51 protein-coding genes (2 of these 51 cut by a window edge) are annotated in these 57671 nt (G+C 67.2%); 20 read left to right on the top strand and 31 right to left on the bottom strand.

The annotated features are described in order from the left end of the window. From MKAN_RS16285 to MKAN_RS16275, 3 genes are all read right to left on the bottom strand, one after another. Window positions 1-924 carry the 5' portion of a DUF7159 family protein gene (locus MKAN_RS16285; protein WP_036396157.1) on the bottom strand. The gene continues 486 nt to the left of window position 1, outside the view, so 924 of the gene's 1410 nt are visible here — the first part of the coding sequence; the start codon lies at window positions 922-924; the stop codon falls past the left edge of the window. 226 nt (window positions 925-1150) lie between these two features. Continuing rightward, entirely contained in the window at window positions 1151-3046 is a 1896-nt protein-coding gene (locus MKAN_RS16280; protein WP_023369914.1) for an Hsp70 family protein, read from the bottom strand. A gap of 153 nt (window positions 3047-3199) precedes the next feature. After that, entirely contained in the window at window positions 3200-4429 is a 1230-nt protein-coding gene (locus MKAN_RS16275; protein WP_023369912.1) for a hypothetical protein, read from the bottom strand. Between the two features lie 43 nt (window positions 4430-4472). Here MKAN_RS16275 and MKAN_RS16270 point away from each other — a divergent pair, with 43 nt between their 5' ends. Beyond that, window positions 4473-4985 (top strand): nuclear transport factor 2 family protein, encoded by a 513-nt coding sequence (locus MKAN_RS16270; RefSeq protein ID WP_023369910.1) that lies wholly within the window; start codon window positions 4473-4475, stop codon window positions 4983-4985. 9 nt (window positions 4986-4994) lie between these two features. Here the strand turns inward: MKAN_RS16270 and MKAN_RS16265 are convergent, their stop codons facing one another. Continuing rightward, window positions 4995-5651 (bottom strand): L,D-transpeptidase family protein, encoded by a 657-nt coding sequence (locus tag MKAN_RS16265; RefSeq protein WP_023369908.1) that lies wholly within the window; start codon window positions 5649-5651, stop codon window positions 4995-4997. A gap of 102 nt (window positions 5652-5753) precedes the next feature. Beyond that, window positions 5754-6422: a phosphatase PAP2 family protein gene (locus MKAN_RS16260; protein ID WP_036396154.1), complete on the bottom strand. Its 669-nt coding sequence runs from the start codon at window positions 6420-6422 to the stop codon at window positions 5754-5756. Window positions 6423-6479: 57 nt separating this feature from the next. On the opposite strand from MKAN_RS16260, the gene MKAN_RS16255 reads away from it, so the two are divergent. The 3 genes from MKAN_RS16255 to MKAN_RS16245 all read left to right on the top strand — a co-directional run bounded on the left by MKAN_RS16255 (window position 6480) and on the right by MKAN_RS16245 (window position 9138). Further along, entirely contained in the window at window positions 6480-6962 is a 483-nt protein-coding gene (locus tag MKAN_RS16255) for a hypothetical protein (RefSeq protein ID WP_023369904.1), read from the top strand. 124 nt (window positions 6963-7086) lie between these two features. Beyond that, window positions 7087-7668 (top strand): 5,6-dimethylbenzimidazole synthase, encoded by a 582-nt coding sequence (gene bluB / locus MKAN_RS16250; protein WP_230589181.1) that lies wholly within the window; start codon window positions 7087-7089, stop codon window positions 7666-7668. A gap of 45 nt (window positions 7669-7713) precedes the next feature. Beyond that, a complete protein-coding gene (locus tag MKAN_RS16245) occupies window positions 7714-9138 on the top strand; it encodes a sulfatase family protein (RefSeq protein WP_023369900.1) in 1425 nt (474 codons plus the stop codon). Between the two features lie 425 nt (window positions 9139-9563). On the opposite strand, the gene MKAN_RS16240 is transcribed toward MKAN_RS16245, so the two are convergent. Further along, a complete protein-coding gene (locus tag MKAN_RS16240; RefSeq protein ID WP_023369898.1) occupies window positions 9564-10346 on the bottom strand; it encodes a trans-aconitate 2-methyltransferase in 783 nt (260 codons plus the stop codon). Window positions 10347-10499: 153 nt separating this feature from the next. On the opposite strand from MKAN_RS16240, the gene MKAN_RS16235 reads away from it, so the two are divergent. Then, window positions 10500-11711: an alpha/beta hydrolase family protein gene (locus MKAN_RS16235; RefSeq protein WP_036396152.1), complete on the top strand. Its 1212-nt coding sequence runs from the start codon at window positions 10500-10502 to the stop codon at window positions 11709-11711. Here MKAN_RS16235 and eccE read toward each other — a convergent pair. From eccE to MKAN_RS16145, 18 genes are all read right to left on the bottom strand, one after another. Next, complete coding sequence (gene eccE / locus MKAN_RS16230; protein WP_023369894.1) at window positions 11698-12696, bottom strand: type VII secretion protein EccE; 999 nt, start codon at window positions 12694-12696, stop codon at window positions 11698-11700. The genes MKAN_RS16235 and eccE overlap by 14 nt on opposite strands. After that, a complete protein-coding gene (gene mycP / locus MKAN_RS16225) occupies window positions 12693-14081 on the bottom strand; it encodes a type VII secretion-associated serine protease mycosin (protein ID WP_036396138.1) in 1389 nt (462 codons plus the stop codon). The genes eccE and mycP overlap by 4 nt, the downstream gene beginning before the upstream one ends. Further along, on the bottom strand, window positions 14078-15496 hold the full coding sequence (gene eccD / locus MKAN_RS16220) for a type VII secretion integral membrane protein EccD (protein WP_023369890.1): 1419 nt from the start codon (window positions 15494-15496) through the stop codon (window positions 14078-14080). Before eccD ends, mycP begins: the two co-directional genes overlap by 4 nt. A gap of 64 nt (window positions 15497-15560) precedes the next feature. After that, window positions 15561-16466, bottom strand: coding sequence for an ESX secretion-associated protein EspG (locus MKAN_RS16215; protein ID WP_023369888.1), 906 nt, complete (start codon window positions 16464-16466; stop codon window positions 15561-15563). Between the two features lie 8 nt (window positions 16467-16474). After that, window positions 16475-16765: a WXG100 family type VII secretion target gene (locus MKAN_RS16210; protein WP_023369886.1), complete on the bottom strand. Its 291-nt coding sequence runs from the start codon at window positions 16763-16765 to the stop codon at window positions 16475-16477. A 27-nt stretch (window positions 16766-16792) separates the two neighbouring features. Next, window positions 16793-17086: a type VII secretion system protein EsxG gene (gene esxG, locus MKAN_RS16205; protein ID WP_023369884.1), complete on the bottom strand. Its 294-nt coding sequence runs from the start codon at window positions 17084-17086 to the stop codon at window positions 16793-16795. Between the two features lie 33 nt (window positions 17087-17119). Continuing rightward, the gene (locus MKAN_RS16200; RefSeq protein WP_023369882.1) at window positions 17120-18685 is read right to left on the bottom strand and encodes a PPE family protein; all 1566 of its coding nucleotides are present in this window, start codon (window positions 18683-18685) and stop codon (window positions 17120-17122) included. 2 nt (window positions 18686-18687) lie between these two features. Next, window positions 18688-18996, bottom strand: a complete 309-nt coding sequence (locus MKAN_RS16195) for a PE family protein (RefSeq protein ID WP_023369880.1) — start codon at window positions 18994-18996, stop codon at window positions 18688-18690. Next, window positions 18993-22997 carry a type VII secretion protein EccC gene (locus MKAN_RS16190; RefSeq protein WP_023369878.1) on the bottom strand — a complete coding sequence of 1335 codons (4005 nt, stop codon included), beginning with the start codon at window positions 22995-22997 and terminating at the stop codon, window positions 18993-18995. The genes MKAN_RS16195 and MKAN_RS16190 overlap by 4 nt, the downstream gene beginning before the upstream one ends. Continuing rightward, window positions 22994-24574 carry a type VII secretion protein EccB gene (gene eccB / locus MKAN_RS16185; RefSeq protein WP_023369876.1) on the bottom strand — a complete coding sequence of 527 codons (1581 nt, stop codon included), beginning with the start codon at window positions 24572-24574 and terminating at the stop codon, window positions 22994-22996. Before eccB ends, MKAN_RS16190 begins: the two co-directional genes overlap by 4 nt. After that, the gene (gene eccA, locus MKAN_RS16180; protein WP_036396136.1) at window positions 24571-26424 is read right to left on the bottom strand and encodes a type VII secretion AAA-ATPase EccA; all 1854 of its coding nucleotides are present in this window, start codon (window positions 26422-26424) and stop codon (window positions 24571-24573) included. Before eccA ends, eccB begins: the two co-directional genes overlap by 4 nt. Before the next feature lie 677 nt (window positions 26425-27101). Continuing rightward, window positions 27102-27392 (bottom strand): WXG100 family type VII secretion target, encoded by a 291-nt coding sequence (locus MKAN_RS16175; protein WP_023369872.1) that lies wholly within the window; start codon window positions 27390-27392, stop codon window positions 27102-27104. A 39-nt stretch (window positions 27393-27431) separates the two neighbouring features. After that, window positions 27432-27725: a type VII secretion system protein EsxG gene (esxG, locus tag MKAN_RS16170; RefSeq protein WP_023369870.1), complete on the bottom strand. Its 294-nt coding sequence runs from the start codon at window positions 27723-27725 to the stop codon at window positions 27432-27434. Window positions 27726-27771: 46 nt separating this feature from the next. Then, the gene (locus MKAN_RS16165; RefSeq protein WP_023369868.1) at window positions 27772-29118 is read right to left on the bottom strand and encodes a PPE family protein; all 1347 of its coding nucleotides are present in this window, start codon (window positions 29116-29118) and stop codon (window positions 27772-27774) included. Further along, complete coding sequence (locus MKAN_RS16160; protein WP_023369865.1) at window positions 29115-29429, bottom strand: PE family protein; 315 nt, start codon at window positions 29427-29429, stop codon at window positions 29115-29117. The genes MKAN_RS16165 and MKAN_RS16160 overlap by 4 nt, the downstream gene beginning before the upstream one ends. 510 nt (window positions 29430-29939) lie before the next feature. Beyond that, entirely contained in the window at window positions 29940-31412 is a 1473-nt protein-coding gene (locus tag MKAN_RS16155; RefSeq protein WP_023369862.1) for a PPE domain-containing protein, read from the bottom strand. Between the two features lie 138 nt (window positions 31413-31550). Beyond that, a complete protein-coding gene (locus MKAN_RS16150) occupies window positions 31551-32456 on the bottom strand; it encodes a class I SAM-dependent methyltransferase (protein ID WP_023369860.1) in 906 nt (301 codons plus the stop codon). 10 nt (window positions 32457-32466) lie between these two features. Beyond that, on the bottom strand, window positions 32467-34038 hold the full coding sequence (locus tag MKAN_RS16145) for a PPE family protein (RefSeq protein WP_023369858.1): 1572 nt from the start codon (window positions 34036-34038) through the stop codon (window positions 32467-32469). 288 nt (window positions 34039-34326) lie between these two features. Between MKAN_RS16145 and MKAN_RS33050 the strand changes: the two genes are divergently transcribed. Further along, on the top strand, window positions 34327-37089 hold the full coding sequence (locus MKAN_RS33050; protein WP_023369856.1) for a PE family protein: 2763 nt from the start codon (window positions 34327-34329) through the stop codon (window positions 37087-37089). 116 nt (window positions 37090-37205) lie between these two features. Here MKAN_RS33050 and MKAN_RS16135 read toward each other — a convergent pair whose 3' ends face one another. After that, a complete protein-coding gene (locus tag MKAN_RS16135; protein ID WP_023369854.1) occupies window positions 37206-38117 on the bottom strand; it encodes an oxygenase MpaB family protein in 912 nt (303 codons plus the stop codon). Window positions 38118-38198: 81 nt separating this feature from the next. Here MKAN_RS16135 and MKAN_RS16130 point away from each other — a divergent pair, with 81 nt between their 5' ends. Then, complete coding sequence (locus MKAN_RS16130) at window positions 38199-38918, top strand: TetR/AcrR family transcriptional regulator (RefSeq protein WP_023369852.1); 720 nt, start codon at window positions 38199-38201, stop codon at window positions 38916-38918. On the opposite strand, the gene MKAN_RS16125 is transcribed toward MKAN_RS16130, so the two are convergent. Beyond that, entirely contained in the window at window positions 38851-39399 is a 549-nt protein-coding gene (locus tag MKAN_RS16125; RefSeq protein ID WP_023369850.1) for a hypothetical protein, read from the bottom strand. The genes MKAN_RS16130 and MKAN_RS16125 overlap by 68 nt on opposite strands. Further along, the gene (locus MKAN_RS16120; RefSeq protein WP_023369848.1) at window positions 39396-39980 is read right to left on the bottom strand and encodes a VOC family protein; all 585 of its coding nucleotides are present in this window, start codon (window positions 39978-39980) and stop codon (window positions 39396-39398) included. The genes MKAN_RS16125 and MKAN_RS16120 overlap by 4 nt, the downstream gene beginning before the upstream one ends. Before the next feature lie 92 nt (window positions 39981-40072). Here MKAN_RS16120 and MKAN_RS16115 point away from each other — a divergent pair, with 92 nt between their 5' ends. The 4 genes from MKAN_RS16115 to MKAN_RS16100 are packed head-to-tail and all read left to right on the top strand — an operon-like array spanning window position 40073 to window position 44953. Then, window positions 40073-40681, top strand: coding sequence for a TetR/AcrR family transcriptional regulator (locus tag MKAN_RS16115; protein WP_103797876.1), 609 nt, complete (start codon window positions 40073-40075; stop codon window positions 40679-40681). Window position 40682: 1 nt separating this feature from the next. Next, window positions 40683-41798 (top strand): alpha/beta hydrolase, encoded by a 1116-nt coding sequence (locus tag MKAN_RS16110; protein ID WP_036396086.1) that lies wholly within the window; start codon window positions 40683-40685, stop codon window positions 41796-41798. After that, the gene (locus MKAN_RS16105) at window positions 41789-42745 is read left to right on the top strand and encodes a 2-hydroxyacid dehydrogenase (RefSeq protein ID WP_023369842.1); all 957 of its coding nucleotides are present in this window, start codon (window positions 41789-41791) and stop codon (window positions 42743-42745) included. The genes MKAN_RS16110 and MKAN_RS16105 overlap by 10 nt, the downstream gene beginning before the upstream one ends. Before the next feature lie 33 nt (window positions 42746-42778). Next, window positions 42779-44953 (top strand): acyl-CoA dehydrogenase family protein, encoded by a 2175-nt coding sequence (locus tag MKAN_RS16100; RefSeq protein WP_023369840.1) that lies wholly within the window; start codon window positions 42779-42781, stop codon window positions 44951-44953. A gap of 74 nt (window positions 44954-45027) precedes the next feature. Here MKAN_RS16100 and fadD2 read toward each other — a convergent pair whose 3' ends face one another. Beyond that, window positions 45028-46698 carry a long-chain-fatty-acid--CoA ligase FadD2 gene (gene fadD2 / locus MKAN_RS16095; protein WP_023369838.1) on the bottom strand — a complete coding sequence of 557 codons (1671 nt, stop codon included), beginning with the start codon at window positions 46696-46698 and terminating at the stop codon, window positions 45028-45030. Between the two features lie 67 nt (window positions 46699-46765). Here fadD2 and MKAN_RS16090 point away from each other — a divergent pair, with 67 nt between their 5' ends. After that, on the top strand, window positions 46766-48016 hold the full coding sequence (locus MKAN_RS16090) for a DNA polymerase domain-containing protein (protein WP_023369836.1): 1251 nt from the start codon (window positions 46766-46768) through the stop codon (window positions 48014-48016). Here the strand turns inward: MKAN_RS16090 and MKAN_RS16085 are convergent, their stop codons facing one another. Then, on the bottom strand, window positions 48017-49393 hold the full coding sequence (locus tag MKAN_RS16085; protein ID WP_023369834.1) for a NarK family nitrate/nitrite MFS transporter: 1377 nt from the start codon (window positions 49391-49393) through the stop codon (window positions 48017-48019). A gap of 170 nt (window positions 49394-49563) precedes the next feature. Between MKAN_RS16085 and MKAN_RS16080 the strand changes: the two genes are divergently transcribed. The 8 genes from MKAN_RS16080 to MKAN_RS16045 all read left to right on the top strand — a co-directional run bounded on the left by MKAN_RS16080 (window position 49564) and on the right by MKAN_RS16045 (window position 57050). Continuing rightward, the gene (locus tag MKAN_RS16080; RefSeq protein ID WP_036396084.1) at window positions 49564-50556 is read left to right on the top strand and encodes an ABC transporter substrate-binding protein; all 993 of its coding nucleotides are present in this window, start codon (window positions 49564-49566) and stop codon (window positions 50554-50556) included. Window positions 50557-50669: 113 nt separating this feature from the next. Then, entirely contained in the window at window positions 50670-51332 is a 663-nt protein-coding gene (locus MKAN_RS16075; protein ID WP_023369830.1) for a 5-oxoprolinase subunit B family protein, read from the top strand. A gap of 15 nt (window positions 51333-51347) precedes the next feature. Continuing rightward, a complete protein-coding gene (locus MKAN_RS16070) occupies window positions 51348-52226 on the top strand; it encodes a 5-oxoprolinase/urea amidolyase family protein (protein WP_023369828.1) in 879 nt (292 codons plus the stop codon). A 7-nt stretch (window positions 52227-52233) separates the two neighbouring features. Then, window positions 52234-52779: a GNAT family N-acetyltransferase gene (locus MKAN_RS16065; protein WP_023369826.1), complete on the top strand. Its 546-nt coding sequence runs from the start codon at window positions 52234-52236 to the stop codon at window positions 52777-52779. A 359-nt stretch (window positions 52780-53138) separates the two neighbouring features. Further along, entirely contained in the window at window positions 53139-54554 is a 1416-nt protein-coding gene (locus MKAN_RS16060; RefSeq protein ID WP_023369824.1) for a nitrate/nitrite transporter, read from the top strand. Window positions 54555-54632: 78 nt separating this feature from the next. Continuing rightward, entirely contained in the window at window positions 54633-55775 is a 1143-nt protein-coding gene (locus tag MKAN_RS16055; RefSeq protein WP_023369822.1) for a uroporphyrinogen-III synthase, read from the top strand. Continuing rightward, window positions 55772-56497, top strand: coding sequence for a sirohydrochlorin chelatase (locus MKAN_RS16050; protein WP_023369820.1), 726 nt, complete (start codon window positions 55772-55774; stop codon window positions 56495-56497). The genes MKAN_RS16055 and MKAN_RS16050 overlap by 4 nt, the downstream gene beginning before the upstream one ends. Window positions 56498-56594: 97 nt before the next feature. Next, window positions 56595-57050: a TetR/AcrR family transcriptional regulator gene (locus MKAN_RS16045; RefSeq protein ID WP_023369818.1), complete on the top strand. Its 456-nt coding sequence runs from the start codon at window positions 56595-56597 to the stop codon at window positions 57048-57050. A gap of 37 nt (window positions 57051-57087) precedes the next feature. Here the strand turns inward: MKAN_RS16045 and nirD are convergent, their stop codons facing one another. Together nirD and nirB are read right to left on the bottom strand one after the other, a co-directional pair. Continuing rightward, a complete protein-coding gene (gene nirD, locus MKAN_RS16040; protein ID WP_023369816.1) occupies window positions 57088-57444 on the bottom strand; it encodes a nitrite reductase small subunit NirD in 357 nt (118 codons plus the stop codon). A 14-nt stretch (window positions 57445-57458) separates the two neighbouring features. Continuing rightward, window positions 57459-57671: the 3' portion of a nitrite reductase large subunit NirB gene (gene nirB, locus MKAN_RS16035; RefSeq protein ID WP_023369814.1), read on the bottom strand. 2361 nt of this gene lie beyond the right edge of the window; 213 of the gene's 2574 nt are visible here — the last part of the coding sequence; its start codon lies off the right edge, out of view; the stop codon is at window positions 57459-57461.

The following is a 57671-nucleotide window of genomic DNA, read 5'->3' as shown; positions in this document are numbered from 1 at the left end:
CGAGATCACCAGCAGCCCGGTCGCGAGGGCCGCCGCTGCGGCCAGGGCACTGCCTACCAGCTTCACCGGCCGGCGCCGCGGAGCGATCTCGTCGTCGTCCTCGTCGAGGGCGCTGTAGGCCAGGGCGCCTTGCCCGGGGTCGGCATGAGCACTGACATCCAGGTAGGTCGGGGTCAGGGCGCGGGGGTTCACTTCGCCGGTGCCCGGGTCCAGCGCGTAGGCCAGCGCGGCCGTCGACGAGACGAAAAGTGGCGCATTCGCCGAAGCCAGCGCCGCGCCACGGGCCAGCGCCATGTCGGGCTCCTCGGGGACGCTCACCACCAGCGATGTCGCGGCCTCGAGCGCGGGTTTGACCGGGACGATGTCGACCCCGCAACCGATCAGGAACACCCCGTCGGCCCGCGAACCCGCCGCGTCGAGACCGGAGACCATCGGCGCCAGTTCGGTCGACACGGCGTTGTGGGCGCCAAGGGACTGCCGATGCAGGTCGACGATCGAGCCGTCGGTGACGTCGACGACTGCCAGCGTCGCACTGCCGGCCTCGACGAACAGCATCGCGATGTGCTGGTAGTCGAGCGCGGCGCCGACGGTCTGTGCGAGGGCGGCCGCAGCGAGCAGCGGCGAGACCAACATGACGCTTCCGATGTCGCGGGCGGCAAGCTCGTCACGCAGTGCACCAGCGCCGCCGGGGTCGATCCACGTCACCCCGGTCGATGTCAACCAGTAGCCGCCTTCGGCCGCGCCCTGCCGGGTGCCGACAATGGCCGCAATCGCCTCGGCGGCCGCCGCCGAATTCACCGAGTCCTGCGACACGGCGACCTCGAAGCTCTCTTCCTCGACGGTGGCACCGTCAGCGTTTTCGCCTTCGATCAGCACCAAGCGGACCGCCGAGGGCTCCATTGATACCCCAAGTACGATGTCCATCTGGCCCTCCCAGGCCATGTGGTAACTAGCCATGGGGGTCTAAGGCGGACAAGCGTGCCGCGCCGGCCGCCGTCGACAATCCTCACGCCGCATTGCTGGTGCGACTAGTTACATCCAAATAGCTGGCGCATATAAAGTTGTGCCCAATTCGGACACTACTCGCGTCCAGCGGGTCGCGGACCCGTTCTGGTCAAGCTCAAAGCTGACTGCCAGGCGCGGAGTCAGCTCAGGGGGTGCCGGAACTCGCGAACGGATTTTGCGGCCCTTGAGGCTGCTGGGTCTGCGGCGCCGGATTTTGCGGAGCCTGATTCGCCGGCAACTGAATCGGTATCGGCACGGGCAGCAGCGGGACATGCAACCACTCCGTGGTCATCTTCACGGTTGAGGGGGCGGTCGGTGCCTCCTCGGTGGTGGTGTCCTCGGGCTCGGCCGTCGTGGTCGGCGTCGCCGAGGTGGTGCTGGTCGGCCGGGGACTAGTGGTGGTGAGCCGAGGCGCGGTTGTCGTGGTCACCACCGGTGACGGCGCCAGCGTGGACGTCGGCGGTGACGCCGTCAACGTCGGTGATGGCGGTGGTGGCGGCGCGACGGTGGTCGGTGCCGGTGCCGCGCTGGGCACCGGCACCGAGCTGGGCGGCGGCTTGACCGGGCTGGGCGCCGCGGCGCTCGGCCGCAGCGACACTGAGGGCGCGGGCACCGGCACCACACTGGGCACCGCGGGAGCCTGGCGCCGCTCGACCCCGGTCAAGGTAAATGCCACACCGCCGATCGCGGTCATCGCCACCACCGCGGAGAACCCGATCAGCAGCTGAGAGAACCGCAACCGGCGCCACGGTGGTTCTTTGGGCGGGTCGATCACGTTCAAGCGCATCGACCAGCACGGGCCGTCCTCGTTGTACGAGTCACCCTCGAACCGCACCGGCACGTCGCCCGGGAAGTCCGTTTGCGACCAGGCCAGCTCGCGATCGGTCACCGCATCCTGGTCGATCACCATCACGTCGCCGGCCGGCAGCTCGATCAGGGCGGTACCGGACGCGGCCGCAGCCCTGGCCATCAATCCGACGGACGTCCGAGTGCGGAAGTCCAGCTCTCGTCCACGGGCAGCCAGCAACAGCGCGCCGGCTGCGGCCGCGCAGGCCGGCTGCGAAACAGTCAGCACCGGGAGCCGGGTGTGAAAGGAAAGGCGTTGAGTGACAAGCGGAATGCTGGCGCCACCGCCGACGGCGACTACCGCCGCCAGGTCGGCCCAACTCGCCTTGTTGCGCGCCAGCATGTCGTCGAACGCGTAGATGAAACCGGTCAGCCGATCCTGGATCAGGTCATCGAGCGTGTCCCGGGTAAGCCGGAACGTAGTGCTGGTTCCGGCCAGCTCCACAGCCAATTCCGTGACAGCGTCGGTGGATAACCGCTCCTTGGCCTCTCGGCACCGTTCCTTTAGGAGTCCGAGTTGGGCGACGCCGGCGGCGCCGGCCTGATCGATGTCGTCGTGGCCGAGCCGGTCGATGACATGCAGCAGTATCGCCTGGTCGATCTGTTCGCCGGAGAAATCCTCGTAACGCAGTGTGGCGCTTACGGGTTCGAAATCTGACGTGGTCTCCACCAAAGTGGCGTACGAGGCGGAGCCGCCGAAATCGAGCAAACCTACCACGGCACCGGCCGGGATAGCCAGTTCGGTGTTCGCCGCCGTCATCGCGGCGATTACGTCGGGGACAAGCTGCGGCGCCATACCGCTACGCACGAAGCCGACATGCGTGCGCAGGGCGTTGCGCAGCGCCTGGACAGTTCCGGGTTTCCAGTAAGCGGGGACGGCGATCGCGATCTCCGACGAACTCGCGTCCGCGTCGGCGGCGACCACCATCGCGTCCAGCGCCTCGACCGTCAGCAGGTCCGGATCGTGAGCCGACCCGTCCGGGGATACCAGGGCAACCGAGTCGCCGACGCGTTCCACAAAGCCACTCATCAATGTGCCGGACTCGGTCACGTCCGGGTTGCGGCCGAGCACACCAATTTTCGGCGCGCAGTGCGGGTACAGCGTCAGCACAGCGCGACGGATGACCGGAGTGCTTCGGTTAGATGCCGCAACCAGGTTCGTGGTCCCGATCGACAACCCCAGCGGGTCGTACATAGAGCGGACACTTTCGTCGATAGGGTCGAAGGCCAGGGTCAACCATATCCGCGGGCATACCGTATTGGGTTCGCTCCCAATCTCATTGGTATGCGGTCGATGCCGTGTCGTCACCGAAAAGGTACAGCCATCGCCTTGACATATGGCGTGGGGTCAGACCGCGGTAAGCGGCAGCGAACGCCTGGGCTGGAATACAAAGCTCGACCCGCCACTTACCTTGGCCACCAACACCTCCGGCAATTCGGATGCCGGGGTCTCGGCTTTCGCCAGCTCGGCGGTCCACTCCGTGTTCGTCCCGCCGACCCGGACGGCGACGTGCGGGTCGACCGCGGTGGCGATCGCCTGCAGTGGTTGTCCGGATTCGGGTGTGCACAGCGAAATCCATGCGGCGTCGTCGTGCCCCGGCGAGCGGTGCAGAAGCAACCTGTCCCCCGTTATCTCGGCCTCGATATAGCCTGCGGGGTTGAACAGTGGGTGCAACTCGAATACCCGTAACACACCATCGATTCCAGCGGGCAGAGCCAGTGCGCGGTGAATGCGTTCCGCGGCCAGGCCGGCTATCCCGATCAACTGGCGGGTGCCGATCGACCGGGCCAGTTCGGTGTCCGCGCCGGCGCGTTTGCCGACAGCGATGGCGAACGACAGGTAGAGCAGGTGCATTTGCAGGCAGATTTCGTCGGCTACCCGCACCAGCGCCGAGTGGGAGAAGGCGCCGAAGTCAAGATCGGAAAGTAGCGGGCCCGCATAGTCGGCGAGTCCGTCGTCGGCAGGATCGATGGCCGCTAATTCCCAACTGGCAGCTTTACTTTGCGCAACGACGTCCAGCGCCGGGATACCCCGGGCCGCGGGGTGGGACTCGTCGATGACGACGGTCCACGCGCAGTGCGGATGCCGGTCGGGTGGCACCCGCGGCGGCCGGTGGATGGGCCGAACCTGCGCCCGCGGATTTGTCGCCACCGCGGTGGCGTCAAAGGTCGGGTCTTCGATGGTGTGGCACATGCCGAAGACATACTCGTCGCCCATCGGTTCGACATCGAGCAGCGCACCGCAGTGGTCGAGGCGGAATTCGCCGTGCCAGCGATCGTGGATCGTGAAGCGGAAATCCATGAATTGCGGCGGAGCGCCGATGTCGAGTTGCAGGCCCTTGAAGATGGTGGGTACGTCGTCGCCCGCGAAGTTCAGCGCCTGTTGCATGCGCTTGGTGTAGATCGGGCTGGCTGCGGCCCACTCCTCGATCGCGATCTGTAACATCTCCTCGCGACCGAACGCCTGGATGCACCACGCCATGCCGGAGCGGTCGATCAGCTGCCCGATCAACAGCAGTTCGGGCACCAGGATTGCCAGCTCCGCACGGGACAACCCGGCGTAGCGGGATTGGCTCATGCCCCGACGATAATGGCGGCGGCGAACGTGCTGCAATGACGTGATGAACCCTGCAGACTTGGCGGCCCTCGCGGGGGCTGTCGCGCATCTCGCCGATGTCAAGGATGTCGAAGCGATCAAACGGATCAAGTACCGCTATCTGCGCGCCCTGGACACCAAGCACTGGGACGACTTCGCCGACACCCTGACCGAGGACGTGCGCGGCGACTATGGGTCGTCGCTGGGCAAGGAGCTGCATTTTTCCAACCGCGTCGACGTGGTGGAATACATGCGCTCGGCGTTGGGGCCCAACATCATCACCGAACACCGGGTGACGCATCCGGAGATCACGGTGACCGGCGACACCGCGACGGGCAGCTGGTATCTGCAGGATCGGGTCATCGTTGCCGAAGCCAATTTCATGCTGATCGGCGCGGCGTTCTACCGCGACGAGTATCGGCGCACCGCCGACGGTTGGCGGATCAGCGCTACCGGGTACGACCGCACCTACGAGGCGACGATGTCGGTGGCCAACCTGGGGCTCACCGTGCGACCGGGCCGCGCTTTGGCCGACTGACGGCCCCGGTTACTTCGCGATCGCGATCACCGCGCCGGGCCGCAACCACCGGATGATCTGCACCAGCGTGGCATCGTCGATTGCCACGCATCCCGCCGTGGGTCCGCCGTCGGTGGTGTGGAAGAAGAACGCGGCACCGCCGCCGGGCACCTTGTTCTTGTTGACGCCCATCACCACCGAATGCTTGTACTGCGGGATCTGTAGGTTCTCACTCTCGGCGGTGTTGAATGGGCATTGGGCCTTCTGACACACCTGCATGGTGTTGAAGGTGGGGCTGTGGTCGTCTCCACTCCACCAGTGGTTGGGTCCGACTTGCGTATACGGAAGCCCGCCACCGGGATTGGGCGCGGTGCCGAAAGCCGAGTCGAGGCTGTAGACGCCCATCGGGGTAGCCGGGTAGCCGCTCTTGGCCTGCGGCGCCATTCCCGCCGAGCCGACATGGGTGGGGATCCCGGTCTTGAGCGGCTGCCAGCCGGCGGCGGTGCGCTGGTAGACATCCATCTTCGCGTTAGAGCCGCCGGTCGAGACCACCGAAACCACCTGCGTGGCATTGCCAACCGAATTGGCGAACCACGGGTTGCCCGCCGCGACCGTCACCGGCGCCAACCCCAGCGCCGCTCCGGCCAGGCAGACCGCAGCACACAGTACAGCTCCCAGTCGGTGCATCGTCTCATCGTCAAGCGGACGAAACCTCAGGGTCAAGTAAAGGTTTAGTCCCGGTTGGATCACTGCTCCGAGACACTGCGAAAAGCGCCGTGCCGCAGGGCGTCAGCGGACTTCGGCAAGCCGGGCCGGCTCCGCACCCGTTATGGGTAACGGCCTAAACACCCACAGGCACACCAGAAAATACACATATCCCAGCAGCCACCCCGCGATCACGTCCGACGGGTGGTGCACATTCAAAGCCACCCGGGCGGTGCCGACCGTCAATACACCCAGCGCGGCCAGCGTGACCGAGACCACGCGCATCCACCGGTGTCTCGTCATCGGCAGCAGGAAGGTCAGAAGCGCAAGCACACTGGCCGTCAACTCGAGCGCATGCCCGGACGGGAATGAGCTCGATGGCGCGGTGACGAACTCGGTCACCGGTCGTGGCCGGCCGGCCAGATCCTTGGCGGCCATCGTGACCAATCCGTTGAGCGGCAAACAGGCCAACAGCAGCAGCGCCATCCGCACCTTGTGCTGCAATACCGCAACCACCGCCATCCCCATGCCGATCAGCCGCATGGGGATGGGGCCCAGCACGAACGACACGCCGATCCAGAAGTCCACCCAAGCCGGGTGCTTGATCCCGATGTCGTGCGCGGCGTTCAACAACGACCAATCCAGGCCGTGCACCCAACCCCAGTCATGGCGGTGCCCCACCCACAAGAGGGCGTAGCCGACGGTCGCAGCCGCCGCGAGCATCGCGGCCACACTGATCGGGCGACGGATCATGTTCAACGGATACCAGGCGACGGTGCGGCCCGGCCCGAGCGGCCCCATACTGGCCTCATGGCGGTGATTTTTCGCAGAATGTTCGGCATCGGCAAGCTACCCGCCGACTTGCGGGATCAGCTGGAGGCCGAAGGACTCATCTACCTCGAAGAGTATGTCGCGGTCACCAGGCGGTTCACCGGCGCAATTCCCGGTTTGCGGGCATCGCACAGCATTGCCAGCTATCCGGGCGCGCTGGCGTTCACCGAGCAACGGGTGCTGGGAACGCTCTCGTCGCTGCCCAAGCTGGCCGGCCGCGCCGTCGACGTGCGCTGGGACGCGCCGCAGACCGGCGCAGCAACCGCCGAGATCTCGTCGACGGGGCTGCAATTGGATCTCGACGTCGCCAAGGTGGACCCGCGGTTCCACGGCCAGCTATCGCTGCACTTCAAAACGGACATCGGCGAGGACGTGCTGGCTCGCCTACCGCTGCGGTCACTTGCCTTTGACGTGCCGCCCGAATACGTGTTCCGCGCGGTCGGAGTTACCTATAGTCCCTGATCCGTGTAGTCCCTGATCCAGGCCGCACGGGCCGCACCTTTTCTACGATGACCGGGTGACCGAATTTGCGTTCACCGCCGCCGAGCGGCAGGCGGTGTATCGCGTGATCTCCGAACGTCGGGACATGCGCCGCTTCGTGCCCGACAGCGTGGTGCCCGAAGAGGTGCTGGCTCGGTTGCTGCACGCCGCACACGCCGCCCCCAGTGTCGGTCTGATGCAGCCCTGGCGGATCATCCGGATCACCGATAAGGCGCTGCGCAACGATATCCACACCCTCGTCGACGAGGAGCGCGCGCGGACGGCACACGCCCTGGGCGAACGGGCCGAGGAGTTCCTTGCGCTCAAGGTCGAGGGCATTCTCGAGTGCGCCGAGCTGCTGGTGGTAGCGCTTTGCGACAACCGGGACGTGCACATCTTCGGCCGGCGCACACTACCGCAGATGGATCTTGCGTCGGTGTCCTGCGCGATCCAGAATCTGTGGCTGGCGGCTCGCGCCGAAGGGCTCGGCATGGGTTGGGTGTCGCTGTTCGATCCGCGACGGTTGGCGGCGCTGCTGGAGATCCCCTCCGATGCGGAACCGGTGGCAGTGCTGTGTTTGGGCCCGGTGCCCGAGTTTCCGGAACGGCCGGCGCTGGAGTTGGACGGCTGGGCCGTAGCGCGGCCACTCCGGGAGTTCGTCTGGGAGAACCGCTGGGGACAGGCTTGAACTTCGCCGGTTCGATCGACACCGGGTATCGTCGCCGCCGCAAGCATGCTCGAGAGGCGGCAGACGGTGACGGGTGAAAGCAGCGACGGCAAAGACAACGTGCTGATCGTGCATTGGCACGACCTGGGGCGCTACCTCGGTGTCTACGGTCACCCGGATGTCGTCAGCCCGCGACTGGACCAGCTTGCCGCCGAGGGGATCTTGTTCACCCGGGCGCACGCCACCGCACCGCTGTGCTCGCCGTCGCGCGGATCGCTGTTCACCGGTCGCTACCCGCAAACCAATGGGCTGGTGGGGCTGGCCCATCACGGCTGGGAATACCGCAGCGGAGTCCGGACACTGCCGCAACTGTTGGGCGAGCAGGGTTGGTACTCGGCTCTTTTCGGGATGCAACACGAGACGTCCTACCCGGCACGGCTGGGATTCGACGAATTCGACGTGTCGAACTCCTACTGCGAATATGTGGTCGAGAAGGCGCGGGAGTGGCTGCAGGATTGCGTGCCGGATCTTTCCGGCCAGCCGTTCCTGCTTACCGCGGGGTTTTTCGAAACCCATCGGCCCTACCCCCACGAACGCTACGAACCGGCGGACAGCGCAGGTGTCGACGTCCCCGACTATCTCCCCGACACCCCCGAAGTGCGCCAGGACCTGGCCGATTTCTACGGAGCCATCACCACCGCGGACGCCGCAGTCGGGCGAATCTTGGACACACTCAACGAAACTGGACTGGACGCCAGCACCTGGGTGGTGTTCCTGACCGATCACGGCCCGGCGTTTCCGCGCGCCAAATCCACGCTCTACGACGCCGGAACCGGCATCGCGATGGTCATCCGTCCACCCTCCCGCCGGGAGTTTGCCCCACGTGTCTACGACGAATTGTTCAGCGGCGTAGACCTGTTACCGACACTGCTTGACCTGCTGGGGATCGACATGCCGGCCGATGTCGACGGCCTGTCGCACGCGGCCGCCTTGCTCGGGGCCGACACCGTCGCCGAGCCGGTCCGCGACCATGTGTACACCACCAAGACCTACCACGACTCGTTTGACCCGATACGTGCAATCCGTACAAAGGAATTCAGCTACATCGAGAACTATGTGCCCCGCCCGTTGCTGGATCTGCCGTGGGACATCGAGGAAAGCCCGTCCGGGATGGCCGTCGCACAATTCGTCAAGTCACCGCGACCGCAACGGGAACTGTACGATCTGCGCGCCGACCCCACCGAGACCACCAATCTGCTGACCGGTGACGCCGCCGCGAAGATCGATGCGGTCGCAGCGGACCTCGCTGTCCGGCTTCACGATTGGCGTCAGCGCACCGGCGACGTGATCCCGTCGGAATTCGCCGGTACCCGCATCGCAGAGCGCTACACCGAAACGTATCTGCGGATCCATCGAACTGCGCCGAGCAGCAGGTCGGCGATCGCCGCCGACCGCGGTATCGAGGAAGAAGCCGCGTCGGCCAATCAATAGCGCGATCCTCGAATATGCCTGCGTAACCGCCACATTGGCCACACCTGCCTCCTCGGTCCGGTGTGCCCGCGTACTCAAATTCAAGTTGACCACAAATGCTGCTGGTCATCGATGTCTGCGAGCCTTGCTGCGCACACTCGGCTGGGCGTCAGTTCTCGGCACGTAGGTTCGGCTGCCATTCCGCCGTATCGAGTGCGCGGTGACGGCTTTGAGGGTGCTTGTAGGGCGGGAAAATCCGCCGCGGGCCGCCATGGCGGCACACTCGACGCCCTCACCGCACACTCGCCGTCCTCACCACACACTCGACGCCTTTAGCGCCTACAGCGACAACGGATGTGGCGCATCCAGCGCAGGCAGCGGCATCGACGCGGCCTGTACGAAACACGAGCCCGACGGGCCGACCGCCGATACGAATTCGCCAAGACTCAAGAACCGCGGCGCGCTCCCCCGACCTCGGCGACGATGAACAGCCGGCGGAACGGGAAGATCGTGGTACCGTCGGCGCGGCGCGGGTAGGCGTCGTCGAGCAGCGGGATCAGCTCCTGGCGGAACTGCTCCCAACCCGCGTCGTCTAGCCTTTCCCGCACCGGAACCAGCGCGGTGCCGGTGATCCATTCCAGCACCGGGTGCTCACCGGTGAGCTGGTGCAGATAGGTGGTCTCCCACGCGTCGACCTTGCATCCGGCGTCCATCAGCAGATTCGCGTAGTACGCCGGCGGTTGCACCACCGCACCTACCCGAAACGGTATGTCGCGCAGGAGCTTTGCGTAGGGCTCCCGCCTGGCCAGCGTCCGCACCACGGCGTGCGACGGGGTGTCGAAGTTTCCCGGTACCTGCACCGCCATCCAGGATCCGGCTGCCAGCTCGCCGGCCCAGCGCACCAGCAGCTCCGCGTGTTCGGGCACCCAATGCAGTGCCGCGTTGCTGACCACCACGTCGGTGTCGGGCCGAGGCTTCCAGTTCCGCACGTCGCAGGTCGTGGCGTCGATCCCGCGTTCCCGGGCGGCGGCGACCATCTCCGGTGAACTGTCCAAAGCCTCGATCGTCGCCTCGGGCCAGCGTCGCGCCAGGTGCCGTGTCAGGTGGCCGGGGCCGCAACCCAGGTCGACCACCCGGCGCGCCCGCTTGGCGCCCACCCGGGACACCAAGTCGTAGAACGGACGGCTGCGATGATCCGCAAAGGCCAGGTAGACGTCGGGATCCCACATGTCGGTCCTCCTGATCAACACCGTCGCCAATCGGGTGTTATGGAACAACCTATTACCGATGGGGTCCGGACGTGCAGCGCGTTGCCCCCAGAAATTGACGACACTGTCGAATTCGCCGGCACCCCGCGATATCGGCGAGATACCATCGACGGGATGCCGGAGTTCTCGGAGACGTCTGAAGCGGATCCCATCGATCCGCCGGTCCCGATTCCCGACGTGCCCGGGGCCGACGCCGGCGCCGAAGGGCTACCGCCACGATCTGCGCTCTCGCTGCGTCAACGCATCGTCGTCGAATCGTCGGCGGTCGGCGATATCGCGCTGCGCACCGCGGCGTCGTCGGTGCTGTCCACCACGGTGGCACCGGCTGTCGTCGCCACCGCTTTGCTGCGCGTCAATTCCGGCAGCGAACGCAGCAACTTGAACTTCTACGCCGAACTGGCTGCCGAACATGACCCGGTGAAGTCGTTTCCGGCACCGACGGATCTGCCCAAGATTTCGTCGCGGCCCGCCAGCCCGCTCGCCGAGTGGATCGCGCGCGGCACCGTCGACGACATCTCGTTCGCGAGCGGATTCCGGGCGGTCAACCCGACCATGCGCAAGCAGTGGAGCGGGTTGACCGCAAACAACGTCGTGCGCGCACAGCATTGGCGCCATGACGACGGGCCGCGCCCCACGCTGTGTGTCATCCACGGTTTCATGGGCTCGTCATACTTGCTCAACGGGCTGTTCTTCTCACTGCCGTGGTATTACCGGTCCGGGTACGATGTTCTGTTGTACACCTTGCCTTTTCACGGCAAGCGAGCCGAGAGGCATTCGCCGTTCAGCGGTTTCGGTTTCTTCGCCGGCGGCTTGAGTGGCTTCGCCGAGGCGATGGCCCAGGCGGTGTACGACTTTCGCTCCATCGTGGACTACCTGCGCCACACCGGTGTCGAGCGCATCGCACTGACGGGAATATCGCTGGGCGGCTACACCTCCGCGCTGGTTGCGTCGGTGGAGAACCGGCTCGAGGCCGTCATTCCCAACTGCCCGGTGGTCAGCCCGGGCAAACTGTTCGACGAATGGTTTCCGGCCAGCAGGCTGGTCCGGCTGGGCCTGTGCCTGTCGCGCATCAGCCGTGACGAGTTGAGCGCCGGGCTGGCCTACCACGGCCCGCTGAATTATCGGCCGCTGCTGCCCAAGCACCGCCGGATGATCATCACCGGCCTCGGCGATCGGATGGCTCCACCCGAGCATGCCGTAACGCTGTGGGAGCACTGGGATCATTGCGCGCTGCACTGGTTCCCCGGCAGTCACATCATGCATGTGAGCCAGTTGGATTACCTGCGGCGGATGACGCTGTTCCTGCACAGCTTCATGTTCGACTAGCCGCGTCGGTGAGAGACGTATGCGCCGCCCAAGCCGACGGGATGGGCCACACCAGTCCCTCCAGCAGGCCGTCGGGCGCGTCGGTGGGTCCGTCGAGTCGCCGGGTGGACGACGGCTCCAATGCCGCCAGCGCCAGCCACTGGCTGCCGCGTTGCAGAGTCAGTCCGGCCAGCGGCGCCGCGCCGTCGGGACGCGCATCGCTACGGAACGCGCACGCGACGGCAACCGTGGGCGGGCCGCCCGGTCGACCGGCGGCGCCGATCTCCAATGCCGCCCAGGTCTCGCGCGCCGGATGCGACCACACGGCAGCCAATGTTTCGGGCAATGCGGCATCCACGCTGACCCGGTATGCGGCAAGGTAATCGGAGTCGCCGTGGCGCATGCACCGCCACGTTTCGCGATCGGCTCGAGCCAGCAACCGCGGCGCGTCGTCATACCCAACCGTGCCGACGTCCCAACCGATTTCGCGAAGGTGGTCGGCGAGCCGGCGCGCGGCGACCTCGGCGGTCTGCTGCAACGGGATTCGCCGTGACCGGGCTTGCAGTGCCGCCAGGTTGGCGGCGGCCGACACCGTCAGCCCGATCCACAGCTCCCGCTCACCCGCCGCGTCGACATGCCCGGTGATTCGGACGGCGTCGGCGCGGATGCCGTAGCGGTCCAGGTACCCGGCTATCAACGGCAGCGGGAGCACCTCCAGGCCCGGGGCCGGCGGACCGATGCGCAGCAGCGCCGTGGTGCGCACCTCGGTTGCGGGATCGGTGCCCGACCGTCGTCGCCGCATCATGGCCAGCCGGCGACGCACGATGGTGGTGAAGTGCAGTCCGCGCCACCAGCCGAACAGGACGATCACCACGACGGCTGCAATCCCGATCAGCCAATAGTCGCGGGTCGACTGCCACGGATAAGCCATCGCCGCGGGCACCATCGCCAACAGCGCCACGACGATCCGCCCGGCTCCCGGGCGCGGAATCGAGTTGAGGCTCACGGGATCGGCTCCTTTCGCCGGCGCACCGTCGTGACAGTTGCTGCGGTGATGCCGACCAGCAATGCCAACGCTGCGGCTCCGGCGAATGCGACGTTGCGGGGTGTGGTGTCCTTGGGCTTCGGTGCCGGCGGCACTGCAACCGGTTTCGCCGGTACCGCTGATTGCGGGGCGGGCAGTTGCCAGGTCAGCGCCGCCACCGGATCGATACCGCCGGCGCCGACGATGTTGGACGGGGCGCGGGCGCCGTTGTGGGCGGTGGCGGTGATGCGGCGTACCACCTCGCCCGCGTTCAGGCCGGGATACTTACTGCGGACCAACGCGGCGACACCGGAGACGTAGCCGGCCGCGTAGCTGGTGCCGCTGAGCGGCACAAGTTGCTGGTGGTCGTTGGGAAGGCCGTTGGCCAGGCCGCCGGCGTCGCTGTTGCTCACCGACAGAATGTTTTCCCCGGGTGCGGCGATGCCCACCCACGGCCCGGCCATGGTGAACTTCGACGGCTGCCCGTCCGGCGTCAGGGACGCCACCGACAACACGTACGGCTGCCACCACGACGGGATGGAGATCGAGGTGACGCCGGCCCAGTTGCGTGGATCGTCCGGACGGCTCAGGTCGGTCAGCGGGTTCGAGTCGCAGGAGCTACCACCGCCGCCCGAGCCGGCCGCGCCGCTGTTACCGGCGGCGGCCACTATCACCGCGTCCTTGTCCACGGCCGCATACCTGATCGCCGCCCCCAGTGCGGACTGGTCGACCGCCCGGTCGGCGGGCAGGCAGGTCACCGCGGAAATGTTGATCACCCGGGCGCCAAGATCGGCCGCATGCACGATCGCGCGGGACAGCGTGTCCACGTCGAGGGCGGCCCGCGCCAGCGTGGGGTCGCCACCTGAAGTCTTCGGCGAGAACTTGGCCGAGGTCACCCTGATGGACAGCAACCGCGCCGCCGGCGCGACCCCCGCGAAGCCGTCCGCGCCGGGCTGCCCGGCGACGATCCCGGCCACCAGGGTGCCGTGCCCGTCACAGTCGGTCAGGCCGTCGGTCGAATCCACGAAGTCGCCACCGCCGTCTACGTTCGGCAGCCGCGGCCCCGGTTGCACCCCGGTGTCGAGGATGGCCACCAACTGACCCTCACCACGCGAGAACTGCCATGCCGCAGGCAGATTCAGCACCGCTTGGCTAGGTGCCGGGACGCTGACGTCGGTACCCGCCAGAAGCCCCGAAACGGTGCAGGCACCGCGTTGCTCCATCGTCTGCACGGGCCCCGGGGTACCGCTGGGCGGATCCACGGTGGCGTCGACCACCGGCGGGGCGATCGCCGACGCCGGCGGAGCGGTGGCCACCACAACAGCCAAAATTGCTGCGCAGCAACCTAATCCGGCGACGCGAGTCATCGATTGAGGACCCAGGTGAACAGACCGACCAGGTATGCCATCACGGGGATGAGCGAAACGTCCAGGCCGGCGGCGACAAAGCCCAGCAGGCGCCGCAGCGGCAGAGAGTAGCTGTCCGGCGAGGCAATGGCAGGGTTCAGCGCAACGACGATCCAGGCAAACACCAGCACCGCGAGCACCAGTACCGCGCCCAAGGCGGCGACATAGCGCCCGGTCGCCGTGTAGACCACCAACAGGATCCCCGCCACCAGATGTGGCTGGGCCAGCAACCAGGCCTTGCAGGTGGCCGAATCCCATACCCGGGCCCGCAGCGCGGTCACCGCCGCCGTTGCGGCCACCACGTACCAGCCCACGCCACCGACCGATTCGGGGCGCACCGCGATTGCCACAGATCCCAGGACGCTCAGCAGCACGGCCGCGGCGATGAAACCGCTTTGATGAGCGTCACTGACGCGCACCCGCCGCGGCAGGTCTTCGAGCACCCGCAACGACGGAGCCGACGGGGTGGGGTCCCCGGGCGCCGGGATGACCGGCAACGGAAAGCGCGCCCACAGCGCCGACAGCTGAGCCGCCTGGATGGTGATCAGCAGCGCGGTCACGATCAGCCCGCAGCCGACACTGCGCATCGGCAGCTCCCACAGCAGTTCGGCGCCGGCGGCCAGCCATACCCCGGCGGCCGTCACCGCCACCGCGGTGAAGAACGCCACGATGCGCTCACGTTCGGCGCTGGGCACCATCAGGCAGATCAGCGACCACGCGGTGACACCCGCAGCCGCCAGCAGCAGCTGCGCCGGCCCGAATTTCCCGGGTACCGCCAGCGCCAGTGCCCCCGCGATCGGCACCAGTGCGGCAATCGACACCGCGGTCCCCGTTCGTGGCGAACGAGCCGTGACCAGTAACCCGGCCAACGCCAGGACGACCGCGATCCCGCTGACCGTGACCAGGCCGGCCAACGCGCCCGTCGCCACCCGGTAGCTGACCGCCAGCCCGGTCGCCACCAGAGTCACACCGATCACCGCCGCCAGCGCCCCGCGCTGGATATGCTTTGGCCCCCATGGGTTTAGCCGCGAACTCGAGAAGATCATGGCGGCGTCGGCGATGTCCTCGACGATTCCCGGGGCGGCCGGACCGGTGGGCACCGGCTGCAATGCAAGCAGATCACCGTCGACCACCCCGACGGTGTCCAGGCTGGCGTCCAGGCTGAACGGCGCACCGCCGATGGGCGCCAGACTCAGGTGCGCAGCCGCACCCGAACCGGCCTCGCCGCCGTCGCCGTTCTCCGCCGCGGGTATGACCAAACGCTGGACCGCGGGCAGGATTTCGCGCAGCGGCAGCTCCGCGGGCAGGGCCATCTCCGTCAACCGGCTGTCGGCGAGGATGGCGACGCGGACAATCGGCATCACGGTGCCCGACATCACCGGACCGTCCAAATCCGTTGGGGCCGTTGCGGAGACATCGTACTCACTTTCTGAATTGCGGTTAAGAGGGTTGTCCGGAGAAGTCGCGGGACAACCGCTGACCGGGGAACCATTGCCCCTCCGGCAGGTTGGCGATGAGTTGTTCGATCGCGACGGCAGTCGCGAACGCTGTCCCGGGGCTGAAGGTCGACACCCACTCACCGTCGAAGGCTCGGGACGGACTGACCAATACCCGGCCCGCGGTGGTGTCGACGATGCTCAAACCGACGTCGGTGGTGGTGTGCTGGCCGTCCCGGTTGCAGCCGGCGACGATCTCGACGTAGCTCCGTGGGCCGGAGAAGACCGCCTCCACCACGGGCCGGGCCGACGTCGGGATGCCCAGGTAGTCAAGGACTTCCTCGAGTGGGGCGCCGGAGCGCAGCCGCTCGTCGGCGCGAGCGCCGACCCGCATGGGCATGCTGAACTCTTCGAACCGGGCCGGCGGCCGCTGCGACAGCCCGACGCCGAGGACCGGAACCAGCGCCCGCGGGTCATCGATATCCATTGCCGTGAAGGTGACCAGCTGAGCGCTGCGCAGCGCGACGACGGTATTGAACTTCCGGGAGGTCTTGCCCCCGGCGCCGACCCGCCGGGCGACAATGCCACGCAGCAACTCGCCGGACCCCTCGGCCGATGCCGGCCCTATGTAACGTAAGTCCAGCCACCGGTCGGGGAAGCACACCACCTTGATCCAGTCGGCCACCGCGGAGTTGACGGTACCGTCCGGCGACATCAAGCCCAGCCCCGTCAGCTCGTCTTTCTGACGGTCGAAGAACGCACTTCGTTGCGCGCTATCGGTGTATGGCGGGGTGATGGCCAGCACCCAGGGGAAACTGCCGGCGCCGACGCTCTCGGCGATGAACCACGCGTTGTCGACCGTCAACTCGACGGCGTTAGGCTGCGAGGGTTCTGCGGATTCTGCAACCATCTAACTTGCTAGCCGCCCCATTTTGCGGCTTCAGCCTGGTCGCGGGCCATCATCGCCATGGTGTTGGCTTCGTGCGTGCCGGCCATCGATTGATAGGCCCGCACCAGGTCTGCCATGGCCTGGTTCCACTGCGCCTGCCATGCCTGATACGTCAACCCGGTGTCGCCTTGCCAGGCGTTCGACAGCGCGGACTGCTCGGCGGCGATATCCGAGCCCAGCCCCTGCATGGTGCCGGCATATCCCGACATGTCACCGGCGTGTCCCAGCATCGCCGGGTAGTTGTACATGATCTGTGACATCACAACTCCTTTCGGTTGTCTGTGGGCTCAGAACGCCGTGTAGCTGGACGCAGCCGCGGAATCGGCGGCCACATAAGTTCCGGCGGCGTCACCGAGGTTGGCCTGGGCGATGTCCAGTAGGGCGTTGACCCTGGCCGCTGCCTCCACGAACCGGGCATGGGCACCCTGAAACGCGGCGGCGGACTCGCCCTGGTGAAACGCCTGCGCCGACATCGCCGCCTGCTCGGCCTGACCGATCGTGTGACGCATCAACGCCGCCTTGGCGCCGAATGCCGACTGGGAAGCCACCAACTGCGGAATGTGGGCATCCAGAAGACTCATAACAACCCCTTTCTCTGGCAATTCGGATTTCGATTACTTGCTGTCGAGGTGCGAAGCGTCGGCTCCCCCTTTCGGTACGCCTTCCTGCAGGCCGTCCCAACTGCTCGGTACCATCGGCATCCGCGGACCGCCGCCGAACTCGTCACCGGCCAGCGCAGTCAAGCCGACCGCATGCAGCACTGGCTCTTTGGCTGCGGTCCCGGCGAATCCGAGCGGGCCTGCCCCCCAGTCGGACGCCTGGGTGGGATCCTCGGTCGCCACGGGTCCGGGGCCGGAGTCCATGTCGAGGAATTCGTCGCCATAGTCCCGTAATTCGCGTCGCGAGCGGCGTCGCGCGCGGGTTGCCGCGCGGCTCGCCGCTGCCGCGCCGGCGGCCGGGATGGTAGCCGCCGGCGCCTTGAGGCTGCCTCGGCCGCCCACCGTCGGACCCGCGGTGGGGCCCCAATCATCAAGGCCGCCAACCAGATAGGCAAAACTTGCGGGAGCCGGGGCAGCCGGGGCCGGCACGGCGCCTGCCGAAGCACCAGCTCCGGGTGGTGTCGACGGAGGCCCCGCGAGGCCGCTGGCCGTTGAGGCAAGACTGACAGCCGGCCACGGAGAGGCCGCCGCGACGGCGCCTGCCAGCGGTAGTCCCGCAGCAGGGGCGGCAGCCACCGCAATCTCGGCAGGTGCCAGCGCCGCGAACGCTATCGCGCTCAAACCCAGGCTGAGCCCGGCCGGCACCAGGAACGGCGAACTCAACACCATGCCCCAGGTGGGCCAGCCGACGAGGTTGAAGAAGACCTGGTATCCCAGCGCGAACAACAATGGGCCGTAGGTGATCAACGCCGCCACCGGGTTGGTGAGGAAGGCGATGATGATCTTTATCGAGTTGCCGATGGGGTCCTGCAGGAACGTCGCGATCTCTTTGAACATCCAGCCGTAGAAGCCCGTGTATGCGTTCCACATGTCCTGCAGCACCTGCCAGAGGAACTGCCAGGGGTTGAACGTGGCCGCGACGGCTTGTGCCTGGGCCGCGTTGGCCACCATCCCGGCGGCCGGTTCACCACCGGGATTCACAATTGCCGGCGCCGGCGCGGTGCGCGGAGCCGACGCCAGTGCCGCGCCCGCGGCCGCCTGGTAAAGGCCCATGGTCGCGGCGGCCTGAAGCCACATCCGCAGGTAATCGGCCTCGTTGAGCGCGATCGGAATGGTATTGATGCCAAAGAAATTCGTCGCCACCAGGATGCCATGGATGACGTGGTTGGCCGCCAGCTCCGCCAGAGTCGGCATGGTCGCCGAGGCGGCCGTGTAGGCCGCCGCAGCAGCCTCGTGCTGAGTTGCGACCGCGGCGCTGTCGGCGCTGGCCTGCATCAGCCACGCCACATACGGCAGATGCGCGGCGACATACTGCTGCGCACTCGGCCCCTGCCACGCTCCCGCTTGCACCGCATCCAGGATCCCGCTGAGTTCTGCTGCCGCCGAGGCATATTCGGCGCTGAGCAGATTCCAGGCCGCGGCCGCCGCCAGCAGCGAAGCCGGACCAGGACCACTGCTCAGCAACGCCGAATGCACCTCGGGCGGCGAAGCAATCCAGATGGGCCCCAAGGGCGCGACCATGGTCAGGCGCCCGCGATCCCATAGGTAGCCGCGGCCGCCGCATCACCGGCGAGATAGCTTGCGCCGGATTCGCCCACCCCGACGCCCGCACGCCCCAGTTCCTCGACGCCCTGGGTGGCGACGACGGCATGCTCCTGCCCCTGGACGCTGAACTCGGCGGCAGTCTGCAACGACACCGGATCCACGGCGGGCGGCACCACCGCGACGATCGACGGAGCCGCGGCAGCATGCGCGGCCGCCAGCCGCGCCGTCAGCGCTTCCACGGCCGCGCTGGCCGCGGCCAGTCCCTCCGGAACCACTCGCAACGTCATGACTGACTCCCCTTCTGTTGCGTTTCACCAAGTGTCGCGACCTCCCCGACGAGCGGGTTGATCAACTGCAGGTAGGTCGGAGATTCGCTGTCGCTCAACAACACCGCGCGTCCAGGAGGCAACCGGTCGAAACGCTGACCGCGGATCTTCCCGCTGTCGGCCGGATTGCCCGAAAGCATTACGGTGGTCGCCTGCAGGTCGTTGAATCGCCGCAGCAGCTGGCTGGTCATCAGCGCGTGGCCCGAGCCGGAGGCCCGCGCCGTCACGATCACCCGCAAGCCCAAATCGCCTGCTTGTCCGAGCAGACCGATAAGCGGGGTCCAGGGCCGCTGTCCGATGTACGGACCCGTCATGGCCGCCGAATCCGGGATCTGGTCGACGTCGTCGATGACGAGGTAGTGGGTGTGGCCGTGGAAAGTCCAGCGGGCCAGCTCGGCAGGCGACAGACCGGCCGGTGGCCGTCGCGACTCGATGAGGTTCGCCAACCCGAGCATCGCCGGGATGACCCGATCGATGTTGGCGGTGTATTCGTTGTCGGGGAACAGCGGTTCGTCGACGAGATGCAGCCGGCGGTCCAGCACGGTGAAGGCCACCTGGTCGGCGGTCGAATGCTCCCGGATGGTGCGGATCAGGTGGCGCAGCAGGGTGGTCTTTCCCGACTTGCTGTCACCGAACACCATCAGCAGCGGATTGGCGGCGAAGTCGAGCACCACCGGCGCCAGGTCTTCCTCGCGCTGGCCGATGACAATCTGATCCGGTCCGCGGTACAGCGCGCCGACCGCCTCGGGGGCGAGGTTGGTGGGCAGCAGCCGCACCGGCGGGGCGGCAACTCCCGGGTAGCGGGCATTGATCGCGGCGACTGGGTTTGGTTGCCCGTCCAACGCGGGGCTGGCGAATAGGAAGTGCTCGGCGGCCATGGTCAACCCGCGGCCCGGCTGGTCGGCCGGGACGGCGTCGGCCGGACGGCGCAGCGCACCGACCACCCGCACATTGCTGTCGCGCGCGTCGTGCAGCTTCAGCTCCAGGCGCAACCCCAGGCCGTCGCGCATCGCCAGCGGCACCTCCAGCCAGCTCGGGGTGGTGATGATCACGTGGATGCCGTACGCCAGGCCCACGTTAACCAACTCGGTCACCTTGGCCAGCAACGGGTTTCGCGTGTTGAACTGGTCGATGTTGTCGCGGCCGAACGCGTAGAGGTTGTCGATGACCAGGAACACCTCACCGTAACCGTCGTCGGGAGCCGAACCGTTGCCACCGCGGTTGCGGAACACCTCACGCTGCTGCCGGGACAGCAGCAGCTGTTCCAGCTCACCGAAGGTACGCCGGATGCGTTCGGGTTCCAGCGCCGACGCGACGCTGCCGACATGGGCCAGACCCTCCAGCGAACGCAGTTGTCCGCCACCGTAGTCCAGACAGTAGAACGTCACCTCGTGCGGTGAGTGCAGGCTGGCGGCCGAAAGCATAAACGTCTGCAGTGCAGTGGATTTGCCGGACTTGGGACCGCCGTGGATCACCATGTTTCCAGCCGACGACCGAGCGTCGAACACCAGCGGATCGCGGCGCATCTCGAACGGCTTGTCGATCTCTCCGAGCGGCCAGCGCCAGTGCCGGGGCGGCACCGCGGCCCGGGCCAGCAGTGCGGTGATCGGGATCGGTTCGTCCAGCGGCGGCAGCCACAGCTGGGGGGCTCGCGGTCCGTAGCGGGCCAGCTGTTCGCCGACGGTCGCGATCAGCTTGCGTGGCGGACCGGCCGGTTCCTCGGCGTCGGCGGTGGCGATCACCGTGCCCGGGTCCACCTCCACGGCTGCGGCCGTGAAGATCTTGGGTTCTGGGAGTGCTTGCACGACGCGGGCTTTGGTGGTGCGTGGCGGCTCGTAGATGCCGTCCACATAGGTGCTGCGGAACTTGATCGGGGTGGCCCCGGGCGCGGGCACCAGGAAGCCGATGCCTTTGTGCTCTTTACCGGACTCGATGTGGTAGGCATCCTCCACACCGATGATCTGGCGGGAAACGCTGGGGCTGGCCACCTTCAGCCCGATCCGGTAGGAGGTGTTCTTGTCGATGTCCTTGATCTTGCCGACATCCAGCGTCTGGGACGCGAACAGGATGTGGATGCGGAACGAACGCCCCTTGCGTGCCACGTAGTCGAAAAGCTCGGCGTATTCCGGATGATCGGCCAGCATCAGGGTGAACTCGTCGGCCACCACGAACAGCGTCGGGATCGGCGGTAAGTCGAATGTCCCGGCGGCCCCGGATTCTCGAGCATTTTCATACTCGAGCACGGAGTTGAACGCGCTGCCCTGCACGCGGCGGCCGGCCTCGCGCAGCAGCGTTTCGCGGCGGGCCACCTCACCGCGCAGCGTGTCGGCGAACCGGTCGGCCAGCGACTTCTTCTCGGCCATGTTCGAGATCACCGCGACAACCTGCGGGAAATTCCGGAAGCTGTCGGCACCCGCCTCGCCCTTGAAGTCGGCATAGATGACGATCAGCCGGTCCGCGGAATGAGTCGTCAACAGCGCCAACAGAATCGACATCAGCGTCTGCGACTTGCCGGAACCCGTCATCCCGATCATCAGCCCGTGCGGACCCATTCCGCCTTCGGCTTCGTCCTTGAGATCGAACATCAGCGGCTCGCCGGTGGCGGTGACGCCGATCGGCACCCGCAATTCGTCGTCGCGCCGGCGCGGCGCCCACAGCGCCGGCACGTCCAGCCGCGACGCGTCTGGGATGCCCAGCAGCGTCGTGAAACTCGCGCCCCGGGTGGCCGCGGAACGCAGCCCGGCGTGCGTCGGGTTGGAGTCCCACCGGGACAGCCGGCGGGCCAGGTGAGCGGCCTCGTCGACGCCGAACTCGTCGGCATTGTCGATATAGGGCTGCCAGCCGCCGGTCTGCCACCGCTGGATGGCACCGTCGGTCACCTCCAGGATCGGTTTTTCCGGGTCGGAATATTGTTCGCGATGCGGTGGTGTGGCCGAATAATGCACGACGGTCACCCCGGCACGACCCACGCCCAGCGTCGACGCGGTCACGTCGTATTCGGGATCGTCGACGACGATCAGCAAGTGCCGCAACGCATCTGCTGCCGCGCCGGTGAATGCCGGACGGTCGAGCAGGTTGGGGCCCAGCATTTCGACCAGCTCGTCGGCGTCGGCGGCCAAATAGCGGGCCGGGCCCACGCCGTCGGCCTGCCCGGGAATGTCGACGTGCGGCAACCACTTCAGCCAGGACCAGTCACTGCCCTCCAGATCGGGGCTGGCCAACGCCACCCCAAGAACCGTCGGGTCGTGCCAGGTGACCGCCTGAGCCAGCCACGCCCGCAGCGCAGCGCGCACCTGCGCGTGGTCGCCGAGGACGGTGATCCGCGAAACCTTGGTGACGTCGATTCCGGTGGGAACGTCACGGACGGTGCGCTGCGTGTCGAGCAGGCTGCGTAATGCGCTGTGCGACACCGGTTCCAGGTCGACTTCGTCAGCGGTGTCGTTGACCCGCAGCGTAGTAGCCAGCGGGGCGGAGTGCCGTCCGGCCCGCAGCACCAGGAAATCCGGGTCGTGCGGGTCGCGCTCCCACTGGCGGCGGGATCCGGGCACCGAAGCCAGGGCCTCCGGTTCCGGATGGGACCACTGCGCGGCCGCGCGCTGCTCGGCTGCCTGCGCACGGATGTTGTCCCGAACCACCGACAGGTAACGCAGATAGTCGGCCCGCTCGGCGTCGACTTCCTCGGTGCGCATCTTGTTGTCGTTGCCGCGAAACAGTGAGGTGGCCGCCAGCAGCATCACGAAGGGAAAGAACAAGGTCTGCGGAGAGATCAGCCGCATCCCGGTCGCGACCATCGCGACGATCATGCCGACGATGAGGATCCCCATCAGGTAGGGCATCGCGCGTCGCAACAGGGACGGCGGAATGACCCGGGGCAACTGGGGTGGCGCCTCGATGGTGATGGTGCCCTTACGAGTCGTCGGCGGAGTCAGCCGCCGGCGAGCCTCGAAGATCAGTCTGCTCATCGGGACCCTCCATCGGCCGACACCGGGCGCCCGGGCTTGGTGTCCGGCGGCAGGGCATCGTGAGCCAACAACGCGTCGGCCCGTGACAGCGTCGGGCCCGCCGCGAAGAGCGACAGGACCGACCACGGAATGGTCAGCGGCGGGGTCTGCAGGCCAAGCGCCTCAACGGTTTTGCGCCCGCCTTCGCCCTCGGTGTCGATGCCGTAGCGCACCCCGGTATCGGATACCCAGAACAGCGATCCGGTGGCCGGCGCCGTCGCGCCACCGCCCACGCTCTGGGTGAAGTATCCGGTGCCCGGCGCCAGCGCGACCTGGGTCGCCGTGGTACCACCGCCCCCCACCAGGTCGACGGTGTGCACCGCGTCGGCCACCGGCAGCCCCGCGCCGCTGAGTAAGCTCAACGAACTGGTGGTCGCCCCGGCCGGCTTGCTCCAGTACGCGCACGTGACGGGACTACGCGCCACGTCGACCAGACTCAGCGACTGCACTGGATAACGCGTGATGTCCAGCATGCGTGACACGGGCAGCTTGGCCACCTCGTCCGCGCCGAGGTGTGGCGGCTGCTGCAAACCATAGGAGTTGGTGTTGCGCAGGAGCGCGGCCAGCACCGGTGAGATCGGCTGCAGACCGTCCGGCAACACCGCGTAGTACTGCGAGGTCTCGGCATTACCGGTGCCATTGAGGGTCAAAGCCTCGACCACCGCACCGATCGGCGCGGGCACCGCGAAACCCGGCGGGCCACCGGCATTCGGAATGACCGGCGCCGTCAGTGGCGGCGCTTCGGGAATGGCGTTGAACAAGCCCAACGCGATGGGCCGCGGCGCGAGGGCGTCGGTGCCCAATCCGAGCGCGCTGGTGACCGCATGGTCGTTTAGGTCCAGCAGGCTGCGCTTGCCGTCCCATAGCAGCCAGCTGCCTGTGCCGTTATCGACCAGGACCGCCTGGGCGGAGCCGAGCGCGGCCGCGCGGGCGCCGCCGCTGTCCGGCCGCCCCGCGATGACCGTCACCGCCGTGCTGTGGGCGCTGCGTCCGCCCTGCCCGCCGACGGAGTCACACACCGTCCAGTTGGCGTCGCGGGTGGTGTTCTGCACCATCCGCTCCGGGGCGCCCGGAATGCCGATCAGATTCCCACGCGGAAAGCGGTCCAGCTCGGAGCTTTTCACCGTCGTGGGGTTGACCGGCTTGCCGGCGATCAGCCGCGCCGAGGTCAGGTTGAGCACCGGGTGCACCGCGTCGCCGACCCGCACATACAGCGCCGCGGTGGACCGGTCGGCCAGCACCGGACTGCTGCCCGCCTGGCCGTTGGGCCGGATCAGTGAGAACACGAAGCAGCCGACCAGTCCGGTGATCAGGACCAGCGCCCCCATCAGCACCGCGCGCGACTGGGTGCGCAGCGGGTCGACGAGCATTCGGGTGTCGTGCAAGGCGATACCCGAGGCGATGCGGCGCATCACGAACCGCCAACCGGTCACCTGGTGGCGCGTGACGAAACCCCGGCGGTAGACCACCTTGTCGGGGTTGTGATTGACCGGGGTGCGCGAAGCAAACGAACGGCGTTCTGGATCAGGGCTACTCATGCCGGCACCGAGAGTCCCAGGCCGCGCAGCAGCGGCTCCACGGACCTGTTCACGTCCTCGGCGGTGATGGTCATCAGCTCCTCATCACTGAACTCTCCGGTTCCCGCATGCTCGGAGTGGTCGAGCCGGAATTCCCGTTCTTCTTCCGCGCGTTCGACGATGTTGCGGACGAACCGCCCATTGCCCGCTATGTCCAGGCTGCGGCGCATGATGCCGTTGGAGTCCGGGGTCGCGGCCGCTGCCAATCCGGCGAACAATGCCTCCAGGTGGTCGAGCGCCGATCGCTCGAAGAGGCTGTCTCGCTGTTCGGCCATCTTGTGCGCGATCTCCACGAGCTCGTGTGAGGTGTACGACGGGAATTCGATGCTGCGGGTGAACCGCGACCGCAGGCCCTCGTTGGTGTCGAGGAATTTGTCGAGGTCGGCCCGGTATCCGGCGATGATCACCACCAGCCGGTCACGGTCGTTTTCCATGCGGGCCAGCAAGGTGTCGATGGCCACCAGCCCGAAGTCGTTCTTGGCTCCGGTGGCCACCAGCGCGTATGCCTCGTCGAGGAACAGCACCCCGTCCAGCGCGCTGTCGATGATCGCGTTGGTCTTGGCCTCGGTCTCGCCGATATGCTGGCCGATGAGGTCGGCGCGGTGCACCTCGCGGATATTCTCCCGCTTCAAAAGCCCTAGGCCGCAATAGATTTTGGCGACGACCCGGGCAATCGTCGTCTTACCCGTCCCGGGCGGCCCGGCGAAGATCAGGTGGTGCGTGCGCTGGGCCACGGTGAGCCCGCGCTGCTTGCGCACCAGCTCCATGGCCACCGAACTCTTCAGCCGCGACACCTGGTTCTTGACCTCGTCGAGCCCGATGAATTCGGCGAGCTGGCGTTCAGCCTCGTGCAGCAGTGCGGCTTTGCGCTCATGTGCCGCAGGATCGATGAAATCATCTGCGCTGGGCTCGGTTTCGGGATCCCACGGGTCGGTGCGGGCCTCGATCCGGGCCGCGGTGGTGGTCACGATCCCGAAGCTGGTATCGGACAGGGCCTGCTCCACCTGCTCGTTCTCCGGATGGGCCGCATACAGATCCTGCAGCACTTCGGCGGCCGACTCCTCGTCGACATGTGCGCGCAGCACCAGGGCTTTGGCCAGTGCCCCGTCGAGCGCTGCGACCGGGACCGGACCTTCGGGCTCCTCGAGGTACGACAATGCCGGGGCGAACATGCCCAACCGGGCCAAGGCGGTGCCCAGGCTGATCTTGGCGGCGTGGGCGAAAGTCTGGTCCAGATCGGGATCGTTGACGATCGGGGTCAGCAGCTTGACGACGTCCGACCAGCGTGCGGCGCGGTAGTTGACCACGACCATGAGCCAGCGGGCTTCGCGCCAGCCGGGCCGACGCCCGGTGACGCCGGCAACCACGTCGCACGCCTTCGCGTAGTCACCGGTCGTCGCGAGTGCCGCCGCGTACGCGAGATGGAAATCGTCCGGGCCGGTGGCCCGGAACCGCAAGTACAACCCCGTGTCGTAATGAAACCCCAAGGCATTGGTCGCCAGTTCCACGTGGCGCTGCAACACGCCGGCGGTCGCCGCGGTGCGGGACACGGCCTCGAGCACGCCAATGGACTGGTCACCGGCGGCAGCCAGCCCGGTCCATGCGTCGCACTGGTCACCGGCGATGCGGGTGAGTGCTGTGAATCCCGATCGGGCGGCAGTCAGGTCCGCCGGCCGGCGCCGGTCGTAGACGGCGATGCCCAGCGCCCGGCAGCACGTAGCGAACCGGCTGACGACGTCAGCGTCTACCTTGCCGCTTGTCCGGGGTACCGCGGGGTGAGTTGCGAGCATGCCGATATCACTGCGTTCCACGCTCCCGCCGTCTCCTGAACCTAAGGTCGCCACTGGTCACTACCGCCTGAAGCTGGCCTCCCGAAGTTAGCATTGCATAAGCTAACCTGTCGAGGGCGGTTAGGGGCGGGCTGGCCCGTCATGATGCCGATATTCGCATGGCACTGACCAGCGCCTTGGTCGCGGCGATCAGCACTGGAGACTTCATGCCAGCCGTTCCTCCTATATCGAACCCACCCAGCATTGTGCAGCTTAGTGAACATGATTTTCATTACCAAGGGCGGGGCGGCCCCGACTCGGGACGGTGGCCGAGGGGTCGTTGACCAGACGCCGCGCATGGCCCGGAGAAAAATCTCACATACCGTACATCTTGTCAACTATTGACTACTGCTATATTGGTTCGCTGGCCTGGTCGCCGTTACCCGGTCAGTGCGGCGCAACACCGAATCTGGCCGCCAGGGACGGCCAATCCCGAATCGATTCGGCTCCGCACTGGCACTTGCACGCTCACACGACGCCCATGCACCAGGTGTCGAGCGCAGGGCCGAGGCTGGACCCGCGTGGCGCAGGTCGCGGGTCGAGCCTCCGGTCCGGCACGCGTCCGGGAGTAGTTGTCGTGAGCTTCCGAAGAGCAGTGCAATGGGAATGCAGTTAGTTGGTGACCGTTCCGGCCGGTGCCGACCATCTACTCCATTCGGTTAGGCGCCCCATTTGGCGGCTTCGGCGCCGTCGCGAGCCAGCATGGCCATGGTGTTGGATTCATGCGTACTGGCCATCGACTGATAAGCCCGCATCAGGTCCTCCATGGCCTGGTTCCACTGGGTCTGCCAGCCCTGGTAGGTCATCCCGGTGTCGCCCTGCCAGGCATTCGACAGCGCGGCCTGCTCGTTGGCGACATCGGCGCCCAGGCTGTGCAGGGTGCCGGCATAGCCGGACATGTCCCCGGCATGGCCGAGCATGGCCGGGTAGTTGTACATGATCTGCGACATCACAAGTCCTTTCGAGGTTTGCGGGTGACAGGGTGTGGCTCAGAAGCCGGTGTAGGTGGATGCGGCGGCGGCATCGGCGGCCACATAGGTGCCCGCGGCGTCGCCCAGGTTGGCCTGCGCGATATCCAGCAAGGCGTTGACCTTGGCGGCGGCCTCCACAAAGCGGGCGTGCGCGCCCTGGAACGCCGCCGCCGACTCGCCCTGATGAAACGCCTGCGCCGACATCGCCGACTGCTCGGCCTGCCCGATCGTGTGCCGCATCAACGCCGCCTTGGCCGTAAACGCCGACTGCGACGCCACCAACTGCGGAATATGGGCATCCAACAAACTCATAACTCTTCCCTTCTATTTGGTGTTCCAGTTACTCGTTGTCAGCTCGTCACGCTGCAAACGACTGTGGGCTGCCCGCTCCGAGGGCACTCGGCTCCCAGGTGGCCGGCAGCATTGGCAGGTGCGCGGCACCGCCGTACTCGGCGCCCTGCAATGCCGTCAATCCGCCGGGCTGTCCGACGATCTCCTTGCCGGCCGTTCCGGCAAACCCAAACGTCGCGGCACCACGATCAGAAGCCGATGCCGACGCCGGCGCGATCCCGGAACCCGGCTGCACTGTCGACACCAGGCGCGCCGGCTCCGCTGCCCCAACAGCAGCCGCCGCAGCATCGGGCGCCGGCTCCACTGCCGCGACAGCCACGGCCGGCGCAGCAGCCAATCCCGCAGCTGGCGCTGCCACCGCAGCCGCCGCCGGCATAGCGGTCAATCCGGCCAATCCGGCCACACCGGCTACACCCGGAACAACAGCAGCCGCCAGCGCTCCCGCCGCAGTGCCCATCAAGAGCGAACCGACACCGAACAAATTGCCAATGATCCAGCTGCCAATAACGTCGACAACTTCCAGCACAAGAGCGGACAGCAGCAATGGAATCAACATCACTCCGATGGCAAACCAGGTCTCGGTGAGAACGAGCATTATCACAGCTTCGAGCGCCCCCCAGAAATTCAAATTCACCAGCGCCTGGATCAAATTGTACGACCACAGAACGAACGAGAAGGCGGCGTTCACCAATAACTGGCCGATCTGTGTCCAGGCCTTCATGAACAATTCCAGGAACTGATGTAATTGATTCCACGGGAAGGGGGTAAGGGTTTGGCCCGCCGTGGCCGCGGCGCTGCCGGCCTCACCCACACCGGGTTTGACGAGTACCGGCGCCGGCGTGATATGCGGTGTCGAGACCAATGCCGCGCCGCTGACGGTCTCATAGACGCCCATAGTGGTCGCCGCCTGGATCCACATCCGGACATAGTCGGCCTCGTTGAGCGCGATCGGGATGGTGTTGATACCAAAGAAATTCGTCGCGACCAATACCCCGTGGGTGACGTGGTTGGCGGCCAGCTCCGCCAAGGTCGGCATCGCGGCCAGTGCGCTGACGTAGGCTGCAGCCACCGTGTCATGCCCGGCGGCAGTTGCCGCGCTGTCGGCGCTGGTCTGCATCAACCACGCCACATACGGCACGTGCGCGGCCACGTATGCTTCGACGCTGGGGCCTTGCCACGCGCCAGCCTGCACCGCTGCCAGTATGAGCGTGAGTTCTTCTGCTGCGCCGGCATATTCGGCACTCAGCGATGTCCATGCCGCCGATGCCGCCAGCAGCGGAGCGGGGCCGGCGCCGGCGCTGAGCAATGCCGAATGCACCTCCGGAGGGCTGGCCATCCAGAGCGGCGCGGTCATACCCAGCCGCCTGAGGCCGAGTACGTCACTGCCGCTGCGGCGTCACCCGCGGCGTAACTGACGCCGGATTCAGCAACACCGATTCCCGAACGGCCAAGCTCTTCAATGCCTTCGGCCACCACCGCGGCGTGGGCGCTGCCGTGGGTGCTAAACCCGGCCGCGGTCTGTATCGACACCGGGTCAGCGGCCGGCGGCACCACAGCCGTAATTGCCGGTAGTGCAGCAGCATGCGCGGCCGCCAGGCGAGCGGTGAGCGCTTCCACTGCCCCGCTGGCCGCTGCCAAACCTTCCGGAACCACTTGCAACGTCACTATCGACTCCTTCCGATTGTGTCTCATCCGCCTGCATGGCCGAAGGCCTTGCCGACCGCGACTGTCAGGCACAGTGCGGAAAAAGATCTCACGGGTCGTACTCCTTGTCAAAAGATGTCCATGGCTACGGTTGCGTAGGAAAAGCGGTAGGAAAAACCTACGTGCGCGTAGGCATTTCGCACCGACAAGAGCCGCCGAGCGAGGGCGGAATGTCCTGTTGTCAGCCGCTGGCTTGCGGGGTCCGGCCGCCCTTCTCGAATTTTGTTGCCGCAGTCCGGCAATCCTCCTGCATCCCACGACAGCACATCGAAACACGTGGCCGCCAATGTGTTTGTAGCCGGCGGTCAGGTACCAACGAACGCAGAATGCGGAGTGATGCGTGGAATAACGCAGCGGTGGGCGCGAACCGGCTACGACGGGTTGTCGAAGTTGTTGCGGCCCTCGGAGTTCCGATTCATCAGGCCGGCATCGAATCTGGTTATCTCCGATATCTGTTTGCTGCAACGGATTTCATTGGCACGCATCGGCATCCCAACTACCGGGAACCAATGGCACAACCGGTCCGCCACCGAACCCGTCCCCGGTGAACGTCGCCAGCCCCGACGCGTCGTAGATGCCCTCCCGGCTTGCGGTTGCGGCGAATCCCACAATCCCCGCCCCCTGACCGGAGGCCGCAGACGGAGCAGGCGCTGCATCCGATGAGGGTTCCGGGTCCAGGAACTCGTAGCGAAAACCACAGTCCTGCAGCGCTGTCCGACGACGCCGACGCGCCAGCTTCTCCTCTCGCGCAGCCGTGGCGGCCATCGCCGGTACGGCGGCCTGGTCCGGTTCTGACGCCGTGCGCCGGGCCGAAGCGCTCATCGCCGAGTCGAACCCGACGCCGGGGCCGCCAACCACGTATGGGAAAGCCGCACCGGCGACTCCTGCAGCGGGCGGTGCCGGGGGTGTCGGCGTTGCCGCCGGGGTCGGAGCGGCCGGTGGTGCCGAGGCCGCCGTTGGAGCCGCACCCGGCGCGGCCGCTGCGGTCCCGAAAGAGGGGCCCGCGACGGCATGCAGGCCGGGCTCCGACGTGGCGGGCATCGGCGCAACCGCAAGCTCGGGCACTACGGCCGGCTGCACACCACCCAGCCCACTCAACCCGGCAAACCCCCCCAAGAGACCGGGGGCGGCGATCGGCAAAGCGAGCGGAAGCACCTGCAATTGCGGGAATGTGCTGATGACTTCGCCCACGTGGCTGATTTCGTCGGCCACAAGTAACGGAATATCGTTCTGAATCAGCGCAATCGAAGCGGACGGGTTCTCCGGAAATTGCTCCAGGTCCCGTGCCAGGGTCTGGGTGATTTCGGTGAAGCGGTTTATCCACCAACTCAATTGCGTCGGGTCGCCGCCGTCATTGTCGATGATTCCGCCATGGTCACCCTCGTCTGCGCCGTGATCGGCGTGCATCGCCTCGATTTCCGGGGCGGGCTCGGCCGCCGGCGCGGACGCCACCGCGGCACCGGAGAGCGCCTGATACGTCGACATGGTGACGGCGGCCTGGATCCACATCCGGACATAGTCGGCCTCGTTGAGCGCGATGGGAATGGTGTTGACCCCGAAGAAGTTGGTCGCGACCAGTACCGCATGGATTGCATGGTTAGCCGCCAACTCCGCCAGCGTAGGCATCGCGGCCAGCGCCGCGGTGTAGGCCGCAGCCGCGGCCTCATGCTGAGCTGCCCTCGCCGCGCTGTTCGCGCCGGCCCGCGTCAGCCAGGCCAGGTACGGCACGTGGGCGGCCACATAGCGCGCGGCGGTCGGTCCCTGCCAGGCGCCGGCCTGAACCGCCCCCAGAAGCTCGGCGAGCTGATCTGCCGCCGCAGCGTACTCGGCACTCAGCGAACTCCACGCCGACGCCGCAGCCAACATGCCGCCGGGCCCGGGGCCGCTGCGGAGCTGGGTCGAATGCACCTCTGGAGGCCAAGCCATCCACACCGGTGCCGTCATAGTCACGCCAGTCGGTCGAGAGCAGCCGCTAGCGCCATGCAGGCCTCCTTGCCGGAATACGTGGCGGGCCGTCAGTAGTCGTACGCCGGCCCGGAAAAGTTCCCGCGCAGGGCGAACTCATTGCTTCTTCCGACGCGCCTACGGCTTGGTGGCACTCACCAGAGTGTTGCGCACAAACAGCGCCCCGGCCTCGGTCCCCGGTTCCGGCACCGGCCGGTCGACCTCACGAAGGTACTCGACCAACGGAGTACCGAGGGCAGTCCAGCCATGTGCCCCGAACCACTCGGTGGCCGGTGCGCACTGCTCGTTGTAGACCAGCTGGAAAAACGGATTCGCGTCACCGGCCGCGACGACGGCCCGTTCTTCTTCCACTTTTGCGGCGAATTCCTCCGGGGGAAGCGGGCTTCCGTCCTCCACGGCGGCGTGGCTGCCTGGGCAGGCGAGGTTGTCAATGCCGGTGAACAGCTGCTCCTGCGCGGCGGCCGGAAGATAGATCAGCAGCCCCTCGGCGATCCACGCCGACGGTTTAGCAGGATCAAAGCCGTTTTCTTGCAACGCTTGCGGCCAGTCTTCCCGCAGATCGACCGCGATTTCACGTCGCACGGCGCGCGGCGTGGCGCCGTGCCGGGACAGCACCTCGCGCTTGAAATCGAGCACCGGCGGCCGATCCAGCTCGAAGACCGTGGTTCCATCCGGCCAGGGCAGCCGGTAGGCGCGTGAGTCCAGTCCCGCCGCCAAGATGACCACCTGGCGCGCTCCGGCGTCGGCGGTCCGCTGGAAGTAGGCGTCAAAGTACCTGGTGCGGGCACCTTGGAAATTGACGAAGTGCTCGCCGAACTCCTCGCTTTTCAAGTCGTGGCCGGGAGCCTTGCCGTCGAGCACGTCGGCCCAGGAACCGCCAACGGCCCGACAGAACAGTTCCGCATATGGATCGACGGCCAGCGGGTCGGGCTTTTGGGCCTCCAAAGCCCGTGCGGTGGCGACGAAAAGCGCGGTCGATCCGACACTCGTGTTGATGTCCCAGGTGTCACCTTCACTACGCATTCAACCGACATTAATGCCTGGCTGGGCCGTCTGGCTCCCAGGTACCGGGGAGCATCGGCTCCCTGGGTCCGGCATCGAACTGATCACCGGCCAGCGTGGCCAAGCCTGCCGCCGCGCCGGCTGTGTCCTTGTGAATTGTGCCGGCGAATCCCAGGTTCGCCGCACCTTGATCCGAGGCGGTCGGCGCAGCCGGCTCTTCGTCCTGCGGTAGGTCCCAGTCCGGGCTGACCTCAACGTCCATAAACTCGTCGCCGTAGCCGCGCAGCGCTGCGCTGCGGCGCCGCCGCCGTCGGGCCTGCTCACGGGCGGCTGCCGTGGCGGCCGCGGCGGCGGAATCGGGTTCGGGCGCCTTCTTCTTGGCACTGGCGGCAGCGCTGCTGCTCATCCCGTCGCCGAACCCGATGCCCGGACCGCCACCCACCAGGAAGGGATAGCCGATGCCCGGTGCAGCCGGGGCCGGCGGCGGTGCCGGGCCGGGGCCGGCCGCTGTGCTGGTCATGGAGGCCGGCGCCGGCGCCGGCGCAGGCGCTGCGGCCGACGCGGTAACGGTCGGAGTCATGGCGGCGACCGGCACCATGGTGGGCGCGGCGGCTATCGGCGCCGCGACCGGTATCCCGGCCGGCTGGATTCCGGCCAGGCCAGACAGCCCGGCGAAGCCGGTCACCGCCCCCAGGTTGGAGATGGCGCCGCTGACAGCGACAGCGAGCAACTGCGGGGACTGGCTGAGCGCTTGGATGATCTGCGCGACGTGGGTCGGCCAGTCGAACAGCATCAGTTCGACGAGGAATTGCATCGCCGCCGCCGGGTTGGTGAACAGTTCCTTGGCGAACGTTTGAAAGTCCTGGCTGAATTCGAGCGCACGAACAAGCCACCAGATGGGTTGGGCCGCATTCGTATACTCGTCGTAGGGGATTCCGTTGACGGTGCCTTCGGCGGGATCCCATATCACCCGGCCACCGGTGATGATGCGCAGGACTTCGGCAACGAAGTTGTCGATTGGGGTGGGGTCACCCCCGTGTTCATGGTCATGGCCGTCGTCGGCTTCGGCTGTCACAATCTGCGGCGCCGGGGAAGTCTGCGGTGTGGATGCGACAGCCGCGCCGGACACCGCTTCGTAGGTCGCCATGGTGGTGGCCGCCTGGATCCACATCCGCACGTAGTCGGCTTCGTTGAGCGCGATCGGGATGGTGTTGATCCCGAAGAAGTTCGTCGCCACCAGGACGCCGTGGATGGCATGGTTGGCCGCCAACTCGGCCAGCGTCGGCATCGCGCCAAGCGCGCTGCTGTAGGCGGCGGCCACGGTTTCATGCCGCGCCGCCGCGGCCGCACTGACTGTGCCGGCTTGCATCAACCACATCAGATAGGGCACGTGGGCGGCCACATACCGCTCAGCGCTGGGACCTTCCCAGGCGCCGCCCTGGACCGCGCCCAGTACGACCATGAGCTCGTCTGCAGCGGTGCCGTATTCGGCGCTCAGCGCCGACCACGCCGCGGCGGCGGACAGCAGGGAGCCGGGTCCCGGGCCGCTGCTGAGCAACGCCGAGTGCACCTCCGGCGGCGACGCCATCCACACCGGCCACATCACCGCGAGCTGCTGCGGATGATGAACATGATTTTCATTATCGCTATTCGACCACCGGGGAGGGCGCAGTGCAAGTCCCGTAATCGATGTGACTCGGCCCCGCGCGGTCCATCACCGTCACGGTGCGCGGTCGCGGACGCCGGCTCGCAAAACCTAGCCCGGATTTCGGGCAAACCCACAACTGTGTCGGCCGCGCAGCGATACGCTGTATTGGCCGATTTTCTCTGGTGACGGGGGAGGCTCCAGATCGGCATGACAACGCAGTCATGGCGTATCGGGAGGTGTCAGATGTCGTTCGTGTTCGCGGCGCCGGAGGCGCTGGTGGCAGCGGCCGGAGATTTAGCCACTATCGGGTCGACGGTCGGCGCGGCCAATGCCGCCGCCGCGGCCAACACGACGAGCTTACTGGCCGCGGGCGCGGACGAGGTTTCGGCGGCGATTGCGGCGCTGTTCGGCGCACACGGCCAGGCCTATCAGGTGCTGAGCGGGCAAGCGGCCGCATTCCATCAGCAGTTTGTGCAGGCCCTGACCGCGGGCGGGACGTCGTATGCGGCCGCCGACTATGCCGCTGCGACGCCGCTGCAGCCCCTCCTCGATGCGATCAATGCGCCGTTCGTCGCCGCTACCGGGCGTCCACTGATCGGCAATGGCGCCAACGGGGCCCCGGGGACCGGAGCCAACGGCGGGGCCGGCGGTTGGCTGATCGGCAACGGCGGCGCCGGCGGGTCCGGAACGTCCTCGACGACCGCCGACGGCGGGAAAGGCGGTTCCGGCGGAGCCGCCGGGCTGTTCGGTAGCGGCGGGGCCGGCGGGGCCGGCGGCAACACCTCGGCCGCCGGCAAAGCCGGCGGGGCCGGCGGAGCGGGCGGGAATGCCGTGCTGGTCGGCGCCGGCGGTGCCGGCGGCGCCGGCGGGAGCTCGACAGATGCCGGCGGCGCGACCGGCGGGGCCGGCGGGGCCGGCGGCAACGCCGGCATGCTCTTCGGCGCTGCCGGCAACGGTGGCCCCGGCGGGTTGACCAACGGCATCGGTGCCACCGGCGGGGCCGGCGGGGCCGGCGGGGCCGGCGGGCTGTTCTCCGACGGCGGGGTCGGCGGGGCCGGTGGAGCCGGCTCATCCGGCGGGGCCGGCGGGGCCGGCGGGGCCGGCGGGATGTTCTCCGACGGTGGTACCGGCGGGGCCGGCGCAACGGGCAGCGTCGTCGCCGGCACCGGCGGGAAAGGCGGAGCGGGCGGCGCCGGCGGGATGTTCGGTGCCGGTGGTACCGGTGGCCCCGGCGGGGCGGCCAGCGTGGGTGGCGCCGGCGGGAGCGGCGGCGACGCCGGCATGCTCGCCATCGGAGCCGCGGGCGGAGCCGGCGGCTCCGGCGGACAAGGCTTCGTCACCAGCGGTGGGGACGGCGGGACCGGCGGCAACGCCGGCATGTTCTTTGGCTCCGGCGGCGCCGGTGGCGCCGGCGGGGCGGGCTTGACCAAGGGCGGCGCCGGCGGGGCCGGCGGCAACGCTGGCATGCTCAACGGCTCCGGCGGGGCCGGCGGCACCGGCGGCGCTGGTAACACCGGCCCCGGTGGGGCCGGCGGGGGCGGCGGCAAGCCCGGGCTGATCGGCAACGGTGGTAACGGCGGTGATGGCGGCGCCAGCGCGGCCGCTGCCGGCGGCAACGGCGGCGCCGGCGGCAACGGCGTGCTGATCGGGAACGGCGGTAACGGCGGCAGCGGAGGCACCGGCGTGACCCCGGGCAAGGCCGGCCTCGGCGGCCTCGGTGGGCTGCTGTTGGGTGCAGACGGAATACCCGCTCCGCCCAGCCCCAACCCGCTGCACACCCTGCAACAGGATGTGCTCAATGTGGTTAACCAGCCCGTCCAGGCATTGACCGGGCGTCCGCTGATCGGCAACGGCGCCAACGGGGCTCCGGGGACCTCGACTCGCGGCGGCGACGGCGGGTGGTTGTTCGGCAACGGCGGCAACGGCGGGCACGGCAACACCAATACCGCCGCCGGCGGCACGGGCGGGCCCGGCGGGGCCGGCGGGGCCGGTGGGGTCCTGTTCGGCAGCGGCGGCACCGGCGGAAGCGGCGGGATAGCCACCGGCGTCGGCGGGAAAGGTGGCGCCGGCGGCGCCGGCGGTTCCGCCCTGCTGATCGGCTCCGGCGGGACCGGCGGCACCGGCGGGTTCGGCAACGGCGGCGCGGGCGGGGCCGGCGGGCGCGGCGGCAACGCCGGCTTCTTCTTCGGCGCCGCCGGAACCGGCGGCGCCGGGGCCGCCCCCGGTAACCCGACCGGCGTCGGCGGCGACGGCGGTACCGGCGGGCTGTTCGCCGACGGCGGGGCCGGGGGAGCCGGCGGGTTCGGTGGAGGCGGCGGCAAAGGTGGGAGCGGCTTGGTCTTCGGAGCCGGCGGCACCGGAGGGGCCGGCATGTTCATCGGCAACGGCGGGGCCGGCGGCGACGGCGGGCTGTTCGGCGCCGGTGGCACCGGCGGCTCCGGCGGCGGCTCCACCGGCAGCAACGGCGGAGCCGGCGGGGCCGGCGGCAACGCCGGTATGTTCGCCCTAGGTCCGTCCGGCGGCGCCGGCGGCAGCGGCGGCGTCTCCAACAATCTCGGTGGGGCCGGTGGGGCCGGCGGGTCCGGTGGCTTGCTCTTTGGCTCCGGCGGCGCCGGCGGTAACGGCGGGTGGGGCGGGGCCGGCGGCAACGCCGGCACCGGCGGTGCCGGTGGCGCCGGCGGCAAAGCCGGCTTCCTCATCGGCTCCGGCGGCGCCGGCGGCGCCGGTGGAGCCGCCGGGGGCGGTGCTACCCCCGCCGGCACCGGCGGTAAAGGCGGGGTAGGCGGCGCGGCCGGGTTGTTCGGCAGCGGCGGTAATGGCGGCGCCGGCGGGGACGCCGGACCGACCAACGGCACCGGCGGCAACGGCGGTAACGGCGGCAACGCCATCCTGGTCGGCGACGGCGGCAACGGCGGTAACGGCGGGAAGGCTGCGACCAACGGCAAGGCCGGCACCGGCGGCACCGGCGGACTGGTCGGCGCGGACGGGTTGAACGGGTTGGCGTAGCCGGACGGCTCGGGTCTACGGCAACCGCGGTTTCGTGGGCAATGCTCCTGGCGCCGGCCGGCATTGGTGGGCAAGCGCCCAAGCAAGTTGGCCACTCAAGGCGGGGCTCTCACCCGCTACACCAACGGGCGCCCGGCCTTGATCCGCCGGTCCAAGTCCCAGAGCATCAGGTTGAACGGGAATTGCCGGACGGCCCGCGGCATCATGCCGTTCAGCGCCCCTATCACCGCCATCAGCCGGTCGAAACACCGTTGCCTGCCGGCATCCCAGGGTAACCGCATCTCGTCGCGAAACCGTTGCGGCAGAAAGCCAGTGGTGATCAGCAGCGCGATACTTTCCGGAACCTTGCGCAGCACGCCGGGCACGGGAACACCCGGTATCCGGGCTGCGGCAATCGGATACAGGTAGTCGCGAACGGCGCCGTCGATACGCACCTTTTCCAGCGAATCTTGCCAGTACCGGTCAAAAGCAGCTCGATCCGGCGGCCACATCTCCGCGGGTACCTGCAGCGTGGTGGCCAGCGCCATCGTCTCGCGGTAATGTCGCTCGGCCTCAACATCGTCCAATTCGCCGACGAAGATGCGGTGCACATCAGCCGCGCCCTTGCACATACATGCCGCCACCCACAGCTGCAACTCGGGGTCAAATGCGTTGTACTGCACCGGACTTTCGGATGTCGAGTACACCTGAGCGTGCGCCCGGTTCACCGCGCGGCGGTAAGCGGCCTTCTGCTCGTCGCTGCCAGCCATGGCCACCGCGATATAGGTAAAGGTGGTGCGCGTCCGCTTGATCGGGTGCAGGTCCAAACGGCCGCTCTCGACCCGGCTCTCCACCACGCCGCAGCCGACGCCGGGTCGCGCCAGCTGCATGATGACGTTGGCCGGACCGGCCAGCAGCGCGATACCCATCAAGTTGTCCTCGGTGGCGGACGACCGCCCGCGCCTGGCCCGCCCGGGCCGGGGTGGGTCGGCCACCGGACGTTCGACATGGGGAATGGGCTGGCGAACCGCAGCGGAAGTTGCCACCATACGTCCTCCTGCCGAGCCGGCCCGCAAATTGTGCTAACAGCCGTTTCCTGATCTTGTCCGAATCCTCGCCCTGGTGTCAAGATGGCGTTCGTGACCGAAGACTCCGGTTCAGTCGAACCCTCCGCACGTCCGTACCGCGGCGTCGAGGCGGCCCAGCGACTGGCGGCGCGGCGTCGGCAACTCCTGGACGCCGGCCTGGACCTGCTCGGTTGCGACGACGGCGACATCGCTGAACTCACGGTCCGCGGCGTCTGCCGCCGGGCCGGCCTGTCCGCCCGGTATTTCTACGAAAGTTTCGCCGACAAGGACGAATTCGTCAGCGGCGTGTTCGACTGGGTGGTCGCCGAGCTGGCCACCACCACCCAGGCCGCGGTGGCGGCGGTACCGTCACACGAGCAGGCTCGCGCCGGGATGGCCAATGTGGTGCAGGCCATCGCCGGCGACGCCCGCATCGGACGCCTGCTGTTCAGCACCCAACTGGCCAATCCCGTGGTGATGCGTAAGCGCGCCGAATCCAGCGCGCTGTTCGCCATGTTGTCCGGCCAGCATGCCGGCAACGCGCTGCGCATCACGGCAAACGAGCACATCAAGGCGGGCGCGCACTTCGTCGTCGGCGGTGTCGGCCAGACCATCAGCGCCTGGCTGGCCGGGGACCTGCAACTCGACCCGGACCAGCTCGTCGACCAGCTCGCGTCGTTGCTCGACGAACTCGCCGACCCGAAGCTCTACCACCTCACGGAAACAGCGGCAGGTGCCACAGCCGCGTCCCGGGTCGGATCAGCCAGAGCCGCGCGAGGGTAAGGCGCATGATGCGCTGCGCGCTGGTGATCATCACGATGGCCACCGGCAGCTCGAGGAAGATCGCGGTGAGTACCGACCACCACCGCTCGTCCGGCCCGGCCGTCATCAGATCGAACCAGGCGTCACAGATCAGCAGTACCCCTGTGGTGAACGCGGTGAGCAGCAACAGCTGGCGGCGCAGGTAGCCCAGCACCGCCGTGGCCGTCATGAACCCGACCAGCAGGACGTCGAAACCCACCCAGGTGGCCGGCCAATTGTTCGCGACGTAGTTGGCCGGCAAGGTCAGCCCCAGAAATACCGTCCACGGGATCAGTACCAGAGCGCAGCCGATGACCAGCCGCAACCGGATGCGCCTAGTCCGCGCGAGGGTGGTCTCGTCCACCAACTCACCCAGTGGCCGCTCCAGCCGGGAAATGAGCTCTCGCCGTTGCTCTGGACTCAATGCGGCGATCTGATCGTCGGTCAAAATGCCGTCTGTCACGGCTTGCTAGCCACCGCCGCGGGGCGCCGGTCGGCTGCCGTCCGGGGGACGGCAGGGGTGTCGCTCTCGGTGAATTCCTTTACCCAGCATGCAAATTCAAGGGTGATGCCATCGGGATCCTGGAAATAGAATGAGCGCACGTACACCCCCGGATGCACGGTCGCCGAGACCTGCATCTCGCTGTGGTCATGATTGAGCACCGGGCCGACACGCACCCCCTTGTCCTTCAGCCGCTGCCGGTACGCGTCGAACTTTTCGGCCGGAACGTGGAACGCGAGATGGTTCATGGTGCTCACCGCGCTGGTGATGTCCCCGATCCCCGGGATGGCGCCGGGCGAGGAGATGCCCGGTACCCGATCAGGCGCGTCGGCGAACCAGAAGAACGCGACGCAGTCGCCGTTGCCGGCGTCGAAGAAGAAGTGCTGTCCCTGGCCGCCGGGCAGGTCGAGCGATTTGATCAACGGCATGCCCAGGATGTTGCTGTAGAAGTCCACGGTGCGCGCCATGTCCGAACACACCAGCGCGACGTGGTTGATTCCGCCGAGTTCGAACTCGGTGTTGGTGTTGTGCGGCTTGATCATCGTGCGGCTCCGATCGGTCCCCCGACCCCTGGCTAAGACGTAAATATGAATCTAACATCAGGTTCAGTTTCGCTCCAGAGGAGGTGCGCCCGGTGTCCGTGTTTCCGACGCACCGCGGCCGGCGGACCCACGCGGCGATCGACACGGCCGCTCGAACGGTTATCGCGCGCAAGGGAATCCTGGCCACGACCGTCGCCGACATTGCCGCCGAGGCCGGCCGATCGACAGCATCCTTCTACAACTACTACGACTCCAAGGAAGCCATGGTGCGTCAGTGGGCACTGGGCTTCCGCGACGAAGCCAACGAGCGGGCCCAGTCCGTGACCCGGCATGGCCTGTCCAACCGTGAGCGCGCATACGAGGCTGCGGCCGCGCACTGGCAGACCTACCGCAACCGCCTCGCGGAGATGATCAGCGTGTCACAGCTGGCGATGGTCAACGACGACTTCGCGCAATACTGGTCCGAGATATGCGCGATACCACTCTCTTTCATCACCGAAACGGTCCAGCGCGCCCAGTCGCAAGGGTTTTGCCCCGACGACGACCCCCAGCTTGTCGCCGAGGCGATCGTGGCCATGTTCAACCAGTTCTGCTACCTCCAGCTCAGCGGTGCCCGTGCCAGAGAACCCGACGACCAGGCCTGCATTCGTACCCTGGCCAACATCTACTACCGGGCCATTTATGGCGAGGAGGTTCACTGAATTGCCAAATTCAGCACGCGAATTCGTCGGACTGCCGTCGCCGACCGCCGGACGCGCCGGTGCTGGCGGACACCCGTGCCAGGGCCTCTACCACCACGTCGCCGGAACCAAACCTACGGTGGCGATGATCGCCACCCACTACCAGATCGACTTCTCCGAGCACTACCTCGCCGAGTACATGGCCACCCGAGGCGTCGCATTTCTGGGCTGGAACACCAGGTTTCGCGGTTTCGAAAGCAATTTTCTGCTCGACCACGCACTGGTCGACATCGGCGTCGGGGTGCGCTGGCTGCGCGAGGTCAAGGACGTGGAAACGGTGATATTACTGGGTAATTCGGGGGGAGGTTCGCTGATGGCCGCCTATCAGTCACAGGCCGTCGACCCGAACGTCACACCGCTGGACGGTATGCGCCCGGCGGCCGGGGTGACCGAGTTGCCCACTGCCGACGGCTACGTCGCCACCGCCGCCCACCCCGGCCGCCCTGATGTGCTCACCGCCTGGATGGACGCCGCCGTCGTCGACGAAAATGACCCGGTGGCAACCGATCCCCATCTGGACCTGTTCAACAGGGACCACGGACCGCCCTACTCCCCCGAGTTTCTCGTCCGATATCGCGCCGCTCAGGTAGCGCGCAACGAGCGCATTACCGAATGGGCGCAAGCCGAGCTGAAACGGATACGCGCCGCAGGTTTTTCGGATCGGCCGTTTGCCGTGATGCGAACCTGGGCCGACCCCCGTATGGTCGACGCCACCATCGAACCGACCAAACGTCAGCCAAACTCGTGCTACGCGGGCACGCCCCTGAAAGCCAACCGCTCCGCGCACGGCATCGCCGCGGCCTGCACACTGCGCAACTGGCTGGGCATGTGGAGTCTGCGGGAGGCCCAGACCCGGGCCGAGCCGCACTTGGCCCGCATCACCTGCCCGGCGCTGGTGATCAACGCCGACGCCGACACCGGAGTTTTTCCCTCAGACGCCCAACGCATCTACGACGCGCTCGCCGGCACCGACAAGACCCGGACCTCGATCGACACCGACCACTACTTCACCACACCGGGTGCGCGCGACGAGCAGGCCGACACCATCGCCAACTGGATCGCCGACCGGTGGCGCTGAGAGTTCTCGCCCACTTCGCTCCCGGCGATAAGGTCCTTGATCTCGTTGCGGCCGAACGTGATTGGCTCGACATCCGATGGTGCGCCGACAATGACGACACCGGCTTCTACCGCGAACTGCACGAAGCAGAAGTGATATGGCATGTGCTTCGCCCATTGACGGGTGAAGACTTGGCACAAGGCCCCCGGCTGCGGCTGGTGCACAAATTCGGCGCCGGGGTGAACACCATCGACGTGGCGGCAGCGACGCGGCGCGGTATCGCGGTGGCCAATATGCCGGGCGCCAACGCTCCCTCGGTCGCCGAGGGCACGGTGCTGCTGATGCTGGCCGCGCTGCGCCGGCTACCGACACTCGATGCCGCGGTGCGCGAGGACCGGGGCTGGCCAGCAGACCCGCAACTGGGCGAGACAGTTCGCGATATCGGCAGTTGCACGGTCGGGTTGATCGGCTACGGGAACGTCGCCAAACGGGTCGCGACCATTGTCGCCGCGATGGGGGCCACCGTGCTGCACACGAGCACCCGCGACGACGGGCGACCCGGCTGGCGTCCGCTGCCGCAACTGTTGGCCGGCAGCGATATCGTCTCCCTGCACGTACCGTTGACCACCGACACCGAGCAGCTGATCGATGCCGGGGCGCTGGCCCGGATGAGGCCGGATTCGGTGCTGGTGGACACGTCTCGGGGAGCGGTGGTCGACGAGGATGCCCTGGTGGCCGCGTTGCGCGGTGGGCGGCTGGCCGCAGCGGGGCTAGACGTTTTCGCCGTCGAGCCGGTTGCGCCCGACAACCCGCTGCTAACGCTGGACAACGTCGTGCTGACACCGCATGTCACCTGGTACACCGCCGACACGATGCGGCGCTATCTGACCGAGGCCGTCCGGAATTGCCGGCGGTTGCGCGACGGGCAGCCGTTGGCCAACCTGGTCAACCAACCCACCGGTTGTTAGCTTGGAAGGAACTCACGCAAGGGAAGGCGAACAATGCCGATCGCAATCACCCGTGAACATCAAGACCTCGCCGATTCGGTGCGATCCCTGGTGGCGCGGGTGGCGCCATCTGAGATGCTGCATGCTGCTCTAGAAACCCCGGTTGCGAACCCGCCGCCGTACTGGCAGGCAGCCGCCGAACAAGGATTGCAAGGGGTGCACCTGGCCGAATCCGTGGGCGGACAGGGATTCGGCATCCTCGAGCTGGCCGTGGTGCTGGCCGAGTTCGGCTACGGGGCGGTGCCCGGACCGTTCGTCCCGTCGGCCCTTGCCAGCGCGCTGATTGCGGTGCACGACCCCGAGGCCAAGGTGCTTTCCGAACTGGCCACCGGGGCGGCCATTGCCGCGTACGCGCTGGATTCCGGGCTGACCGCCACCCGTCAGGGTGACATCCTGGTGATCCGCGGCGAGGTCCGCGCGGTTCCCGCGGCGGCTCAGGCGGCCATCCTGGTGCTGCCGGTGGCCATCGACAGCGGCGAGGAGTGGGTGGTGCTGCGGGCCGAGCAGCTCGAAATCGAGCCGGTCCGCAGTCTGGACCCGCTGCGGCCCATCGCACACGTGCGGGCCAACGCCGTCGAGGTCACAGACGACGTCGTGCTGAGCAATCTGAGCATGACCACCGCCCACGCGCTGATGTCCACGCTGCTGTCGGCCGAAGCCGTGGGTGTGGCCCGCTGGGCCACCGACACCGCATCAAGCTACGCCAAGATCCGCGAACAGTTCGGCAGGCCGATCGGCCAGTTCCAGGCGATCAAACACAAGTGCGCCGAGATGATCGCCGACACCGAACGCGCCACCGCCGCAGTGTGGGACGCCGCCCGCGCCCTAGACGAGGGCAGCCCGGACGTCGAGTTCGCCGCGGCGGTGGCGGCAACCCTGGCGCCGACCGCCGCCCAGCGCTGCACGCAGGACTGCATCCAGGTTCACGGCGGCATCGGATACACCTGGGAGCACGACACGAACATTTACTACCGCCGCGCGCTGATGCTGGCCGCCTGCTTCGGCCGCCACACCACCTACCCACAGCGGGTGGTGGACACCGCGACCACCACGGGGATGCGGCCGGTGGACATCGACTTGGACCCCGACACCGAGAAGCTGCGGGCCGAGATTCGGGCCGAGGTAGCCGCCCTGAAGGCGATGCCGCGCGAGCAACGCAGGGTCGCGCTCGCCGAGGCCGGCTGGGCGCTGCCGCATCTGCCCAAGCCGTGGGGGCGAGCGTCCAGCCCGGTCGAGCAGATCATCATCGCCCAGGAGTTCACCAGCGGCCGGGTCAAGCGGCCGCAGCTCGGCATCGCCAACTGGGTCGTCCCGTCGATCGTCGCGTTCGGCACCGAAGAGCAGAAGCAGCGCTTCCTGCCGCCGACCTTCCGCGGCGACATGATCTGGTGCCAGCTGTTTTCCGAGCCCGGCGCCGGCTCGGACCTGGCGGGGCTGACCACGAAAGCGACCCGGGTCGACGGCGGCTGGCGCATCACCGGCCAGAAGATCTGGACGACCGCCGCCCAATACGCGCACTACGGCGCACTGCTAGCCAGGACCGACCCGAACGCGCCGAAGCACAACGGCATCACCTATTTCCTGCTGGACATGAAAAGCCAAGGCGTGCAGGTAAAGCCGCTGCGTGAACTGACGGGCCACGCGATGTTCAACACCGTCTACCTCGACGACGTGTTCGTCCCCGACGAGCTGGTGCTCGGTGACGTGAACCGGGGCTGGGAGGTCAGCCGCAACACGTTGACGGCCGAACGCGTGTCGATCGGCAGCAGCGACGCCAACTTCCTGGCTACTCTGCCGCAATTCGTGGAGTTCGTCCGCGACGGCCATTTCGACCAGGTCGCCCACCACCGCGCCGGCCAGCTGATCGCCGAGGGTCATGCGGTCAAGGTGCTCAACCTACGGTCGACGCTGTTGACCATCGCCGGCGGTGATCCCATGCCGTCGGCTGCGATTTCCAAGCTGTTGTCGATGCGCACCGGGCAGGGCTACGCCGAATTCGCGGTGTCGACGTTCGGCACGGACGCCGCGATCGGCGACCCGGACCAATTGCCGGGCAAGTGGGGCGAATACCTGCTGGCCAGCCGGGCCACGACGATCTATGGCGGCACGTCGGAAGTGCAGCTGAATATCATCGCCGAGCGGCTGCTCGGCCTGCCCCGCGACCCCTAAGTTCCCCGCGGCGAGCAGACGCAGAATCGCAGGCGCGCCCGGCGCGCCATGCGATTCTGCGTCTGGTCGCGCCGCTAGATCTCCATCTCGCGCAGTTCACGCTTGAGAATCTTGCCGGTGGGATTGCGCGGCAGCTCGTCGATGAAGATCACCTCCCGCGGCACCTTGTACCGCGCAAGGTGGTCGCGCACATAGTGCTTGATGGTGTCCTCGTCGACCTCGGCATCGGGCTTCTTCACCACGAAGGCGCGCAGCCGGGCGCCCCACTCCTTGTCCTCGACACCGATCGCGGTGGCCTCCACCACGTCGGGATGTCCGCTGATCAGGTCCTCCACCTCGGCGGGGAACACGTTCTCGCCGCCGGAGACGATCATCTCGTCGTCGCGGCCGCTGACGTAGAGCAGGTTGTGCTCGTCGAAATAACCGACGTCACCCGACGACATCAGCCCGTCGATGATCTGCTTGTGCCCGCCGCCGGTGTAGCCCTCGAACGGGAAGGCATTGCCGACGAAGATCCGGCCGACCTCGCCCTGTGGCAGCTCCTTGCCGTTCTCGTCGAGGATCTTGACCTTCACGCCCTTGACGACCGGCCCCACCGTCGCCGGGTTGCGCTCCAGGTCCTTGGGTCCGGCGATGGTGGCGAAGGCGATCTCGGTCGAGCCGTACATGTTGTAGATGACCGGCCCGAGGTCCTTGAGCGCGCGCGAGGCCAACTCGGCGCCCAACTGCGAACCGGAAACGAACACGATCTTCAGGCTGGACAGATCGGGCTTTTTGTGCATCTTCTCGATCGCGTCGAGAATGCGCGACAGCATCACCGGCACCACCACCATGGCGGTCACCTTGTGCTTCTCGATGTCTTGCAGCACCAGCGGCGGCTTGAACTTCCGTCGCAGCACCAGCGTCGACCCCAGGAACATCGCGATGGTGGCGTGCAGGTAACCCAGCGCGTGGAACATCGGCGCCGGCAGCGACGTCACCTCGTTGGCCTTGAAGGGAACATGCGACAGGATGCCGCCGACGGGCGCCAGCGTCGGCGGGGTACTGCGATTGGCACCCTTCGGGGTTCCGGTGGTGCCGCTGGTCAGGATGATGATCGACGCGTGCTTGCCGGCCTTGGGAGCGGGCGCGGTGCTGCTGCGCGCGATCAGGTCGGCGAGGGTCTCGTCGGTGCTGCCGGACGGCTCATCTTTATCGGGGTTGGTGCCCAGGGCGCGGAGCTTGCCCAACGGCGGCTCGGCCTTGCTGACGGCCTTGGTGTACTCGTCGTCGTAGATGATCAGCTTGGCGCCTTCGCGTTCCGACACCTCCTTGATCTGCGGGCCCGAGAACTCGCTGTTCAGCAGGATGATGCGGGCGCCCACCCGGGCGGCGCCGTAGTTGGCGATGAGGAACCAGCGGTGGTTGCGCGCCAAAAGAGCCACCCCGTCGCCGGCCCGAACCCCCTTGGCGAGCAGGGCGTTGGCCAGAGCGTGGGCGGCGTCGTCGAGCTCCTTGTAGGTGAACTCGCCGTCTTCGTCGATACAGGCCGCCCGGTCCGGATGGCGTCGGGCATTCAACGACGGCAGCATGCCGAACTCGCCCCACTTCACGATTTCGTTTGCCATCGCGGCATAGTTCAGCGGCGACTCCAGCCGGAACGCGCCCGATTCGACGATCTTGCGCACGTAGTGCAGTTCGGAGGTACCGCGGTCGACGTATTGCTGGATCTTTCCGAGCCCGGGCAAGTCACTGAGGTTAGGCATAACCTCACAATATGTGACGGGGGTCGCAAAGCGACCAGAAGGTATTCCGGAATTAGCATGGACTCCCATGACCGGTCCGGCATCACTGGACGTCGCCGGACACCGCGTCACCATCACCCATCCCGACCGGGTGGTGTTTCCCGGCCCGGACGGCCGATCCGGACACACCAAGCTCGACCTGGTGCGTTACTACCTCTCCGTTGCCGATGGCGCGCTGCGCGGGGTTTCCGGCCGGCCGATGATTTTGAAGCGCTTCGTCAAAGGCATCTCCGAAGAAGCGGTGTTCCAGAAGCGCGCACCCGCCAACCGCCCGGACTGGGTCGACGTCGCCGAACTGCGTTACGCGTCGGGCACGTCCGCCAAGGAAGCCGTCATCCACGACGCGGCGGGACTGGCCTGGGTGGTCAATCTGGGCTGCGTCGACCTCAATCCGCATCCGGTGCTGGCCGGTGACCTCGACCATCCCGACGAGCTGCGGATCGACCTGGACCCGATGCCGGGCGTCGAGTGGCGGCACATCATCGACGTCGCCCTGGTGGTGCGTGAGGTGCTCGAGGACTACGGCCTGACCGGCTGGCCCAAAACGTCCGGGGCGCGCGGCTTCCATGTGTATGCCCGGATCGCGCCGCGCTGGCCGTTCTCGAAGGTCCGGCTGGCTGCCCAGACCGTTGCGCGCGAAGTCGAACGGCGGGTGCCCGACGCCGCAACCAGCCGCTGGTGGAAGGAGGAACGCGAGGGCGTGTTCGTCGACTTCAACCAGAACGCCAAGGACCGCACCGTCGCGTCGGCCTATTCGGTGCGGGCCACCCCCGACGCCCGGGTGTCCACGCCGCTGCACTGGGACGAGGTACCCGACTGCCATCCGGACGTCTTCACCCTGGGCACCGTTCCGGACCGGTTCGCCGAGATGGGTGACCCGTGGGCGGGGATCGACGACGCCGTGGGCCACCTGGACCGGCTGCTCATGCTGGCCGAGGAATTGGGGCCCCCGGAAAAGGCGCCCAAAGGCGCCGGCCCACGGGCCGGCGGCCGGCGCCGATCCTCCAAGCCGCTCATCGAGGTCGCGCGCACCAAGACCCGGGACGAGGCGATGGCCGCGCTGGACACCTGGCGCCACCGCCATCCCGCCACAGCCGACCTGCTGCAGCCCGCCGACGTGCTGGTCGACGGGATGCGCGGGCCCAGTTCCATCTGGTACCGGATCCGGATCAACCTGCAGCACGTGCCGCCCGACCAACGTCCCGCGCAGGAAGAGCTGATCGCCGACTACAGCCCCTGGCCGGACTATCCGCCCAAGCCGAAACCCACAGACACGTGATCAGACCCGACTCGTCCCGGCTGTCCTGCGCAGGTAGCGGTACCACGTCACCACCAGCAGGCCCACGAAGAAGATCACATAGAACCGCAGCGCCGGTTCGATGCTGCCGAACTGCGCCTTGGACCACGCATACGCCAACGGCACCAGAAACCCGCCAAGGGCACCGACTGCGGAGATGACGCCCAACGCGCCGGCGGCCTGGCGGCGCATCCGGACCATGGTGTCGGGGTCACCGCCCGCGAGTTCACCTTTGACCGTGAAAATCCGGGAGATCATCCGGTAGGTCGATCCGTTGCCGATACCGGTGGCCACGAACAAGAACATGAAGCTGAGGAAGAACAGCCGCAAGTCGACCGCCTGAACCGACCACAGCGCCGCCGCCGCCCCGACCGCGAGCATGACGAAGCTGCCCGCGGTGATCCGGGCACCGCCGATCCGGTCGGCGAGCCTGCCACCCAGCGGACGGATGACGGATCCGATGGCAGCGCCCAGGAAAGCCCAGCCCAACGCGATGTCGCCGCGGCCGAAGACGCTGGTCAGCAGCGTCGGGAAGGCCGCCGAGTAGCCGATGAAGGATCCGAAGGTACCGATGTACAACAACGACAAGACCCAGGTGTCGGTGTGCCGCAATGCCTGCCAAACGGGTTTCACGTCGGCTTTGGCCTCGGTGAGGTTGTTCATGAACAGGTAGGCACATACCGCGGCGGCCACGGCCAACGGGACGAACAACAATCCGGCACGCGCCAGCGCCACCCCGCCACCGGCGACCACGACCGACGGAATGACCTTCTGCACCACCGCAACCCCGATGTTGCCCCCGGCCGCGTTGAGACCCAGCGCCCAGCCCTTGTCGCGCTCCGGGAAGAAGAACGAGATGTTGGCCATCGATGAGGCGAAGTTGCCGCCCCCTACCCCAGCCGTCGCGGCGATCACGATCAGCAGCACGAACGGTATGCCTGGATGACTTACCGCCCAGGACAGCAGCAGACAGGGAACGACCAACAAAGTTGCCGAGATGATCGTCCAGTTGCGGCCACCGAAGATCGGGACGGCAAATGTGTAGGGCAACCGCAGCAACGCACCAACCCCGCTGGGCACCGCGACCAGACATAGCGCCTGGCTAGGCGACAGCGCCCAGCCAGAGGGCGCGGGGTGGCCACCGACGGCCGTCATATGTACCACCACGATGCTCCACAGCATCCACACGCTGAACCCGATGTGCTCGGCGAAGATGGAGAAAACGAGGTTACGACGGGCGATCGGTCTGCCGGTGCGCTCCCAGAACTCGGGGTCTTCCGGGCGCCAGTCGTCAATCCAGGGACCTTCGACATAAGGCGCGCGCGGTGGCGCCTGCTGGATTACCGGGGCAATCGTCATGGCTCGACGCTAACGGCGCGCTGTTACCGGCTCCGGCGCCCGCAGTTACGTGGCCGAAAAGCAAATATCACAACGGTCTTGCGATGCCTGTCAGAAAAATGCGGCGACGGTGGGGACGCACCGGCATTGCGCGGCGGTGAGCCGAGACGGGCACGCGATAGTCTCACGCGGTGCAACAGGGATGGAGTCGGCGCGGATTCCTGCAGGTCGCAGGAGCAACAGGGCTCGTCGCCGCTGGGATTTCGGCGTGTTCGTCACACGAACCGAAACCGGGCAGACCCGGCGGTGGGGCGGTGACCATCACTCACCTATTCGGCAAGACCGTCGTCAAAGAGCCGCCCACGCGCGTGGTCAGTGCGGGCCTCACCGAACAGGACGACTTACTGGCCGTGGGTGTGGTGCCGATCGCGGTGACCAACTGGTTCGGCGACCAACCGTTCGCCGTATGGCCGTGGGCCCAACCCAAGCTCGGAGCGGCGCAGCCGGTTGTGTTGAACCTGGACAACGGAATTGCCGTCGATCAGATTGCCGGCCTGAAGCCCGACCTGATCGTGGCCATCAACGCCGGCGTCGACGCCGACACCTATCAAAAGCTGTCGGCGATCGCCCCGACCATCCCGCAGTCCGACGGCGACGCGTTCTTCGAACCGTGGAAGGACCAGGCGACCACCATCGGCCAGGCGGTTTTCCAGGCCGACCAGATGAAGGCGCTGATCGACGACGTCGACCGCAAGTTCGTCGAGGTCGCCGAGAGGAATCCGCAGTGGAAGGGCAAGAAGGCGCTGCTGCTGCAGGGCAGGCTGCGGCAGGGAAACGTGATCGCCACCATGGCCGGCTGGCGCACCGACTTCCTCAACCAGATGGGTCTGGTCGTCTCCGACGCCATCAAGCCCTACGCCGCCGACCACGTCGCTGTCATCCCTCCCGAGCACATCAAGGACGTGCTCGACTCCGCCGATGTGCTGATCTGGTCCACCGAAAGCCCGGAGGACCAACAGGCGTTGCTGGCCGACCCCGCGATAGCGGCCGCCGGGGCCACCGCCCAGAAGCGCCACATCTTCACCACCAAAGACCTCGCCGGCGCGATCGCGTTCGCATCGCCGCTGAGTTATCCTCTGGTGGCCGATCAGCTGCCCCCGCAGATCGGCGCAATCCTGGGCTGAATTCCTGGTTGGCACTGCCGCTGACCGCGTCCTCATGAGCGTTTGCTAAGGCACCTCTGGCAGTGCTCGAAGATCCCTCGCCCGAGCCCCGATAACGGGGCTACCGTCGAAAGATGAGTGTGACGAACGTGTCCAGCGACCCGGCAGCCGACGCGATGGCGCGCACCGTTCTGGACTACGGTGACCAGGCGCTGATGGTGCAATGTGACAGTACCGCTGAGGTTTTGGCGTGGACCGACGCACTGCGCGCGGCGGCCCTGCCGGGAGTGGTCGACGTCGTTCCGGCTTTGCGGACGGTGTTGGTCAAATTGGCCGCACCCCGCTTCCAAGGGGTTACCCGCCAGCGGCTGCGCCGATTGCCGGTCGGCTCTCCGGCACCATCGCCGGATCACCGGGATGATCACCCCGTCATCGACGTCGTCTACGACGGCCCGGATCTCGCCGAGGTCGCCAGCCACACCGGCCTGACCGCCGCACAGATCATCAACGCCCACACCGCGGCCCCGTGGCGGGTTGGATTCAACGGGTTCTCGCCCGGTTTCGCCTATCTCATCGGCGGCGACCCACGGCTGCGGGTGCCTCGCAAGTCCGAACCGCGAACCGTGGTGCCGGCCGGATCGGTCGCTCTCGCAGGCGAATTCAGCGCGATATATCCTCGCCAGTCGCCGGGCGGATGGCAGATCATCGGTCATACCGAAGTCGTCTTGTGGGACGTCACCCGACCCAACCCCGCGCTGCTCATGCAGGGCATGTGGGTGCGGTTCCGGGCCGCGTAGCAAGGAGCAGCTGCCATGGCGATCCTGGAAGTCCTGCGCACCGGCCCGCTGGCCATCGTCGAAGATCTCGGCCGTACCGGCCTCGCCCATCTCGGTGTCGGCCGCTCCGGAGCCGCCGACCGCCGCTCCCACACACTGGCCAACCGATTGGTCGCCAACCCCGACGATCGGGCCACCGTCGAGGTCACGTTCGGCGGGTTCTCGGCGCGGGTTCGCGGCGGCGACGTGGACATCGCCGTGACCGGGGCCGACACCGATCCGACTGTCAACGGAATCATGTTCGGCACCAACAGCATTCACCACGTCCACGATGGTGAGGTGATTTCGCTGGGTACGCCGCGCGCCGGGCTTCGGACGTATCTGGCCGTGCGCGGCGGGATCTGCGTCACCCCGGTGCTGGGTTCGCGGAGCTACGACGTGATGTCGGCGATCGGCCCCGCGCCGCTGCAAGCCGGCGACCTCCTGCCGGTCGGCGAACACACCGCGGACTATCCCGAACTCGACCAGGCCCCGGTGGCTGCCTTCACCGGCGCCACGGTCGAGCTACTGGCGATACCGGGTCCGCGCGACGACTGGGTGGTCGATCCCGACGCCCTGGTCCACACCGACTGGGTGGTCTCCGACCACAGCGACCGGGTCGGGACGCGGCTGGTCGGGCGTCCGCTGCAACACCGCGACCCGGACCGGCAGCTGCCCAGTGAGGGCACCACCCGCGGCGCGATCCAGGTGCCGCCCAATGGCTTACCGGTCATCTTGGGTCCCGATCACCCGCTTACCGGCGGCTACCCGGTGGTGGGTGTGGTGATCGACGAGGACATCGACAAGGTCGCCCAGGTGCGGCCGGGCCAGCACGTGCGGCTGCAATGGGCGAGGCCCCGCACGCAGGTCCGTTAGCCGGCCCGTGCACGCCCAGGTCCACACCGCGCGCTTGGTGCACACCTCCGATCTGGACGGCGAGACACGCCAGCGCATCCATCAGATGGTGGCCGACGCCTTCGCCGGCGACTTCACCGAAAACGACTGGGAACACGCCCTGGGCGGGATGCATGCCCTGATCTGGCACCACGGCGCGATCATCGCGCATGCCGCCGTGGTGCAGCGACGGCTGATATACCAGGGCGGCGCGCTACGCTGCGGTTACATCGAAGGCGTTGCCGTACGTGCAGATTGGCGCGGCCAAGGGCTGGTGGGGGCGCTCTTGGACGCCGGCGAGCAGGTGATACGTGGCGCCTATCAACTCGGAGCGCTCAGCTCCTCGGCACGAGCCCGCAGGCTATACGCGTCGCGGGGCTGGTTGCCTTGGCTCGGTCCGACGTCGGTACTGGCGCCCACCGGCCCGGTGCGCACTCCCGACGACGACGGCACCGTATTCGTCCTGCCGGTCGAGGTCACTCTGGACACATCGGCGGGGCTGATGTGCGATTGGCGCGCGGGCGACGTCTGGTAATCGAAGTCACAATTTCGTTGTGCGCCAATGACTTCTGCTCGAATGCACGGTGAAGGTCGGTGTCCCGCAGCACATTCGAAACGCAACTCACGGCGCCTGCCAGGAAGCTTCCAGACAACTGGAACTCAACTTTCAGGCCATATCGCCCTCATCGGGTTGACTCACTTCCATACTCGATGTGAGCATCGAACGGACTGCGACACATGCCTGGTGACCGCGGGCCGTCCTGCATCCCGCCGAATAGCCGAAACAAGTTGCGGTGGGATGGCTCGACGGGGGACTGGGTGTACGCCTTCAAGGACGCTGCGCTCGTCACGTCTGTTCGGGACAGAACACCGCGCACGAAAGGTGAAGACCGTATGGGCCGCAACCATCGCCTCCCGGACTGGAATCCGGAAGACACCGCGGCCTGGGAAGCCGGTAACAAGAAGATCGCGCGGCGCAATCTGCTGTGCACCATGGCCGGCGACCATGTGGCCTTCTCGATATGGTCGCTGTGGTCGGTGATGGTGTTGTTCATGCCGGCTTCGGTCTACGGGTTTTCCGCCGGCGACAAGTTGCTGCTCGGTGCGGTCGCGACGCTGGTCGGTGGCTGCGTGCGCATCCCGTACACCTTGGGTATCGCGAAGTTCGGCGGCCGCAACTGGACCACGTTCTCGGCATTCGTGCTATTGATCCCAACCGCCGGCACTATCGTGCTGCTGGCCAACCCCGGACTGCCGTTGTGGCCGTATGTGGTGTGCGCGGCGCTGACCGGGCTGGGCGGCGGCAACTACGCGGCCTCGTTGGCCAACGTCAATGCGTTCTACCCGCAACGGCTCAAGGGTGCGGCACTGGCCGTCAACGCCGGTGTCGGCAACCTCGGGGTCGCGGTGATCCAGTTGGTCGGCCTCTTGGTGCTGGCCACAGCGGGCCACGAGGCACCGTACTGGGTCTGTGCGACGTATCTGGTGCTGCTGGCGCTCGTGGGCATCGCGGCGGCGGTGTTCATGGACAATCTCGAGCACCGCATCGAGATCAACCACATGCGGTCGATCCTGTTCGACCGCGACACCTGGGTGATTTCGCTGCTCTACGTCTGTACGTTCGGCTCCTGGATCGGGTTTTCGTTCGCGTTCGGGCAGGTCTTGGAGGTCAATTTCACGGCCAACGGCGAAACTGCGAAGCATGCGTCACTGCACGCCGCCCAAATCGCCTTCGTCGGACCATTATTGGGATCCCTCGCCCGGATATACGGCGGACGCTTGGCCGATCGCATCAGCGGCAGCCGCGTCACGCTCGGCGTGCTGGCCGGCATGATCGTGGCCGCCGGGATGCTGGTCGGCATCAGCACCTACACCGACTATGCCGCGGCGACAACCACCACCACCATGGTGGACGACGTCGTCGAGGTCGTCGGGATCATCGGATTCATGGCGCTGTTCATCCTTTCCGGAATGGGCAATGGGTCGGTGTTCAAACTGATTCCGTCGGTGTTCGAGGCGCGCAGCAGGTCGCTGCTGGTCACCGACGCCGAACGCCGTCACTGGGCGCGTGCCATGTCGGGATCGCTCATCGGAATCTGTTCGGCAGTCGGCGCACTCGGCGGCGTGGGCATCAACCTGGCTCTGCGTGAGTCCTACCTTAGGAGCGGCACCGAGACGTCCGCGTACTGGGCGTTTCTGGCTTCCTATGGCGTTGCCGCCGTCCTGACCTGGATGTTGTATGTACGCCGGCCGGTTTCGGAAACAATGGTCCGCGACGCGAAGGCTCCAGCCGAACTCGCCCGGGTGTGAGCACCGCCTCAGCCAGGGGCAATGCCCAGGCAATTGCTTTGTAACGCCACCGAAATTTCCGAAGCTTAAACAGTTGATATGGCCCAGCGGAACTCTGAGCCACTGCGGGGCTACCGCATTGCAGTGACATCGGCGCGCCGCGCCGACGAGCTGTGCGCGTTGCTGCGCCGCCAGGGTGCCGAGGTATGCAGCGCCCCGGCGATCTCCATGATCGCGTTGCCCGACGACGACGAACTCCACCGCAATACGCAGGCGTTGATTGCCGATCCGCCGGACATACTGGTGGCGCACACCGGTATCGGCGTTCGGGGCTGGATAGCTGCCGCCGAGGGGTGGGGGTTGGCCGGCGGGCTGATCGGGGTGCTGTCCGCGGCCCGGGTCATATCTCGCGGGCCGAAAGCCACCGGGGAGTTGCGCGCCGCAGGGTTACGTGAGGAATGGTCCCCGGATTCGGAGTCGTCGCTCGAGGTTTTGGACTACCTGCTGAGGTCCGGCGTATCCGGGAAGCGGATCGCCGTCCAATTGCACGGCGCCGCCGACGGTTGGGACCCGTTCCCGGAGTTTGTCGGCGGGTTGCGTTCGGCGGGTGCCGAAGTGGTGCCTATCCGGGTATACCGCTGGAAGCCAACACCATTGGGCGGTGAATTCGACCAGTTGGTCGCCGGCATTGCCCGAAGACAATTCGACGCGGTCAGTTTCACCTCGGCACCAGCCGCGGCGGCGGTACTGGAACGTGGCCGCCAGTTGGGTATCGAGGAGCAGCTATTGGCAGCGCTGCGCAACGATGTGCACGCGATGTGCGTGGGCCCGGTCACATCGCGCCCCTTGGCCCGAAAGGGCGTCCCCACGTCAGCTCCGGAGCGAATGCGGTTGGGAGCCTTGGCCCGCCATATCGCCGAGGAATTGCCACGGCGCGGATCGTGCACCCTAACCGCCGCAGGGCACGTCATCGATATCCGCGGGACCTGTGTGCTGGTCGACGATTCCATCAAAACGCTGCCGGCATCGGGAATGGCGATTCTGCGTGCGCTGGCCCGACGCCCCGGCGACGTCGTGGGGCGCGACGAACTGCTCGCCGTGTTACCCGGCAACGGCGAGGACACCCACGCCGTCGACACCGCCGTGTTGCGGCTGCGGACGGGTTTGGGCGACAAGAACATCATTGCAACAGTGGTCAAACGCGGCTACCGGCTGGCCGTCGACACACAGGACGCCGTATGAGTCTGATCCTGACGGCACACGGCACCCGCAGACCGGCCGGCGTCGCAATGATCGGCGACCTTGCCTCGCGGGTAAGCGCACTGGTCGAGCAGACCGTGCACGTTGCGTTCGTCGACGTGCTGGGACCCACACCCAGCGAAGTGCTCTCCGGATTGTCCCCGGCAGCGGTATCGGCCCAACCCGCAATCCTGGTGCCCGCCTTCCTGTCTCGCGGATACCACGTCCGAACCGACCTGCCGGCTCATGTCACAGCCAGCGGCCATCCGGACGTCACCGTCACCCCCGCATTGGGGCCCAGCCGGGAGATCACCAGAATCCTGGCCCACCAGCTGGTGAAATCCGGTTGGCGTCCAGACGATTCGGTGATCCTGGCCGCGGCGGGAACATCGAACGACCGAGCACACGCCGATCTGCACACCGCTCGGACGTTCCTGTCGACGCTGACCGGGTCCCACGTGGAGCTGGCGTTCGCGGCCACCGGTGGTCCGGATGTGTGCACGGCAGTTGCCGATGCCCGCCGAATGGGCGCGCGCCGCGTCGTGGTGGTCTCTTATCTGCTGGCCGAAGGTCTGTTTCAAGAACGGCTGCGCGCCTGTGGCGCCGATCTGGTGACGCCGCCGCTTGGCGAGCATCCAGGATTGGCACGGTTGATCGCCGGACGATTCCGCGGCGCCATCCGGCGTCGATTGGGTAGTCGCCGAATGCAACGCATGCCGAATTAGGTGGAAGACAAGTTCTTTGCCGGCACGGCTCTGCCGGGATGGCACGCCGACGTCACGGACGCTTGATCTTTGGTGACATCCGCGCAATCCTGGCACCATGGCCCATCACCAGGAGCCCTCACGCGGGCTCCTCGACCCGGTAGCCAAGATGCTGCGGCTGCCGTTCAGCACACCGGAATTCATCGACAAAATCGTCACCGGAAGCGTCAACCAGGTCGGCCGCCGTACGCTTTACATGCTGATTACCACCTGGGACGCCGCGGGCGGCGGTCCCTTTGCGGCCAGCGCCATCGCGTCCACAGGCTTGGCCAAAACCGCCGAAATCGTTCAGGCGATGTTCATCGGGCCGGTTTTCAACCCGCTGCTGAAGATGCTGGGGGTCGACAAGATCGCCGTCCGGGCCTCTTTGTGCGCTTCGCAGCTGGTCGGCTTGGGCATCATGCGCTACGGGGTGCGTTCGGAACCGCTGCATTCCATGTCAGTGGAGGCCCTTGTCGACGCCATCGGCCCGACGATGCAGCGCTACCTCGTCGGAGACATCAGCCGCGGCTAGGCCTCTGCTCGGCCTGATAGGCCGGCGGTCGGCGCTGTCAGGCTGCGATCCGCGCGACCTGGATGTGGCCTTCGGTTGTGACGCGCGCCGGGTAAACCGGCACCGAGACCCGCGGATCGTCCAGGCAGCTACCGTCATCGAGCGCGAAAGCCTGCTTCAGAATCGGTGATTGGACCGTGACCCGTCCGCCGCGATCGCCGACGATCCCACGGGACAGCACGGCCGCGCCGGAGAACGGGTCCACGTTACCGACCGCGCGCACCGAGCCGTCGTCCAGCCGGAACAGCGCCGCCTGGCTACCGTCGTCGAGCAGCACACCGACACCACGGCCGGGAATGAGCTGGTCATACGCACACGCGGTGGTCCAGACCTGAATGTCGTTGAGAAGTGTCATGATTCCCTCCCTGACTATGAGCGCATCCGCGGCATGCCAATGGGCACAGGGACTTTTCGCCCGGCACGCTCGGTGAACGTCACGGTCGAGTCGACCGCGTCGGGGGCATTGACGAAGGAGACGAACCGTGACAGCTTGTCCGGATCCTCCAGCACGCCCTTCCACTCGCACTTGTAGTTGGCAACATGCCGCTCCATTGCGGCCTCGAATTCCTCGGCCAGGCCGAG

Source organism: Mycobacterium kansasii ATCC 12478, assembly GCF_000157895.3.
Classification (GTDB): Bacteria; Actinomycetota; Actinomycetes; order Mycobacteriales; family Mycobacteriaceae; genus Mycobacterium; species Mycobacterium kansasii.
This window is presented reverse-complemented; position numbering and strand designations above follow the sequence as displayed.

What these genes read in the sequence shown, in the direction of transcription:
- MKAN_RS16120 (WP_023369848.1), bottom strand. Translation starts at nt 39,980, where the DNA reads ATGATCAAGCCGCACAACACCAACACCGAGTTCGAACTCGGCGGAATC.
- MKAN_RS16265 (WP_023369908.1), bottom strand. Translation starts at nt 5,651, where the DNA reads ATGCACCGACTGGGAGCTGTACTGTGTGCTGCGGTCTGCCTGGCCGGA.
- MKAN_RS16165 (WP_023369868.1), bottom strand. Translation starts at nt 29,118, where the DNA reads ATGACCGCGCCGCTCTGGATGGCCAGCCCTCCGGAGGTGCATTCGGCA.
- MKAN_RS16090 (WP_023369836.1), top strand. Translation starts at nt 46,766, where the DNA reads ATGACCGGTCCGGCATCACTGGACGTCGCCGGACACCGCGTCACCATC.
- MKAN_RS16280 (WP_023369914.1), bottom strand. Translation starts at nt 3,046, where the DNA reads ATGTACGACCCGCTGGGGTTGTCGATCGGGACCACGAACCTGGTTGCG.
- MKAN_RS16215 (WP_023369888.1), bottom strand. Translation starts at nt 16,466, where the DNA reads ATGGTTGCAGAATCCGCAGAACCCTCGCAGCCTAACGCCGTCGAGTTG.
- MKAN_RS16270 (WP_023369910.1), top strand. Translation starts at nt 4,473, where the DNA reads ATGAACCCTGCAGACTTGGCGGCCCTCGCGGGGGCTGTCGCGCATCTC.
- MKAN_RS16175 (WP_023369872.1), bottom strand. Translation starts at nt 27,392, where the DNA reads ATGTCGCAGATCATGTACAACTACCCGGCCATGCTCGGCCATGCCGGG.
- MKAN_RS16135 (WP_023369854.1), bottom strand. Translation starts at nt 38,117, where the DNA reads ATGGTGGCAACTTCCGCTGCGGTTCGCCAGCCCATTCCCCATGTCGAA.
- MKAN_RS16245 (WP_023369900.1), top strand. Translation starts at nt 7,714, where the DNA reads ATGCTCGAGAGGCGGCAGACGGTGACGGGTGAAAGCAGCGACGGCAAA.
- nirD (WP_023369816.1), bottom strand. Translation starts at nt 57,444, where the DNA reads ATGACACTTCTCAACGACATTCAGGTCTGGACCACCGCGTGTGCGTAT.
- MKAN_RS33050 (WP_023369856.1), top strand. Translation starts at nt 34,327, where the DNA reads ATGTCGTTCGTGTTCGCGGCGCCGGAGGCGCTGGTGGCAGCGGCCGGA.
- MKAN_RS16200 (WP_023369882.1), bottom strand. Translation starts at nt 18,685, where the DNA reads ATGGTCGCGCCCTTGGGGCCCATCTGGATTGCTTCGCCGCCCGAGGTG.
- esxG (WP_023369870.1), bottom strand. Translation starts at nt 27,725, where the DNA reads ATGAGTTTGTTGGATGCCCATATTCCGCAGTTGGTGGCGTCGCAGTCG.
- MKAN_RS16045 (WP_023369818.1), top strand. Translation starts at nt 56,595, where the DNA reads ATGGCCCATCACCAGGAGCCCTCACGCGGGCTCCTCGACCCGGTAGCC.
- MKAN_RS16260 (WP_036396154.1), bottom strand. Translation starts at nt 6,422, where the DNA reads ATGATCCGTCGCCCGATCAGTGTGGCCGCGATGCTCGCGGCGGCTGCG.
- MKAN_RS16075 (WP_023369830.1), top strand. Translation starts at nt 50,670, where the DNA reads ATGAGTGTGACGAACGTGTCCAGCGACCCGGCAGCCGACGCGATGGCG.
- MKAN_RS16210 (WP_023369886.1), bottom strand. Translation starts at nt 16,765, where the DNA reads ATGTCACAGATCATGTACAACTACCCGGCGATGCTGGGACACGCCGGT.
- esxG (WP_023369884.1), bottom strand. Translation starts at nt 17,086, where the DNA reads ATGAGTCTTCTGGATGCCCACATTCCGCAGTTGGTGGCTTCCCAGTCG.
- MKAN_RS16150 (WP_023369860.1), bottom strand. Translation starts at nt 32,456, where the DNA reads ATGCGTAGTGAAGGTGACACCTGGGACATCAACACGAGTGTCGGATCG.
- MKAN_RS16100 (WP_023369840.1), top strand. Translation starts at nt 42,779, where the DNA reads ATGCCGATCGCAATCACCCGTGAACATCAAGACCTCGCCGATTCGGTG.
- MKAN_RS16275 (WP_023369912.1), bottom strand. Translation starts at nt 4,429, where the DNA reads ATGAGCCAATCCCGCTACGCCGGGTTGTCCCGTGCGGAGCTGGCAATC.
- MKAN_RS16060 (WP_023369824.1), top strand. Translation starts at nt 53,139, where the DNA reads ATGGGCCGCAACCATCGCCTCCCGGACTGGAATCCGGAAGACACCGCG.
- MKAN_RS16255 (WP_023369904.1), top strand. Translation starts at nt 6,480, where the DNA reads ATGGCGGTGATTTTTCGCAGAATGTTCGGCATCGGCAAGCTACCCGCC.
- MKAN_RS16130 (WP_023369852.1), top strand. Translation starts at nt 38,199, where the DNA reads ATGGCGTTCGTGACCGAAGACTCCGGTTCAGTCGAACCCTCCGCACGT.
- bluB (WP_230589181.1), top strand. Translation starts at nt 7,087, where the DNA reads ATGCGCCGCTTCGTGCCCGACAGCGTGGTGCCCGAAGAGGTGCTGGCT.
- MKAN_RS16085 (WP_023369834.1), bottom strand. Translation starts at nt 49,393, where the DNA reads ATGACGATTGCCCCGGTAATCCAGCAGGCGCCACCGCGCGCGCCTTAT.
- MKAN_RS16155 (WP_023369862.1), bottom strand. Translation starts at nt 31,412, where the DNA reads ATGACGGCACCGGTGTGGATGGCTTGGCCTCCAGAGGTGCATTCGACC.
- MKAN_RS16050 (WP_023369820.1), top strand. Translation starts at nt 55,772, where the DNA reads ATGAGTCTGATCCTGACGGCACACGGCACCCGCAGACCGGCCGGCGTC.
- MKAN_RS16195 (WP_023369880.1), bottom strand. Translation starts at nt 18,996, where the DNA reads ATGACGTTGCGAGTGGTTCCGGAGGGACTGGCCGCGGCCAGCGCGGCC.
- MKAN_RS16190 (WP_023369878.1), bottom strand. Translation starts at nt 22,997, where the DNA reads ATGAGCAGACTGATCTTCGAGGCTCGCCGGCGGCTGACTCCGCCGACG.
- MKAN_RS16240 (WP_023369898.1), bottom strand. Translation starts at nt 10,346, where the DNA reads ATGTGGGATCCCGACGTCTACCTGGCCTTTGCGGATCATCGCAGCCGT.
- fadD2 (WP_023369838.1), bottom strand. Translation starts at nt 46,698, where the DNA reads ATGCCTAACCTCAGTGACTTGCCCGGGCTCGGAAAGATCCAGCAATAC.
- mycP (WP_036396138.1), bottom strand. Translation starts at nt 14,081, where the DNA reads ATGACTCGCGTCGCCGGATTAGGTTGCTGCGCAGCAATTTTGGCTGTT.
- MKAN_RS16055 (WP_023369822.1), top strand. Translation starts at nt 54,633, where the DNA reads ATGGCCCAGCGGAACTCTGAGCCACTGCGGGGCTACCGCATTGCAGTG.
- MKAN_RS16070 (WP_023369828.1), top strand. Translation starts at nt 51,348, where the DNA reads ATGGCGATCCTGGAAGTCCTGCGCACCGGCCCGCTGGCCATCGTCGAA.
- MKAN_RS16235 (WP_036396152.1), top strand. Translation starts at nt 10,500, where the DNA reads ATGCCGGAGTTCTCGGAGACGTCTGAAGCGGATCCCATCGATCCGCCG.
- eccD (WP_023369890.1), bottom strand. Translation starts at nt 15,496, where the DNA reads ATGTCGGGCACCGTGATGCCGATTGTCCGCGTCGCCATCCTCGCCGAC.
- MKAN_RS16145 (WP_023369858.1), bottom strand. Translation starts at nt 34,038, where the DNA reads ATGTGGCCGGTGTGGATGGCGTCGCCGCCGGAGGTGCACTCGGCGTTG.
- eccB (WP_023369876.1), bottom strand. Translation starts at nt 24,574, where the DNA reads ATGAGTAGCCCTGATCCAGAACGCCGTTCGTTTGCTTCGCGCACCCCG.